48 protein-coding genes and 2 tRNA genes (1 of these 50 cut by a window edge) are annotated in these 56,395 nt (G+C 67.3%); 27 read left to right on the forward strand and 23 right to left on the reverse strand.

Annotation, left to right across the window (positions count from 1 at the left end):
- The first annotated feature begins 191 nt into the window (after positions 1 to 191).
- Positions 192 to 599 (forward strand): Fur family transcriptional regulator, encoded by a 408-nt coding sequence (locus G8O29_RS13045; RefSeq protein ID WP_166403672.1) that lies wholly within the window; start codon positions 192 to 194, stop codon positions 597 to 599.
- Here G8O29_RS13045 and G8O29_RS13050 read toward each other — a convergent pair.
- Positions 596 to 2,620, reverse strand: coding sequence for an NADH:flavin oxidoreductase (locus tag G8O29_RS13050; RefSeq protein WP_166403673.1), 2,025 nt, complete (start codon positions 2,618 to 2,620; stop codon positions 596 to 598). The genes G8O29_RS13045 and G8O29_RS13050 overlap by 4 nt on opposite strands.
- Before the next feature lie 131 nt (positions 2,621 to 2,751).
- Here G8O29_RS13050 and G8O29_RS13055 point away from each other — a divergent pair, with 131 nt between their 5' ends.
- Complete coding sequence (locus G8O29_RS13055) at positions 2,752 to 3,378, forward strand: TetR/AcrR family transcriptional regulator (protein WP_166403674.1); 627 nt, start codon at positions 2,752 to 2,754, stop codon at positions 3,376 to 3,378.
- Between the two features lies 1 nt (position 3,379).
- Here G8O29_RS13055 and G8O29_RS13060 read toward each other — a convergent pair whose 3' ends face one another.
- Genes G8O29_RS13060 through G8O29_RS13070 form a run of 3 tightly spaced genes read right to left on the reverse strand, consistent with a single transcriptional unit; the run spans position 3,380 to position 8,548 of the window.
- Positions 3,380 to 6,709, reverse strand: a complete 3,330-nt coding sequence (locus tag G8O29_RS13060; protein ID WP_166403675.1) for an efflux RND transporter permease subunit — start codon at positions 6,707 to 6,709, stop codon at positions 3,380 to 3,382.
- Positions 6,710 to 6,720: 11 nt separating this feature from the next.
- A complete protein-coding gene (locus G8O29_RS13065) occupies positions 6,721 to 7,926 on the reverse strand; it encodes an efflux RND transporter periplasmic adaptor subunit (RefSeq protein ID WP_166403676.1) in 1,206 nt (401 codons plus the stop codon).
- A gap of 4 nt (positions 7,927 to 7,930) precedes the next feature.
- Positions 7,931 to 8,548 carry a TetR/AcrR family transcriptional regulator gene (locus tag G8O29_RS13070; RefSeq protein WP_166403677.1) on the reverse strand — a complete coding sequence of 206 codons (618 nt, stop codon included), beginning with the start codon at positions 8,546 to 8,548 and terminating at the stop codon, positions 7,931 to 7,933.
- 156 nt (positions 8,549 to 8,704) lie between these two features.
- Here G8O29_RS13070 and tgt point away from each other — a divergent pair, with 156 nt between their 5' ends.
- The 8 genes from tgt (at position 8,705) to G8O29_RS13110 (ending at position 16,612) form a co-directional block, all read left to right on the forward strand.
- Positions 8,705 to 9,835 carry a tRNA guanosine(34) transglycosylase Tgt gene (gene tgt / locus G8O29_RS13075; RefSeq protein ID WP_166403678.1) on the forward strand — a complete coding sequence of 377 codons (1,131 nt, stop codon included), beginning with the start codon at positions 8,705 to 8,707 and terminating at the stop codon, positions 9,833 to 9,835.
- 175 nt (positions 9,836 to 10,010) lie between these two features.
- Complete coding sequence (gene lon / locus G8O29_RS13080) at positions 10,011 to 12,407, forward strand: endopeptidase La (protein WP_166403679.1); 2,397 nt, start codon at positions 10,011 to 10,013, stop codon at positions 12,405 to 12,407.
- A 127-nt stretch (positions 12,408 to 12,534) separates the two neighbouring features.
- A complete protein-coding gene (locus G8O29_RS13085) occupies positions 12,535 to 12,936 on the forward strand; it encodes an HU family DNA-binding protein (protein ID WP_166403680.1) in 402 nt (133 codons plus the stop codon).
- Between the two features lie 26 nt (positions 12,937 to 12,962).
- Positions 12,963 to 13,037 (forward strand) — tRNA-Val (locus G8O29_RS13090).
- Between the two features lie 133 nt (positions 13,038 to 13,170).
- Positions 13,171 to 13,246: transfer RNA gene (locus G8O29_RS13095), tRNA-Val, on the forward strand.
- Between the two features lie 132 nt (positions 13,247 to 13,378).
- Complete coding sequence (locus tag G8O29_RS13100; protein WP_367890177.1) at positions 13,379 to 14,680, forward strand: efflux RND transporter periplasmic adaptor subunit; 1,302 nt, start codon at positions 13,379 to 13,381, stop codon at positions 14,678 to 14,680.
- 1 nt (position 14,681) lies between these two features.
- Complete coding sequence (locus G8O29_RS13105; protein WP_166403681.1) at positions 14,682 to 15,404, forward strand: ABC transporter ATP-binding protein; 723 nt, start codon at positions 14,682 to 14,684, stop codon at positions 15,402 to 15,404.
- The gene (locus G8O29_RS13110; RefSeq protein WP_166403682.1) at positions 15,401 to 16,612 is read left to right on the forward strand and encodes an ABC transporter permease; all 1,212 of its coding nucleotides are present in this window, start codon (positions 15,401 to 15,403) and stop codon (positions 16,610 to 16,612) included. The genes G8O29_RS13105 and G8O29_RS13110 overlap by 4 nt, the downstream gene beginning before the upstream one ends.
- 25 nt (positions 16,613 to 16,637) lie before the next feature.
- Here G8O29_RS13110 and G8O29_RS13115 read toward each other — a convergent pair whose 3' ends face one another.
- The 4 genes from G8O29_RS13115 to G8O29_RS13130 all read right to left on the reverse strand — a co-directional run bounded on the left by G8O29_RS13115 (position 16,638) and on the right by G8O29_RS13130 (position 22,590).
- Positions 16,638 to 17,771 carry a serine/threonine-protein kinase gene (locus tag G8O29_RS13115; protein ID WP_367890178.1) on the reverse strand — a complete coding sequence of 378 codons (1,134 nt, stop codon included), beginning with the start codon at positions 17,769 to 17,771 and terminating at the stop codon, positions 16,638 to 16,640.
- A gap of 480 nt (positions 17,772 to 18,251) precedes the next feature.
- Positions 18,252 to 19,838, reverse strand: coding sequence for a CRTAC1 family protein (locus G8O29_RS13120; protein ID WP_166403683.1), 1,587 nt, complete (start codon positions 19,836 to 19,838; stop codon positions 18,252 to 18,254).
- A complete protein-coding gene (locus tag G8O29_RS13125) occupies positions 19,835 to 21,139 on the reverse strand; it encodes a vanadium-dependent haloperoxidase (protein ID WP_166403684.1) in 1,305 nt (434 codons plus the stop codon). The genes G8O29_RS13120 and G8O29_RS13125 overlap by 4 nt, the downstream gene beginning before the upstream one ends.
- 77 nt (positions 21,140 to 21,216) lie before the next feature.
- The gene (locus G8O29_RS13130; RefSeq protein WP_166403685.1) at positions 21,217 to 22,590 is read right to left on the reverse strand and encodes an NAD(P)/FAD-dependent oxidoreductase; all 1,374 of its coding nucleotides are present in this window, start codon (positions 22,588 to 22,590) and stop codon (positions 21,217 to 21,219) included.
- An 86-nt stretch (positions 22,591 to 22,676) separates the two neighbouring features.
- On the opposite strand from G8O29_RS13130, the gene G8O29_RS13135 reads away from it, so the two are divergent.
- The 6 genes from G8O29_RS13135 (at position 22,677) to G8O29_RS13160 (ending at position 27,154) form a co-directional block, all read left to right on the forward strand.
- The gene (locus G8O29_RS13135) at positions 22,677 to 24,290 is read left to right on the forward strand and encodes a N,N-dimethylformamidase beta subunit family domain-containing protein (RefSeq protein ID WP_166403686.1); all 1,614 of its coding nucleotides are present in this window, start codon (positions 22,677 to 22,679) and stop codon (positions 24,288 to 24,290) included.
- A gap of 45 nt (positions 24,291 to 24,335) precedes the next feature.
- Entirely contained in the window at positions 24,336 to 24,950 is a 615-nt protein-coding gene (gene ccmA / locus G8O29_RS13140; RefSeq protein WP_166403687.1) for a heme ABC exporter ATP-binding protein CcmA, read from the forward strand.
- Between the two features lie 73 nt (positions 24,951 to 25,023).
- Complete coding sequence (gene ccmB / locus G8O29_RS13145) at positions 25,024 to 25,680, forward strand: heme exporter protein CcmB (RefSeq protein WP_166403688.1); 657 nt, start codon at positions 25,024 to 25,026, stop codon at positions 25,678 to 25,680.
- A gap of 55 nt (positions 25,681 to 25,735) precedes the next feature.
- The gene (locus tag G8O29_RS13150) at positions 25,736 to 26,464 is read left to right on the forward strand and encodes a heme ABC transporter permease (RefSeq protein ID WP_166403689.1); all 729 of its coding nucleotides are present in this window, start codon (positions 25,736 to 25,738) and stop codon (positions 26,462 to 26,464) included.
- Complete coding sequence (gene ccmD, locus G8O29_RS13155) at positions 26,464 to 26,622, forward strand: heme exporter protein CcmD (RefSeq protein ID WP_207623817.1); 159 nt, start codon at positions 26,464 to 26,466, stop codon at positions 26,620 to 26,622. The genes G8O29_RS13150 and ccmD overlap by 1 nt, the downstream gene beginning before the upstream one ends.
- A complete protein-coding gene (locus G8O29_RS13160; RefSeq protein WP_166403691.1) occupies positions 26,615 to 27,154 on the forward strand; it encodes a DsbE family thiol:disulfide interchange protein in 540 nt (179 codons plus the stop codon). The genes ccmD and G8O29_RS13160 overlap by 8 nt, the downstream gene beginning before the upstream one ends.
- A 385-nt stretch (positions 27,155 to 27,539) precedes the next feature.
- On the opposite strand, the gene acnA is transcribed toward G8O29_RS13160, so the two are convergent.
- Complete coding sequence (gene acnA, locus G8O29_RS13165; protein ID WP_166403692.1) at positions 27,540 to 30,227, reverse strand: aconitate hydratase AcnA; 2,688 nt, start codon at positions 30,225 to 30,227, stop codon at positions 27,540 to 27,542.
- A gap of 175 nt (positions 30,228 to 30,402) precedes the next feature.
- Here acnA and G8O29_RS13170 point away from each other — a divergent pair, with 175 nt between their 5' ends.
- On the forward strand, positions 30,403 to 31,098 hold the full coding sequence (locus G8O29_RS13170; RefSeq protein ID WP_166403693.1) for a DUF1223 domain-containing protein: 696 nt from the start codon (positions 30,403 to 30,405) through the stop codon (positions 31,096 to 31,098).
- Between the two features lie 32 nt (positions 31,099 to 31,130).
- Here the strand turns inward: G8O29_RS13170 and G8O29_RS13175 are convergent, their stop codons facing one another.
- Both G8O29_RS13175 and G8O29_RS13180 read right to left on the reverse strand, forming a co-directional pair.
- A complete protein-coding gene (locus tag G8O29_RS13175; RefSeq protein ID WP_166403694.1) occupies positions 31,131 to 32,024 on the reverse strand; it encodes a lysophospholipid acyltransferase family protein in 894 nt (297 codons plus the stop codon).
- 8 nt (positions 32,025 to 32,032) lie between these two features.
- Complete coding sequence (locus G8O29_RS13180; RefSeq protein WP_166403695.1) at positions 32,033 to 32,917, reverse strand: DMT family transporter; 885 nt, start codon at positions 32,915 to 32,917, stop codon at positions 32,033 to 32,035.
- A 169-nt stretch (positions 32,918 to 33,086) separates the two neighbouring features.
- Here G8O29_RS13180 and G8O29_RS13185 point away from each other — a divergent pair, with 169 nt between their 5' ends.
- Entirely contained in the window at positions 33,087 to 33,659 is a 573-nt protein-coding gene (locus tag G8O29_RS13185; RefSeq protein ID WP_207623818.1) for an outer membrane protein, read from the forward strand.
- Between the two features lie 33 nt (positions 33,660 to 33,692).
- On the opposite strand, the gene G8O29_RS13190 is transcribed toward G8O29_RS13185, so the two are convergent.
- From G8O29_RS13190 to purB, 4 genes are all read right to left on the reverse strand, one after another.
- Positions 33,693 to 34,769 (reverse strand): flagellar motor switch protein FliG, encoded by a 1,077-nt coding sequence (locus G8O29_RS13190; protein WP_242679109.1) that lies wholly within the window; start codon positions 34,767 to 34,769, stop codon positions 33,693 to 33,695.
- Between the two features lie 69 nt (positions 34,770 to 34,838).
- Complete coding sequence (locus tag G8O29_RS13195; protein ID WP_166403697.1) at positions 34,839 to 35,003, reverse strand: hypothetical protein; 165 nt, start codon at positions 35,001 to 35,003, stop codon at positions 34,839 to 34,841.
- Positions 35,004 to 35,026: 23 nt separating this feature from the next.
- The gene (locus tag G8O29_RS13200; RefSeq protein WP_166403698.1) at positions 35,027 to 35,560 is read right to left on the reverse strand and encodes a tetratricopeptide repeat protein; all 534 of its coding nucleotides are present in this window, start codon (positions 35,558 to 35,560) and stop codon (positions 35,027 to 35,029) included.
- Positions 35,561 to 35,658: 98 nt separating this feature from the next.
- Complete coding sequence (gene purB, locus G8O29_RS13205; RefSeq protein WP_166403699.1) at positions 35,659 to 36,963, reverse strand: adenylosuccinate lyase; 1,305 nt, start codon at positions 36,961 to 36,963, stop codon at positions 35,659 to 35,661.
- Positions 36,964 to 37,457: 494 nt separating this feature from the next.
- Here purB and G8O29_RS13210 point away from each other — a divergent pair, with 494 nt between their 5' ends.
- Positions 37,458 to 38,351, forward strand: coding sequence for an endonuclease/exonuclease/phosphatase family protein (locus G8O29_RS13210; RefSeq protein WP_166403700.1), 894 nt, complete (start codon positions 37,458 to 37,460; stop codon positions 38,349 to 38,351).
- A gap of 138 nt (positions 38,352 to 38,489) precedes the next feature.
- On the opposite strand, the gene dddP is transcribed toward G8O29_RS13210, so the two are convergent.
- Complete coding sequence (dddP, locus tag G8O29_RS13215; RefSeq protein WP_166403701.1) at positions 38,490 to 39,824, reverse strand: dimethylsulfonioproprionate lyase DddP; 1,335 nt, start codon at positions 39,822 to 39,824, stop codon at positions 38,490 to 38,492.
- A 130-nt stretch (positions 39,825 to 39,954) separates the two neighbouring features.
- Here dddP and G8O29_RS13220 point away from each other — a divergent pair, with 130 nt between their 5' ends.
- Genes G8O29_RS13220 through G8O29_RS13230 form a run of 3 tightly spaced genes read left to right on the forward strand, consistent with a single transcriptional unit; the run spans position 39,955 to position 42,208 of the window.
- A complete protein-coding gene (locus tag G8O29_RS13220) occupies positions 39,955 to 40,740 on the forward strand; it encodes a heme-dependent oxidative N-demethylase family protein (protein WP_166403702.1) in 786 nt (261 codons plus the stop codon).
- Positions 40,737 to 41,345: an NAD(P)H-dependent oxidoreductase gene (locus G8O29_RS13225; RefSeq protein ID WP_166403703.1), complete on the forward strand. Its 609-nt coding sequence runs from the start codon at positions 40,737 to 40,739 to the stop codon at positions 41,343 to 41,345. The genes G8O29_RS13220 and G8O29_RS13225 overlap by 4 nt, the downstream gene beginning before the upstream one ends.
- Positions 41,333 to 42,208 (forward strand): alpha/beta hydrolase, encoded by an 876-nt coding sequence (locus G8O29_RS13230; protein ID WP_166403704.1) that lies wholly within the window; start codon positions 41,333 to 41,335, stop codon positions 42,206 to 42,208. The genes G8O29_RS13225 and G8O29_RS13230 overlap by 13 nt, the downstream gene beginning before the upstream one ends.
- A 16-nt stretch (positions 42,209 to 42,224) precedes the next feature.
- On the opposite strand, the gene G8O29_RS13235 is transcribed toward G8O29_RS13230, so the two are convergent.
- The 3 genes from G8O29_RS13235 to G8O29_RS13245 form a co-directional block, all read right to left on the reverse strand.
- Positions 42,225 to 42,938, reverse strand: coding sequence for a hypothetical protein (locus tag G8O29_RS13235; protein ID WP_166403705.1), 714 nt, complete (start codon positions 42,936 to 42,938; stop codon positions 42,225 to 42,227).
- Positions 42,939 to 43,140: 202 nt separating this feature from the next.
- Positions 43,141 to 44,550 (reverse strand): type I glutamate--ammonia ligase, encoded by a 1,410-nt coding sequence (gene glnA / locus G8O29_RS13240; RefSeq protein WP_166403706.1) that lies wholly within the window; start codon positions 44,548 to 44,550, stop codon positions 43,141 to 43,143.
- A 49-nt stretch (positions 44,551 to 44,599) separates the two neighbouring features.
- Complete coding sequence (locus G8O29_RS13245) at positions 44,600 to 44,938, reverse strand: P-II family nitrogen regulator (RefSeq protein WP_103255696.1); 339 nt, start codon at positions 44,936 to 44,938, stop codon at positions 44,600 to 44,602.
- Between the two features lie 170 nt (positions 44,939 to 45,108).
- On the opposite strand from G8O29_RS13245, the gene G8O29_RS13250 reads away from it, so the two are divergent.
- Entirely contained in the window at positions 45,109 to 46,806 is a 1,698-nt protein-coding gene (locus G8O29_RS13250; RefSeq protein WP_166403707.1) for an NAD(P)H-hydrate epimerase, read from the forward strand.
- Positions 46,807 to 46,831: 25 nt separating this feature from the next.
- On the opposite strand, the gene G8O29_RS13255 is transcribed toward G8O29_RS13250, so the two are convergent.
- Complete coding sequence (locus G8O29_RS13255) at positions 46,832 to 47,263, reverse strand: Lrp/AsnC family transcriptional regulator (RefSeq protein ID WP_128516412.1); 432 nt, start codon at positions 47,261 to 47,263, stop codon at positions 46,832 to 46,834.
- Positions 47,264 to 47,478: 215 nt separating this feature from the next.
- Here G8O29_RS13255 and G8O29_RS13260 point away from each other — a divergent pair, with 215 nt between their 5' ends.
- The 3 genes from G8O29_RS13260 (at position 47,479) to aguB (ending at position 50,767) form a co-directional block, all read left to right on the forward strand.
- The gene (locus G8O29_RS13260; RefSeq protein WP_166403708.1) at positions 47,479 to 48,624 is read left to right on the forward strand and encodes a type III PLP-dependent enzyme; all 1,146 of its coding nucleotides are present in this window, start codon (positions 47,479 to 47,481) and stop codon (positions 48,622 to 48,624) included.
- A gap of 99 nt (positions 48,625 to 48,723) precedes the next feature.
- The gene (locus G8O29_RS13265; RefSeq protein WP_166403709.1) at positions 48,724 to 49,830 is read left to right on the forward strand and encodes a T6SS phospholipase effector Tle1-like catalytic domain-containing protein; all 1,107 of its coding nucleotides are present in this window, start codon (positions 48,724 to 48,726) and stop codon (positions 49,828 to 49,830) included.
- 64 nt (positions 49,831 to 49,894) lie between these two features.
- Positions 49,895 to 50,767, forward strand: a complete 873-nt coding sequence (aguB, locus tag G8O29_RS13270; RefSeq protein WP_166403710.1) for an N-carbamoylputrescine amidase — start codon at positions 49,895 to 49,897, stop codon at positions 50,765 to 50,767.
- A 63-nt stretch (positions 50,768 to 50,830) separates the two neighbouring features.
- Here aguB and G8O29_RS13275 read toward each other — a convergent pair whose 3' ends face one another.
- The 3 genes from G8O29_RS13275 to gltX all read right to left on the reverse strand — a co-directional run bounded on the left by G8O29_RS13275 (position 50,831) and on the right by gltX (position 54,386).
- Positions 50,831 to 51,454, reverse strand: coding sequence for an alternative oxidase (locus tag G8O29_RS13275; protein WP_166403711.1), 624 nt, complete (start codon positions 51,452 to 51,454; stop codon positions 50,831 to 50,833).
- A gap of 147 nt (positions 51,455 to 51,601) precedes the next feature.
- The gene (locus G8O29_RS13280) at positions 51,602 to 52,891 is read right to left on the reverse strand and encodes a citrate synthase (protein WP_166403712.1); all 1,290 of its coding nucleotides are present in this window, start codon (positions 52,889 to 52,891) and stop codon (positions 51,602 to 51,604) included.
- Between the two features lie 94 nt (positions 52,892 to 52,985).
- Entirely contained in the window at positions 52,986 to 54,386 is a 1,401-nt protein-coding gene (gene gltX / locus G8O29_RS13285) for a glutamate--tRNA ligase (protein WP_166403713.1), read from the reverse strand.
- Positions 54,387 to 54,451: 65 nt separating this feature from the next.
- Here gltX and G8O29_RS13290 point away from each other — a divergent pair, with 65 nt between their 5' ends.
- A protein-coding gene (locus tag G8O29_RS13290; protein ID WP_367890179.1) for a ComEC/Rec2 family competence protein crosses the window boundary here: on the forward strand, positions 54,452 to 56,395 show its 5' portion. 180 nt of this gene lie beyond the right edge of the window; the window shows 1,944 of its 2,124 coding nt (coding positions 1-1,944); its start codon is at positions 54,452 to 54,454; the stop codon falls past the right edge of the window.

Here is a 56,395-nt window from a genome sequence, read left to right on the forward strand (position 1 = left end):
GAAAACACCAGCACAGGCCCTCGCCGAGGAACTCGAAAAAACACCAACAACCGTTGCACTTGGAACTTGAGTTAACCCCACCCTAACACCCGCGCCTAACCCCTTGGAATCCCTTGGCAGGACCAAAGCGCCGCGCGCGGCGCAGCCCAAGCGTTTGACCGCACCGCGCCCCCCCGCTACCATCGCATCCCATGAAACCGACCCCGAAACAGGCCCTGCGTGAGACCGGCGTGCGCGTGACCCGCCAGCGCGAGGCGCTGCTCAAGGTCCTGACCGAGGCCTCCGACCACCCCGACGCAGCCGAACTTCACCGCCGGGCGAGGACCATCGACGACAGCCTGTCCTTGGCCACCGTCTATCGCACCCTCTCGGTCCTGGAACGCGAAGGGGTGGTGCTGCGGCTTGCGCTGGAAAACGGCGGCGCGCGGTATGAGGTGGCGGACACCCCCCACCACGACCACATCATCGACCTCGACACCGGAGAGATCACCGAATTCCGGTCGGAGAAGATCGAGGACCTCCAGCGCCAGATCGCCGCCGAGCTGGGTTACGAGATCGTCCACCACCGGATGGAACTCTACTGCCGCAAGCGGACCTAGACCGTCCGCACCAGCCGCAGCGCATCGTAGATCGCCGCATGGGTGTTCCGCGCCTCGACTGCGTCGCCGATCCGGTAGAGCCGGAACCCGTCCACGGCAGGCTGCGGCCCCCCGTCGATGAGCGCGTCATAGTCCACCGCCCCCCCGTTCCCCGAGGCTGGCTTCAGGTCGAAATAGAGGTCGGCAAGAGGCTGCGTCCCGCCGTTGACGACCACCTGGTCATGGACCTGCGTCCTGCCCAGCTTCATGTAATCCGACCCGATCACCGCCAGAAGCTGGTTCCCCGCCCGGCGCACGGCGTCCAGTCTGTAAGTCACCGTGAAGGTCACATCCTTGTCCTGCAAGGCCCGCATGTAGGGCACGAGGTTCATCCCCATCACTTCCGGCGAGAAGGTCCGGTCGCGCGTCATCACCTCGACCCGTCCCCCGGCCTCGGCGATCAGCTGTGCAGCCTGCAACGCGGCGTGGTCGCCCGCGTCGTCGTAGATCAGCACGTTCGTCCCCGGCTTCGCATCGCCCGACAGGATGTCCCAGGAGGTGACGACCAGATCGTTCCCCTCGGCCAGAAGCCCCGTGGTGGGCATCCCCCCCGTGGCGATGACTACCACGTCGGGGCTTTCGGCCAGCACATCCGAGGCCTCGGCCCACGTGTTGAAGCGGAACTCCACCCCCAGCCGCTTGCACTGGGCCATGCGCCAGTCGATGATCCCGATCATCTCGGCCCGCCGCTTCGACTGCGCGGTCAGCCGGACCTGTCCGCCCGCCTGTCCGGCCGCCTCGAACACCACCACGGAATGTCCCCGCTCGCGCGCCACGCGCGCGGCTTCAAGCCCCGCAGGCCCGGCCCCTACGACGACGACCTTCTTCTTCTCCGGCGCCGGTTCGATCTGATGCGGCTGCGTCGCCTCGCGGCCCGTCGAGGGGTTGTGGATGCACAGCGCCATCCCTCCCTGATAGATCCGGTCAAGGCAGTAGGTCGCACCGACGCAGGGGCGGATGTCGTCCTCGCGGCCCTCGACGATCTTGCGCACGATATGCGGGTCGGCCATATGCGCCCGCGTCATCCCCACCATATCGACCTGACCCGTCGCCACAGCATGCCGGGCCGTCGCCACGTCGGGGATGCGCGAGGCATGCAGCACCGGCATCCCGACCTCGGCCTTGATCCGGCCCGCGAAGTCCAGATGCGGGGCGGATCGCATGCCCTGCACCGGGATCATGTCGGTCATCGCCGGATCGGTGTGGATCCGGCTGCGGTTGACGTTCAGATAGTCCACCATCCCGCTGTCGCGGAACATCCGGCCAAGCGCCACGCCCTCCTCGATGTCGATCCCGCCCGGCTCCATCTCGTCCACACCGTAGCGAAGCCCGAGGATGATTTCGGGCCCCACCCGCGCCCGGACGGCCGCCAGCATCTCGAGCGTCAGCCGCGCGCGGTTCTCCAGGCTGCCGCCATAGGGCGGGGGCAGGATGTTGGTCAGCGGCGACATGAACTGATCCAGCAGATGGCCGTGGCACAGGAACTCGATCCCGTCCACCCCGGCCTCCTTCATCCGTTCGGCGGCATCGGCATAGTCGCGGAGGATGCGGGCGATGTCCCAGTCCTCGGCCGGCTTTGGCGTCGCCCGGTGCGCCGGTTCGCGTTCGTGGGTCGAGGAGACGACGGGCAGCCAGTCGCCCTTGTCCCAGCGCGTGCGGCGCCCGAGATGGGACAGCTGGATCATCACGGCGGCGCCCGCCGCGTGGCAGTCGTCCACCAGCCGCTTCATCCAGGGCACGATCTCGTCCTTCCAGACCAGAAGGTTGGAAAAGACCGGCGGGCTGTCGCGGCTGACGCTGGCCGAGCCCGCCGTCATCACCATCGCCACCCCGGCCTTCGCGCGTTCCAGATGATACAGCCGGTAGCGATCCTTGGGCATCCCGTCCTCGCCATAGGCCGGTTCGTGGCTGGTGGTCATGATCCGGTTGCGCAGCGTCAGGTGCTTCAGCCGGTAGGGCTGGAGAAGGGGATCGTTCGACATCTTGGCGGCCCGCTGAAGGAAGATACCGCGATGCTAGTGCGGAGCCAGGTGCAGGACAAGCCGAAACTCGACACATATGTCGAGTTCTTGCGGTCTTGTATTCCGGATCGGCCCGGGCCTAGGGTGGCGGCATGACGATGGAACAACCGGAGCGCGGCTGGCGGGGCACCCCGGACCTGTGGCTGGAAGCGGCCTACACGCTGCTGGTCGAGGGCGGGGTCGAGGCGGTGAAGGTCATGCCGCTGGCCAACCGGCTGGGCCTGTCCAGAACCAGCTTCTACTGGCATTTCCCCGACCGCGAGGCGCTGCTTGCCGGTCTGGTGGAACGCTGGCAGGCCAGGAACACCGGCAGCCTGGTGGCGCGCTGCGAGATGCCGGCCGCGACGATTGCCGAGGCGATGCTGAACCTTTTCGACTGCTGGTATGACAGCACCCTGTTCGACAGTCGGCTGGAATTCGCCATGCGCACCTGGTCGCTGACCGATCCTGCCGTAGCCCGGGCCATGGCCGAGGCCGACGCGACCCGCATCGCCGCGATCACCGGCCTGTTCCGGCGCTTCGGCTATGACGAGACCGAGGCCGATACCCGGGCGCGGACGCTGTATCTGACCCAGGTCGGCTATATCGCGCTGCGGTCCGAGGAAAGCCTGGAGGTCCGCCTGCGCCGGGTTCCGGCCTATGTGCTGACCTTCTGCGGCGTCGCCCCGACCCCCGCAGAGGCCGAGGCGTTCCGCCGGCGTCACCTGCCCGCGGGCTGACCTATTCCGCCGCGTGCGGCTTGGGCGCGCTGCGGGCCAAGGCGGATTCCAGCACCGAAATCCGGTTCTGCAAGACCGCCACGTCCACCTGATTGCGCGCCAGGGCGTCGGCGAGGGCCAGCGGGTCGGGGGCCTCGCGTTCAACTTCCTTCTTGCCGATGAACCGACCCAGGATCCACGAGAGGAACCGTGACAGGTCGTCCATCGCCAGATACATCGACGGCACGACGACCAGGCTGAGGACCGTCGAGACGATGATCCCGCCGATCACCGCAATCGCCATGGGCGAACGGAAGGCCCCGCCTTCGCCCACCCCAAGCGCCGAGGGCAGCATGCCCGCCGACATGGCGATCGAGGTCATCACGATGGGCTGGGCGCGCTTGTGCCCGGCCTCGATCACCGCCTCGATCCGCTGCATGCCACGGTCGCGCATCTCGATGGCGAAGTCGATCAGCAGGATCGCGTTCTTGGCGACAATGCCCATCAGCATCAGGATGCCGATCAGCACCGGCATCGACAGCGGGTTCTGCGTCAGGATCAGCGCCGCCGCCACCCCGCCGACCGACAGGAGCAGCGAGAAGATGATCGTCAGCGGTTGCAGGACCGAGTGGAACAACAGGATCAGCACGAACATCATCAGCAGGACGCCCAGCACCATCGCGTTGACGAAACTGCCCACCAGTTCGGCCTGGATCTCGGCATCGCCCGAGGGCGTCACGCGGACCGTCGCGGGCAGGTTCAGCGTCGGCAGGATCTCGTTGAACCGTTCGGTGGCCTGGTCCAGCACATAGCCCGGCGCGATGTCGGCGCCCAGCGTGGCCACGCGCTGGCGGTTCAGCCGCTTGACCACCGAGGGGCCTTCGGCGACCTCGACCGTGGCCACGGCCGACAGCGGCACCGGACCGGCCGAGCTCATCACCTTCAGGGCCGCGATGCGGGCGAGATTGTCGCGCGAGGCTTCTTCCAGCTGCACCCGGATCGGCACCAGCCGGTTGTCGATCGACAGCTTGCCCAGGGCCGCCGAGACATCGCCGATGGTGGCCACGCGCACGACGCTGGCGATCTGCTGCACGGTGACGCCCAGCCGGGCGGCCTCGTCGGCCTTGGGCGTGATCTGGATTTCCGGGCGGGGCAGGGCGGCTTCGGTCGAGGGGCTGAGGAACATCGGTTCGTCGCGCAGCGCCTCTTCGATCCGGCGCACCGCCTCGTTCAGGTCGTCCTCGTCGGTGGACAGGATGTCGAAGGCAAAGGGCCGCGAGCCGCCGCCGGGGCCGCCGATCTTGAAGGCGCGCACGTCGGGGACGGATTTCAGGACCTCGAACACCTCGGCCTCGATCTCGTGCTGCGGGCGCAGACGGCCTTCGGAGGGGATTTCGGGGATCAGGCTGCCGATGACGGGCAGGGCGCGGCCCAGGTCGATCAGCTTGCGCTCCAGCCCGTTGTCCAGCCGGTCGAGGATGATGGTGAAGGTCGCGCGGCGGATGTCGCGGTCGCCCAGCGGGGTCGAGCCGCCGATCACCAGGACGGATTTCGCCCCGTCGATGTCCTTGACCAGGTCGCGCATGGCGTCGGTCGTGGCGGCGGTGTCGTCCAGCGTCGATCCCGGCGGCAGTTCGACCGAGGCGACGATGCGGCTTTCGTCCTCGGGCGGGAAGAGGCTGCCGGGCACCTGCAACATGGCGAAGACCGAGAAGATCACCAGGACGACGGCCGCAGACAGGGTGACGTAGTAGGTCGGCAGGACCAGCCAGGGCCAGCGCTTCGACCGCCGGACTCGGGTCGTTCCGCGCACCAGCCAGAGATAGAAGCGCATGAAAAGGCCGTCGCGATGCCCCTCGCCATGGCCGACCGCGGCGTCCTTGGCCCGCATCAGATAGGCCGCCATCATCGGTGTGATGAGCCGCGCCACGGCCAGCGAGAACAGGACGGCAATGGCCACGGTCAAGCCGAACTGGCGGAAATACTGGCCCGGTATGCCGGGCATGAAGCTGACCGGCACGAAGACCGCGACGATGGTCGCGCTGGTGGCGATGACGGCCAGCCCGATCTCGTCGGCCGCGTCGATCGCGGCGCGGAAGGGGGTCTTGCCCATGCGCATATGCCGGGCGATGTTCTCGATTTCCACGATGGCATCATCGACCAGGATCCCGGTGGCCAGCGTCAGCGCCAGGAAGCTGACCAGGTTCAGCGAGAAGCCCAGCATGTCCATCAGCCAGAAGGTCGGCACGGCGGACAGGGGCAGCGCGACCGCGGCAATCAGCGTCGCACGCCAGTTGCGCAGGAAGGCCAGCACCACCAGCACGGCCAGCAGCGCGCCCTCCAGCAGGGTGTGGATGGCGGATTCGTAGTTGCCGTAAGTGTAGAAGACCGAATCGTCCACCATGGTGATTGTGACGTTCGGATGCTGCCGGCGCAGGTCCTCGACGACCTGGTTGGTCAATTCGGCCACGCTGACCTCGGACGCCCCCTTGGCGCGGAACACCAGAAAGGCGACCCCGGGCTCGCCGTCGATGCGGGAAAAGCTTTTCAGTTCCTCGTAGCTGTCGATGACCTGGCCCAGGTCGGACAGCCTGGCGAACCGGCCAGAGGGCAAGGCGATGGTGGTGTTGGCCAAGGTCTCGACCGTGCCGCTGTCGCCCAGGGTGCGGATCACCTGTTCGCCCTCGCCCAGCCGCAGCCGGCCGGCGCCGAGGTTGACGTTGGTCGCCGCGATCTGCGCGCTGACCGCCTGGGCGGTGACGCCGTAGCTGTCCATCCGCACCGGGTCGAGTTCGACCCGGATCTCGCGGTCTGCACCGCCGACGCGCGTCACGCGGCCGATGCCCGGCCGGCCCTGAAGCGCGCGCGTCACGGTGTCGTCCACGAACCAGCTGATCTCTTCCATCGACATGTCGGGCGCGACGACGGCGAAGGTCATGATCGCCTGGCCCTCGACGTCGATCCGGCTGACGATGGGGGCCTCGATCCCGCCCGGCAGGTCGCCGCGGATCTGGTCCACGGCATCCTTCACGTCCTGCACGGCCTTGTCGGTCGGCACCTCCATGCGGAATTCGACGACCGTGGTGGACAGGCCGTCGGTCACGGTCGAGGTGACGCGCTTTGCCCCGGTCAGACCGGCCACGGCGTCCTCGATCTCCTTGGTGACCTGGCTTTCCATCTCGGAGGGCGCCGCACCCGATTGCGCCACGGTGACGGCAACCAGCGGCACGTCGATGTTCGGGAAACGGGTGATCGGCAGGCTGTTGAAGCTTTGCCAGCCCAGCACCATGAACAGGAAGAACGCCAGCAGCGGCGCGACGGGATTGCGGATCGACCAGGCCGAGAAGTTCATTGCCGTGCTCCTTAGTTGCCGGGTGCGGGGGCGAGGACCGGGTTGATCCGGTCGCCCGCGCGAACGAAGGCGCCCGCCTTCAGCACCACCCGGTCGCCGGCCGCGAGGCCCGATGTGATCTCGACCAGCCCGCCGTCGCGGATGCCGGTGGTGACCGCGACCCGCTCGACCACGCCATCGCGGACCCGCATCACGCTGCTGCCTTCGGGCGAAGATCCGATGGCGGTGACGGGAACGGCCAGGGCCTCGCGCTCGGCGGCCAGGATCTCGGCCTCGACGAACATGCCGGTGCGCAGTTCGCCCGCCGGACCTCCTGCCGGATCGACTGCGATCCGCGCCCGGCCCAGCCGGGTGACCGGGTCGATGGCGGGCTCGACCAGCCGCACCGTTCCCTCCAGCGTGCCCGCCATGCCGACCGCGCGAAGCCGCGCCTTCTGGCCCGGGGCAAGGCGCTGGATGTCGGTCTCGGCCACGTCGGCGCGCAACTCCAGCGCCGCGTCCCGCACGATCACGAACATCGGCTGCCCGGCCGCGGTGGCAATTGCACCGATTCTGGCGTTGCGGGCCACGATCTTGCCCGCGACGGGGGCCTTCACCTCGGTCCGCGACAGCATCAGGTCCACATTCTCCAGCCGCGCCTGGGCCAGGGCCAGCTGAGCGCGGGCCGCTTCCAGCCCCTGGCGGGCCACGGTCACCCGGGCATTGGCCGCCGTGGCATTGGCCTGCACCGTGTCCCAGGTCGCCTGCGGCACGGTCCCGCTTTGCCGCAGCCTTGCGGTGCGCTCGACCGCCCGTCCGGCTTCGGCGGCGGCGGTCTCGGCCTCGACCAGCTGCGCCTCGGCCTGCGCGATGGCCGAGCGCGCGGCGGCCAGCGAGGCGGCGACTTCGGACCGTTGCAGTTCAAGCGTGGTCCGCGACAGGACGGCCAGCACCTGCCCCTCGGCCACCATGTCGCCGACATCGGCCAGCAGGCGGTCCAGCGGCTGCCCTTCGACCAGAGGCGCGACCTGCACCTCTTCGACCGCGGCGATCAGGCCCGAGGCGATGATCCGGTCCGACAGGCGCCGCGGCGCGACCTCGACCACGGTGATGGCGGGCAGGGACTGCGCGGCGGCCGGCGCCGAAGCCGCCTCGGCCGCGGCGGCACCTTCGGCCAGCGCGGGCAGCGCGGGGCTGGCGAGCGTCAGGGCGGCGGCAAGAAACAGGGTGGGTCGCATGGGCTTAGCCTTCCGCTTTGTCGTTGGAGATTTCGGTCAGGATGCGGTCGATCACCGCCACCACCTGGGCGGCGAGTGCGGGGCTTGCCGGTCCGCATTGCGCGGTGCGGGTCGCCATGGCCTTCACCAGCATGACCAGCATCTGGCACTGGCCTTCATAGCGCAGGCGGGCTTCGGCGACGGGGCGACCGGTCGCCTGGGCAAAGATCGCTGTCAGCAGCGACACGATGGTCTCTTCCATCTGCCGTGCTGCCTCGCCGATTTCCGGTTTGCGGATGGCCGCGGCGGTGATCTCGGCCCAGAGCTGGCCATCCTTCTGCGAGTCTTCCGAGAATTGGTTCAGGATCCGCTCGCGCAGGCAGGCCATGGGCCGGTCCGAGGTCTGGATCTCGGCGAATTCGCCCTGGATCTCGGCCAGGTCATAGCCGCACATCGCCTGGACGATGGCCGCCTTCGAGGGGAAGTAGCGGTAGAAGTTGCCGACGCTCATCCCCGCCGCGCGGGCAAGGTCCTGCATCGAGGCACCGTCAAAGCCCTTCTCGGCAAAGGCCTGACGGATCGAAGCCAGGATCTCGTGGCTGCGTTCCTCGGCTGCGGGGACGGGCTGTGTCAGGGGCGGCATCGGCATTGGGCTTGGGAATGAACGTTCATTCACCGCAGATAGCGAGATCGTCGCGAAGGTCAAGCGGTAATACGGGGCGTTGGGCAAATCGGATGGGTCGGGGTTCACTTTTTCCGGAATTTGGCCCAAGGAAGCCGCAGCAAGGGGGCGCGGGCCATGGCGACGGGCATCAGTTTCAGCGTGACTGCGACCGATGGTGCGGCGCGGACCGGGGTGATTTCCACCCCGAGGGGAGAGATTCGCACCCCGGCCTTCATGCCGGTGGGCACGGCGGGAACGGTCAAGGCGATGCTGCCCGAAAGCGTGGCGGCGACGGGGGCCGACATCCTTCTGGGCAACACCTATCACCTGATGCTGCGGCCGGGGGCCGAACGGGTGGCGGCCCTTGGCGGGTTGCACCGGTTCATGAACTGGCCGAAACCGATCCTGACGGATTCGGGCGGGTTTCAGGTCATGTCGCTGGGACCGCTGCGCAAGCTGACCGAGGAAGGGGTGCGGTTCTCCTCGCATCTGGACGGCTCGAAACACATGCTGACGCCCGAACGCAGCATGGAGATCCAGCGCCTCTTGGGGTCCGACATCGTGATGTGCTTCGACGAATGCCCGGCGCTGCCCGCGACCGAGGCCGAGGTGGCCAGGTCGATGCGTCTGTCGATGCGCTGGGCGCAACGGTCGCGCGACGCCTTCGGCGACCGGCCGGGCCATGCGCTGTTCGGGATCATGCAGGGCGGTGTGACGCGCGAGCTGCGCGAGGAATCGGCCGAGGCGCTGAAGTCCATCGGCTTTGACGGCTATGCCGTGGGCGGCCTTGCGGTGGGCGAGGGGCAGGAGGCGATGTTCGGTGTGCTGGACTATGCGCCGGGGTTCCTGCCCGCCGACAAGCCGCGCTATCTGATGGGGGTGGGCAAGCCCGACGACATCGTGGGCGCGGTGGAACGCGGTATCGACATGATGGACTGCGTGCTGCCCTCGCGGTCGGGCCGGACGGGGCAGGCCTGGACGGCACGGGGGCAGGTGAACCTGCGCAACGCCCGGCACAGGGACGACCCGCGCCCGCTGGAGGACGGCTGCCAGTGCCCGGCCTGTCGCAGCTACTCCCGCGCCTACCTGCACCATGTGGTGAAGGCTGACGAGATCATCGGCTCGATGCTGCTGACCTGGCACAACCTGCATTATTATCAGGTGCTGATGCAGGGCCTGCGGGACGCGATCGCGCAGGGCCGGCTTGCGGCTTTCGTGGCCGACTTTCACGCCGCGCGCGCCGCGGGGGACATCGAGCCGCTGTGAAGAAGGCCGGACATTCCCGCCTTGCACCTGTTCACGCAGAGGTTCACTCTGCCGAACCGAACTTGAACTTGAATCCCCCCGCCGGGGACCACAAGTTAACGCATCTAAGAGGCGGAGCGGGCCGGGTTGCCGATGGTCGGGGCCCCGTGACGCTGCCGCGAGTGAAGGTAAACACATGAGCACCCAAAGCTATCCCGTCCTGCCCCTGCGCGACATCGTGGTGTTTCCCCACATGATCGTGCCCTTGTTCGTGGGCCGCGAGAAATCGGTCCGCGCGCTGGAAGAGGTGATGCAGGACGACAAGCAGATCTTGCTGTCCTCGCAGAAGGACCCGACTGCGGACGATCCGCAGACCGACGGCATCTTCCGTGTGGGCGTTCTGGCCAATGTACTGCAACTGCTGAAACTGCCCGACGGCACCGTGAAGGTGCTGGTCGAGGGCAAATCGCGCGTGAAGATCACCGGCTTTGTCGATAACCCGGCCTTCTTCGAAGCCACGGCCGAGATTCTGGTCGAGACCGAGGGCGATCCCACGGCCGTCGAGGCGCTGGTCCGCGCGGTCAGCGAGGAATTCGAACGCTACGCGAAGGTCAAGAAGAACATCCCCGAAGAGGCGCTGGCCGCCGTGTCCGACACGCGCGAACCCGCACGGCTGGCGGATCTCGTGGCGGGCCATCTGGGCGTGGATGTGGCGCAGAAACAGGCGATCCTGGAAACGCTGGACATCGCCGAACGGCTGGAAAAGGTCTACGGCCACATGCAGGGCGAGCTTTCCGTCCTTCAGGTGGAAAAGAAGATCAAGTCCCGGGTGAAAACCCAGATGGAGAAGACCCAGCGCGAGTACTATCTGAATGAGCAGATGAAGGCCATTCAGCGCGAACTCGGCGATGGCGAGGACGGCCAGTCCGAGATCAACGAGCTGGAGGAGCGGATCAAGAAGACCGCCCTGTCCAAGGAGGCCAAGGAAAAGGCCGAGGCCGAGCTGAAGAAGCTGAAGTCGATGTCGCCGATGTCGGCCGAGGCGACGGTGGTGCGCAACTACCTCGACTGGCTGCTGGGCGTGCCCTGGGGCGTGAAGTCGCGCGTCAAGAAGGACCTGGGCGCCGCGCAGAAGGTGCTGGACGCCGATCACTACGGGCTGGAAAAGGTCAAGGAGCGGATCGTCGAATATCTGGCGGTTCAGGCGCGCTCGACCAAGCTGAAGGGTCCGATCCTGTGCCTTGTCGGCCCTCCGGGCGTGGGCAAGACCTCGCTGGGCCGGTCGGTGGCCAAGGCCACGGGGCGCGAGTTCATCCGCATCAGCCTTGGCGGCGTGCGGGATGAAAGCGAAATCCGCGGGCACCGGCGGACCTATATCGGCTCGATGCCCGGCAAGATCATCCAGTCGCTGAAGAAGGCCAAGACGACCAACCCGCTGATCCTCTTGGATGAGATCGACAAGATGGGCCAGGACTTCCGGGGCGACCCGGCCAGCGCGCTGCTGGAGGTGCTGGACCCCGAACAGAACTCGACCTTCGTCGATCACTATCTCGAGGTGGAATACGACCTGTCCAACGTGATGTTCATCACCACGGCTAACTCCTACAACATGCCGGGGCCGCTGATGGACCGGATGGAGATCATCCCGCTGGCCGGTTACACCGAGGACGAAAAGCGCGAGATCGCCAGACAGCACCTGCTGCCCAAGCAGATCAAGGCCAACGGTCTGAAGAAGGGCGAGTTCAGCGTCAGCGATGACGCGCTGAACCATGTCATCCGCTACTACACCCGCGAGGCGGGCGTGCGGAACCTGGAACGCGAGATCGCCAAGCTGGCCCGCAAGGCCGTGACCGACATCCTGAAGGGCAAGGCCAAAAAGGTCGAGGTCGATCCGGCCAAGGTCGAGGAATATCTGGGCGTCCAGAAGCACCGCTACGGGCTGGCCGAGAAGGAAGATCAGGTCGGCGTGGTGACGGGACTGGCCTGGACCAGTGTCGGCGGGGATCTTCTGCATATCGAGGCGCTGAAGCTGCCGGGCAAGGGCCGGATGAAGACGACCGGGAAACTGGGCGATGTGATGAAGGAATCGATCGACGCGGCGGCAAGCTATGTCCGGTCGATCGCGCCCCAGATCGGGGTCAAGCCGCCGAAGTTCGACACGATCGACATTCACGTCCACGTCCCCGATGGCGCGACGCCGAAGGACGGACCCTCGGCCGGTCTGGCGATGGTGACCTCCATCGTCTCGGTGCTGACCGGGATCCCGGTGCGCAAGGATATCGCCATGACCGGCGAGGTCAGCTTGCGCGGCAATGCCATGCCCATCGGCGGGCTGAAGGAGAAGCTGCTGGCCGCGCTGCGCGGGGGGATCAAGACGGTCTTCATTCCCGAGGAAAACGCCAAGGACCTGGCGGAAATCCCCGAGAACGTGAAGCAGGGGCTGAAGATCATCCCCGTCAGCCATGTCCGCGAGGTCCTGGCCCAGGCGCTGGTGCGCCAGCCGGAGCCTGTGGAATGGGACGAGGCGGCAGAAGAGGCGGCGGCGGCAGCACGGGCCGCGGCAGCGGTTCCGGCCAGCCAGACCGCGCACTGACGGCAGCGAACCCTGGGGAAGGCGCGTCCGGCCGGGCGCGCCTTTCTGCTTTCGCCGGGGAATCGACTGGCCCCGAGGCCGAACCCGCTTTATCGTCCGCGACCCATGGATATCGAAGGACACGATGATGCCCCGGACACCGAAGGACAGCAAGAAGAGCGCCGCAAAAGCGGACAAGCCCGCGAAGGCTCCGGCCCCGGAACCGGCGGAGAAGGCCGTGACGCCGGCGCTGAAGGTGGTCGAGACCGCCGCGCCCGAGGCGCTGGGTGGCGCGATGAAGCTGAAGGACCTGGTTGACAGCGTGTCGGCGGCCACGGGCGGCAGGAAGCCCGAGGTGAAGAAGACCGTCGAAGCGACGCTGGCCGCCCTGGGCGAGGCGCTTGCCAGGGGCAGGGCCCTGACCGTGCCGCCGCTTGGCAAGCTGCGCGTGGTCAAGAACAAGGGACCGGCGCTGACGGTGAAACTCCGTCGTGCGGATGGCGCCAAAGCGGCGGGATTGGCCCTTGCGGATGACGGAGAGGATGGCTAAAAGGCCGGGCACAAGGTTCTGAATTCGGGCGATTAGCTCAGCGGTAGAGCGCTTCGTTCACATCGAAGATGTCAGCGGTTCAAATCCGTTATCGCCCACCATTCAATGACAAAGGCGCGCCAGTACGGCGCGCCTTTGCATTTGCTGGGCCGGGGCTTGCGGGGCTTGCCGGACAGGGCGCTTGCCAGGGGAAGGGCTTGCCAGGTGGTGGCGGGCAGGGTAGGGACCGAAAGGGGGCGGTTAGCTCAGCTGGTAGAGCGTCTCGCTTACACCGAGAATGTCGGGGGTTCGAATCCCTCACCGCCCACCATCCGGTCACATTCTCGACAGTGCGACGGAAGTTCCGGCCGGCGACGTTAGTTACAGGGTTTGGTCCCTTTGTGCGGGAACACGCGCCGCGTCGGATCGCCGGGGACGGCGGGGCGCTGGCAAGGAGACGGCAGTGGCAGATGGCAGCGGCGCCAAGGGCGGCACGACGGAGACCAGACCCGCGGTCGATCCGGCGGTCGAGATGCAGCGGATCCTGACCCGGCGCCCGGCGCGGCGGCGCTGGATCTGGGTGACGCTGGTCCTGGCCCTGCTTGCGGGGCTTGGCGCCTGGGCCTGGTTGTCCTGGTCGCAAGCCTCGCGCAGCATCCGCTATTCCACCGCCGAGGTCACCCGGGGCGACATCATCGTGACCGTGACCGCCACCGGATCGGTCCAGCCCACGACGCAGGTCGATGTCTCGTCCGAACTGTCCGGGGCGCTGGCCGAGGTAATGGTCGATTTCAACGACCGGGTCGAGGTGGGCCAGGTGCTGGCCCGGCTGGATGACACCAACCTCGGCGAGGCCGTGCAGACCGCCAGGGCACAGGTGCAGGCGGCCGAGGCGAACCGCAAGCAGGCCGAGGCGGCGGCGCGCGAGGCCGAAGCGAACCACGAGTCCCAGTTGGAACTGGACCGGCGCGGCCAGAGCACGCGGCTGAAGCTGATCGCCTCGGAAGTGGCGCGGGACCGCGCGCGCGCGGCGGTAGAGGCGGCCTTGGCCGATGTGGCGCTGGCCCGGGCACGGCTGTCCGAGGCCGAGAACGACCTTCGCAAGGCCGTCATCCGTTCGCCCATTTCCGGGGTGGTGCTGAACCGCGCGGCCGAACCCGGCCAGATCGTCGCCGCCTCGCTGAACGCGCCGGTCCTTTTCACCCTGGCCGAGGATCTGTCGCGGATGGAACTGCGGGTCGATGTGGACGAGGCCGACATCGGCCGCGTCGCGGTGGGCAACAGTGCCGAATTCACCGTCGATGCCTACCCCGACCGCCGCTTTCCGGCCACGATCACCACCATCCGCTATGCGCCCGAAACGACCGACGGCGTGGTGACCTACAAGGCGATCCTGACCGTGGACAACAAGGATGGCCTCTTGCGGCCCGGCATGACCGCCACCGCGACCATCGCAGTCACGGTCGAGACGGACGTGCTGCGGGTGCCGAACGCGGCCTTGCGCTATGAACCTCCGCGCGCATCCGAGGACAGCGGCGGCGCCTCGGGCCGTGGGCTGGTGGGGATGATCATGCCGGGCCGGTCCTCGCAGCCTTCGCTGACCCGGGGCGGCTCTGGTGGCCGATCGGTCTGGATCCTGCGCGAGGGCGTGCCGGTCGAGCTTCCGGTGCAGCCCGGCGTCACCGATGGCCGGATGACGGCCATCACCGCCGAGGGCCTGGCCGAGGGGGACCGGGTCATCATCGACCAGACCACGGGCGGCTGAGATGTCCCCCGCTGCATCGCGCCCGCCCCTGATCGAACTTGCCGATGTCTGCCGCGTCTATGGCTCCGGCGAGACCGAGGTGCGGGCGCTGGATCACACGGACCTTGTCATCCAACAGGGCGAATTCGTCGCGATCATGGGGCCGTCGGGTTCGGGCAAATCGACGGCGATGAACACGATCGGGCTTCTCGACCGGCCAAGCTCGGGCCGCTATCTCTTCAATGGGGTCGAGGTGCAGGGCCTTGACCGCGACCAGCGCGCGCTTCTGCGGCGGCATTTCCTGGGCTTCGTGTTCCAGGGCTTCAACCTCTTGCCGCGCACCTCGGCCCTGGAGAATGTCGAGCTTCCCCTGATCTACAAGGGCATGCCGCGGCCCGAGCGGATCGCGCGCGCCCGCGCGGCCCTGGCCAAGGTGGGCCTGGAGGGACGCGAGGATCACGACCCGTCGCAGCTGTCGGGCGGCCAGCAGCAGCGCGTTGCCATCGCCCGCGCATTGGTGGGCGACCCGATGGTGATCCTGGCCGACGAGCCGACCGGCAACCTCGACAGCCACCGCAGCCACGAGATCATGAAGCTGTTGCAGAAGCTGAACCGCGAGGATGGCATCACCATCGTCATGGTCACCCACGAAGATGACGTCGCGGCCTATGCGCGCCGCCTGGTCATCTTTGCCGATGGCCGCATCCGCAGCGACAGCGCCATGGCAGAGCGGGCCACGGCATGATCTGGGAAACCGTCCGCCTTGCGCTTCTGGCGCTGCGCCGCAACAAGCTGCGCTCGGCGCTGACCATGCTGGGCATCGTCATCGGCGTGGCGGCGGTGATCGCCATGGTGACGGTGGGGCAGGGGTCGTCGCGGTCGGTCGCGGCCAGCGTGGAAAGCCTGGGCACCAATGTCCTGACAGTGCGACCGGGCGGGCGCGGCTTCGGGCCGGGGCCGGCAAGCTCGGGGCCGACGCGCCCCTTCACCCTGCGCGACGCCGATGCCCTGGCGGAACTGCCGGTCATCGCGCATGTGTCGCCGACCGTCTCCTCGTTGCAGACCGTGGTGGCGGGGGCGGCCAACATGTCCACCAGCGTCACCGGCGCGACCTCGGGCTACCTTGCGGTCGGCGGCTGGACGGTGGTCAGCGGCCGGGGCTTCGACCGTTCGGAAGATCGCGCCAGCGCCTCGGTCTGCGTCATCGGCGAAACCGTCCGGCGGACGCTGTTCGGCGCGGCCGATCCGGTGGGCCGCGAGCTGCGCGCCGGCAAGGTCACCTGCGAGGTGATCGGCCTGCTGCAAGCCAAGGGCGCCGGGGCCTTCGGGCAGGATCAGGACGACCTGGTGCTGATGCCGATCCGCACCGTGCAGCGCCGGCTTCTGGGCAGCGAGAACGTGTCCTCGATCTCGGTCGCCCTTGCGCCCGAAGTCTCGTCCCAGCGCGGCGCGCGCGAGATCGAGGCGCTGATGCGCGACAGGCGGCGGATCGCCGAGGGCGCGCCGAACGATTTCAACATCAGCGACCGCGCGCAGATCGCCGAAGTGCTGACCGGGATCAATTCGGTGCTGACCGGCATGCTGTCCTCGGTCGCGGCCGTCAGCCTTCTGGTCGGCGGCATCGGTATCATGAACATCATGCTGGTCTCGGTCACCGAACGCACGCGCGAAATCGGGATCCGGCTGGCGGTGGGCGCCGAGGGCCGCCAGGTGCTGACCCAGTTCCTGGTCGAGGCCGTGGTCCTGTCGCTGGTCGGCGGGATCATCGGCGTCATCGTCGGGCTGGGCCTGGCCTTCGGAGCCTCGCTATACATGGCGATTCCCTTTGCGCCGCAGGCCTATGTCGTGCTGATGGCCTTCGCCTTCTCGGCACTGATCGGGGTGATGTTCGGCTTTTTCCCGGCCCGCAAGGCGGCGCGGCTGGACCCGATCGACGCGCTGCGTCACGAATAGCCCGGCAGACCCTCACGCCCGGGGGTCAGGGCAAGATCCACCAGACAGCGATGATCCCGGCCGCCACAAGCGCGCCGCCTGCCCCGAACCTGATCCAGGGGCTGGCGCTGCCCGCCGCAGCCGGCCCCGGCGCGGGTTGCGTCCGGCCGGAGCCCGGTCGGGCGGCGGCCTGGGCCGTCAGACGTTCAGGCAATTCCCCGCCTTCTTCGGCGATCCTCAGCCAGTCAAGCCAGTCCGCTGCCGACTGGATGCGGTCGCGGGGCATCACCCGCGCCGCCTTGTCGATCGCCTCCAGAAAGCCGGGCGGATAGCCCTCGAAACGGCCGGCCAGCGGCTCGTAGGGGTCGGGGGCGCCTTCGGCCACCCGCGCCAGCCGGCGCTGGCTTTCCGGTGGGGCCTGGCCGGAGATCAGATGATGGAAGGTCGCCGCCAGCGAATAGAGATCGCTGGCCGGGCTTTGTTCCGCGCCGGTCAGATAGAACTCCTGCGGCGAATAGCCTTCCTTGATGACCCGCCGCCCGGTCAGCACGCGCGTCGCCCGCACCACCTGTTCGCTGGCCGCGCCGAAGTCGATCAGGATCGGGTTGCCGGTCTTGTCCACCAGGATGTTGTCGGGCGAGATGTCGCGGTGCAGGATGCCGGACTGGTGGATGAATTCCACCGCGCTCAGCATCTTCTTCAGCATCACGACGATCTGGTCGGGCGTGAAGGCCTGATCCGTCGAATTCATGATGTCGTGCAGGTCGCGCCCGTCGATGAAGTCGATCGCCATATAGGCGGTGTCGTTGTCCTCGAACACCTGATGCACACCGACGATGTTCGGATGCACCAGCCGTGCCAGGCTGCGCGCCTCGGCGATGAAGCTTTCGACGAAGCCGCGGAAATCGTTGTGGTGCTTGCGTGACCTGGCGCGCACCAGGCTGGTGGACCGCCGACACAGCGCGTTCGGAAAGCACTCCTTGATCACCACCCTGCGGTCGAGGTTGTCCCGCGCCAGATAGGTGATCCCGAAGCCGCCGCTGTTCAGGAAGCCCTCGATCGTGTAGTGCCCGCCCAGAAGCTTTGTCCCCGGCATCAGGTCGTCGGCAAAGGCATCCGGGTCCACGCGGCCCAGTTCGGTCTCAAGCTGGTTGCTGATCTGCGTCGGGCCTTGCGTCACGTTCACACCTGTCGGTCAGGGCACTCATCAATTCGCATGTCCAGTCGTTCCGCACCTTCTGTGCGCGTCGATGGCATTGCCTTGCTTCGGATCAATGCGTTGCGGCCTCAACTCCGCGACCCGTATCGTCCGCTGACGAGTCTAGTCCCTGTGCATGTTCCGACGCAAATGCCCAGAAGCTAAGCCAAATCATGCGCAGGGGCCGAAACGGGCCGCTGGTATCGCCCAAGGGCTACGATTTCATCCAGCATAAGCGTAATACGTTAATAAAAAAGGAAAAATTGCCTGCGCTCGGCCGGCATGGGCAATCTTCGCATTTTGCAAAGTGTGGCAAATCTCCTGCGATCCCAGAGGGATGCGCCAGGGTCTTGCCCTGATCTTGCCAGGGATGCGCGTCTTGCGGGTGGTCGGATCGCGTTTCACGATCACAAGTTGCGCAGCCGCTTCGACCTGATGCTGCCTGGATGATTCGCGGCCGGTTCAGCCGGGTGCCCAGGCTTCCGCCGGCCGGTCGCGGCCCAGGATCTGGAAACTGCCGGCCGGAATCACCATCCAGTCGCCCGCGCTGCCGTCCGGCCAGATGACCCGTAGCCGGGCTTCGGCCGCATCGCCCAGGCCAAAGTGCAGCCAGCCGACCGAGCCCGAGACATGCCCGCCCCCCGAGACGATCTCGTGCCGTTCCACCTTGTCGCCGCGCCGGATCTCGACCACCGAGCCGATGGCATCGCGGTTGGCGCCATCCTGCCTCAGCCGGACCTGAACCCAGTTCCCGCCGCTTTCGCCGGTCTGGCGCCAGACCTCGGCCTTGGTCCAGCGGTTCACCACCACGATGTCCAGCTTGCCGTCAAGGTTCAGGTCCACCACCTGCGCGCCGCGTGCGATGCCCATGCTGGCCACGCCCGCGCGGTCTCCCGCCTCGACGAAGGGGCCCTCTGCGGTGCCCAGAAGCAGGTTGTTCGGGTCGCGTTCGGCGAAATCGGGCATCCTGGCCACGTTGCCCTTGGCGACGAACAGGTCCAGCCGCCCGTCGTTGTTCACATCGGCAAACTGCGGATGCCAGGCGGTCGAGGGGCGCAGGTCACCGCCCGTATATGGCCGGTGCGCCGTGACCCCCGACTTGAAGGCCAGGTCGGCATAGTCGGGCTGGCCCGTGGCCGGATCCTTCAGGAATTGCAGCTTGTTGTCGGCCATCGAGGTCAGGAAGTAATCCTGATAGCCGTCCATGTTCACATCCGCCGCGGCGATCCCCATGCCCCAGATGCGCAGCCGCTTCCAGCCCTCCTCCTCCGAATACAGCCGCGGGGGCTGCCCGGGCTCCAGGTGCCACATCTGCTCTTGTCCGCCCTTGTAGTATTCGCGGTCGTTCGACACCCGCAGCGCCCATTGGCCCGAACGGTTCCAGTCGGTGAAGAGCATCGACAGCGCGCAGAACGATGGCGTCAGCGGAATTGGAGCGGCAAAGCGCCTGCCATCGGGGCGGTGCAGCCAGTTGTCGGTGCACGAACCCCAGGGAAAGTCCTCGGCCAGCCGATCGACATAGTTGCCGATGGCCAGCGTCGGCCAGTCCTGACCCCTTTCCCAGATCGCGGCAAAGGCGGTGGACCAGGCGGTGCCGCCGTCAAAACCCCAGACCTCGGTCGCATCCTCGAACCGGCAGTCGCCCAGACCCCGCAGCAGCCGGTTCGGCCCCTGGCGCAGCACCACCAGATCCATCAGCCCGTCGCTGTCGATGTCCAGCGGATAGGCGCCCAGCACCGCGTCCAGCGTGATCGCCCCGGTCTTCTCGAAGACCAGCGGCCCGCCCCGTGCGCTGCGGTTCAGATACAGCGCCGAAGGCGCTGCGCCACCCGAGAGAAGGATCTCCGGGAAACCGTCGCCGGAACAGTCGAAGGTGGCGACCCCGCCGCCGACCATGTATTCCCACTCGCCCTCGAAGACCGTTGACAGGCCCGCTGTGGCGGTTTCGTCGGTGAAGACGGGCACGACCGGCTCGGCCAGGGCGGGAAGGGCCAGGGCGAGCAGGGCAAGGGGCAGAAGCAGGGCGGCCAGGCGCGGGGCTGACCTCATGCGAACGTCTTCAGCTGCGCGGCAAAGGCGCCGATGCAGCGGCCCTGCACCAGCCCCTGCTCATTGCCGAAACGGTAATGGATGCCGCCGTAAAGTCTGGAAATCGCAGCCTCTTCCGCCGCCTCGCGGAAACTGGAGAAACGGCGCACCGCCAGGCCGTCATCGGCATGCGTGGCGTCCTCGAAGGCGAAGTTGTCGCCAAAGAAGGCGGTCAGCGCCACCTCGGCCGCGCCGGACTGGGTGGAATGGCCCGACGGATATTCCGGGAAGGGTGGCGTGATCAGCAGCGTTTCCCAGTTCGGATCGATGTAACGCTTGATGTAGGTGACGGGGCGGACGAGGTTCCAGCGGTATTTCTCGGCCCAGCAGCCGATGAAGCCATCGGCAATGGCCACGCCCAGCACCGCCAGCGCCGCCGCAGCGCGTTCGGCCGGCATCCGGTCGCGCTCGGCGATCTGGAGGACGATGCTGACCCAATGCCCGGGCGGAGTGGGCGACAGCATCGGGTCATCCGTCCAGAACCGGGCGATGGTCTTCTGTTCTTCGGTCAGGGCCTTCGAGACCTCGTAGACCTCCATCGCCGCGGCATGGAAGGCGCTGCCCGGTTCGGTGGAAAACTCGGGATGCGAGGGCAGAGTGCAGAGGTCGGGCGCGGGCAGGGCGAAGGTGCGGTTCTTGCCCCAGTTCGGCAGCAGCGGCGCCTGCTGGATGCGGATGTCCGAGGTGGGCACCCAGTCCTTCGGATCCTCGCCGAAGGTATAGTCGAAGGGAAAGCCCAGGTTCTCCACCACCGCGCCGCCATCCGACAGCGACCAGTCCCAGACGTGCTGCGCGATGGCCAGACCATGCGCGCGGCTGGCGGCGGCGACCTCGGGCGTCAGGTCCCGGTCGATCTCGGCCGCCAGCTTGCGCGCCATGGCCTGCATCGCGCCCTGGCCGCTGGGTCCGGTGTTGCCGAAGAAGTCGCCCATCGCACGGCCCAAAGCCGCATCCAGCACCGCCGCCGGGTCAAGGCCGGGGGCAGGGGCGGGCAGCGGCGCCAGACCCTGCACCTGGCCGGCCAGCGTCAGCGGCCCGGGCACCAGTCCGACATGGCTTTCATGGGCGATGATGCCGACATAGGCGAAGGCGCGGGCCGCCACGGGGGGCGAATAGGTCGCGGTATGGCGCACCAGTTCCAGCACCAGCCGGTACCAGCCATGCAGCGCGCGGCGGCACAGGTCCGCCCGGTCGGCTGCAAGCGCAGGTGTGGCCAGGAAAGCGCCGGACAGGGCCAGAAAGCGGCGACGGTCAATCTGCATGATCTCCTCCCAGGAATGGCGCGGAAGTTAGCGCACTCCGCACCGCGGGGGCAACTGGCGGACCGGGCGATCAGGGGTCAGCCGCGCCCCGTCAGCCAGTTGCCCAGCGCCGCCAGCCGCGACGGCCCCGCGCCCGGCCGATCCTCGCGCCGGTCGGCCGCGTTCAGAAGGGCATACATCCCGTGCACACCCAGCCAGCGGAAGGGCTCGGGTTCCCATGGTCGCACCTTGCGGTTGACCCAGGGCAGATGCACAAGGTCCGTGTCGCGCCCCAGCACCAGGTCCGCCAGCGTGCGCCCCGCAAGGTTCGAGGTCGAGACGCCCACCCCCACATAGCCCCCCGCCCAGCCCAGGCCGGTTGCGGGGTCAAGGCCCACGGTCGCGCACCAGTCGCGCGGCACGCCAAGGACGCCACACCAGGCATGGTCGATCCTGGCGTCCCGTGCCGCCGGGAAATGCCGGTGCAGGACGGCGGTCAGCCGGCGGATCGTCTCGGCGTCCGGCGCGCCGTTGGTGTCGATGCTGGAGCCGAAGCGATAGGGCACCCCCCGGGCGCCGACGGTGATCCGGCCTTCGCGCGTGCGCTGGCAATAGCAATAGGCATTGGCGAAATCCCCGACGATTTCGTGCCCTTGCCAGCCGATCTTGTCCCAGACCTCGGGCGGCAAGGGCTCGGTCGCGATCTGGGCCGAGTTCATCGGCAGCCATTCGCGCTTGCGTCCCGGCAGACCCGCCGTGAAGCCCTCGGTGCAGCGCAGGATCACCGGGGCTTTGACCTTGCCGTGGTCGGTGGTGACAACGCCTGGTTCATAGGCGGTCACCGTCGTGCCCTCGACGATGCGGACGCCCTGTCGTTCCACGGCCCTGGCCAGCCCGAGCACCAGTTTTGCCGGCTGGATCCGCGCGACATGCGTCACCACCATCGCCCCCAGAGCGCCGGGGATCCGGATGCGGCGTTCCAGATCCCTGGCCGACATCTCGAAGACCCGTTCCTCATCGCCCCAGTGGCGCCGGTGCGCGATTTCGGCCCGCATCCGGGCGAGCTGCGCCGGCTTCGTCGCCACCATCAGCTCGTCGGTGCGCTGGATGTCGGCCTCGATCCCGCAGGCCTCGGCCACGCGGATCACCTCGTCCACCGTGCCGTTCATCGCCTCGACCATCGACCGGACCGCATGTTCCGACGCGGTTTGCAGATAGCGCGCATGGTTCCAGGCGAAGCCGCCGGTCAGCCAGCCGCCGTTGCGGCCCGAGGCGCCGAAGCCCGCGAAATCCTTCTCGATCACCAGCACATCCAGCGCGGGATGCGCCTGTTTCAGATACCAGGCGGTCCAGAGCCCCGTATACCCCGCCCCGATGATCGCCACATCCGCCGTCGTGTCCCCCGAAAGAGGTGCGCGACGGTAGGGCAGGCCGATGTCGGCATACCAGAAAGAGACCTCTCCGATCCGCATGGAACCCCCTGTTTGCGCCCAAGGGGCCACAGCGCCCATCGCATTTCAAGGCCGAAGGGGCGTTGCCTTCGCCGGTTGCGCCGCCCATGCTGCCGGAAAACCACGGGGGCAAGGGGATGCGGGGTTTCTTCGTTGCCGGGCCATACGACGATGGCGATCCGGTCACCGGGCACTACTATGAAGCCGCCTCGCCCGACCCGGCGCGCGCCCAGGTCTGGGGCTATACCGCGAGGCTGTCCTGCCGGGCAGGAGAGAGGCTGCGCCTGCACGCCGTGTCCTCGGCGCAGGAGGCACGGCTGACCATCGCGCGGGACGGCCTGACGCCTCGCATCGTCCTTGACACCGTGATCCCCACCCGCTTTGCCCCCACACCCGCCGACTGCTCGGTCCGGGGCTGCGACTGGCCCCTGGCCTTCGAGACGGTGGTGCCAGAGGACTGGCCGACGGGGCTTTACACCGTGACGCTGGAGATCGAGGGCCACCGGTCGCTGGGCATGTTCGTGGTGAAGCCCGCCCGGCCCGTGGCAAGCCTGGCGCTGGTTCTGGCGACCGGCACCTGGTGTGCCTACAACGATTGGGGCGGGTCGAACCACTATCAGGGCCTGACCGGCCCCACGGGCGGTGACTTCGCCGCCGAGGTCAGCCTTCTGCGCCCCTGGGCCTCGGGCTTCGTCCGCTGGCCCGGGGACGCCCCGCGCATCCCGCATGCCTCGCCGCTGCTGTCGCGTCCGCGCTATCCGCATATGGAATATGCCCGCGCGAACGGCCTTTCCAAGAAATACGCCTCCTCGGGCTGGGCGGCCTTCGAACGGCCCTTCGCGCTTTGGGCCGAGACGCAAGGGATCGCGCTGGACTATCTGACCCAGCACGACCTTCACGCGGACCCGCAGCTTCTGGATGGCTACCGGCGCGCGGTGATCGTGGGCCACGACGAATACTGGACCTGGGAGATGCGCGACCACCTCGACGCCTGGCTTGATGCGGGCGGAGAACTGGCCCGGTTCGGGGGCAACTTCTTCTGGCAGACGCGGCTGTCGGACGATCTTGCGACGCAGACCTGCTACAAGACCCGCGCCGAAGCCGAAGATCCGATGGGCGCGACACGGCGGCTGACCAGCTACTGGGACCACCCCCGCACAGAGCGCCCCGCCGTGGCGACCATGGGCCTGACCGGCAGCATGGGCGTCTATGCGGGCTGGAGCCGCTGCGCCGCCCATGGCGCGGGCGGCTTCACGATCTACCGCCCCGACCACTGGTCGCTGGCCGGAACCGGGCTTGGCTACGGGGATGTGCTTGGGGCCGGTTCCAGGATCTTCGGCTACGAGGTGGACGGGATCGACTACGAGATCCGCAAGGGCCTGCCGTATCCGGCGCCCGACACCGGGCTGGAGGGAGAGCTGACCATCGTCGCGCTGTCACCCGCCACGACGCTTGCCCACCATACCGGGCGGCACGACATGGACCACTTCATCGGCACCCTGGATGCCGAAGAGGTCGCGCGGACAATCTACGGCGCGGTCACGCCGGAAACCCTGGGCCTTGCCAGCCGCGGCAACGGCTGCGTGGCGGAGTATCGCCGGGGCAGGGGGACGGTGTTCAATGCGGGCAGCTGCGAATGGGTCGCCGGGCTGATCGCCCGGGAACGTCCCGTCGAGGTGGTGACGCGGAACATTCTTCTGGGCGCATGGGGGTCGAGGTGACCTATCCCCTTCCCCCGCGCGCGGCCATGGGCTAGGCCTTGCCGCATGTTGAGCCTTGAAAACCTTGCGGCGGCCCGGGGCGGCGTCACGGTCCTGCGCGGCCTGACGCTGACGGTCGGGCCCGGCCAGGCGCTGATCCTGCGCGGACCGAACGGGTCGGGCAAGACCACGCTGCTGCGCACGCTGGCGGGCCTGCAAGCACCTGCGGAGGGCACTTGCGACCTGCCCCCCGACAGCGTTGCCTATGCCGCCCATGCCGACGGGCTGAAGGCGACGCTGACCGCGGCCGAGAATCTGGAATTCTGGGCGCGCATCTACGGAGGCCCTGCCATCGACCACGCGCTGGCCGCGCTGGACCTGACCGGACTGTCGCGGCGCCGTGCGGGCGAACTGTCCGCCGGCCAGAAGCGGCGCCTGGGCCTTGCGCGCCTTCTGGTGACCGGCCGCCCGATCTGGCTGCTGGACGAGCCGACCGTCAGCCTTGATACCGCCTCGGTCGCGCTGTTCACGTCGGCGGTGCGCCGGCATCTGGCGGGGGGCGGGCTTGCGGTCATCGCGACCCATATCGACCTCGGCCTGCCCGAGGCGCGGGTCCTCGACCTGGACCCGTACCGCGCCCGGGTGATCCAGAGCAGCGGTTTCGACGAGGCTTTCACATGACGCCTTGCGCCCGGACCAGCCGTCGGAGCCTCCGGCGGGAGTATTTTCGACATGGGCAAATGCGGGGGGCGGCATGAAGGCCCTTCTTCTTCGCGACCTGCGCCTCGCCTTCCGTTCGGGCGGGGGATTCGGGCTGGGGCTTGCCTTCTTCTTCCTTCTGTCGGTGCTGGTGCCGCTTGGGGTCGGGCCCGAAGGCGGCACGCTTGGCCGGATCGCGCCGGGCATCCTGTGGATCGGCGCGCTGCTGGCCTGCCTTCTGTCGCTGGACCGCATCTTCGCGCTGGATCACGAGGACGGCTCGCTGGATCTTCTGGCCACCGCGCCGATCCCGCTCGAGGCGGTGGTGGCAGTCAAGGCGCTGGCGCATTGGCTGGTCACGGGGCTGCCCCTGACCCTGATCGCCCCGGGGCTGGCGGTGTTCCTGAACCTGCCAGCGGCCGGTTATCCATGGCTGATCCTCAGCCTTCTGCTGGGCACCCCTGCGCTGTCAGCGATCGGCGCCTTCGGCGCGGCGATCACCGTGGGGCTGCGCCGGGGGGGGCTGCTGCTCAGCCTGCTGGTCCTGCCGCTTTATGTTCCGACCCTGATCTTCGGCGGCGAAGTGGTACGGCGGGGCGCCGAGGGGATGGCGTTGGGCACACCGCTTGCGCTTCTGGCAGCGATCAGCCTGGGGGCGGCCGCGCTGCTGCCCTTTGCCGCCGCCAGCGCGATCCGCGTCAATTTGCGCTGAGGCATCGCGCGATGGTGTGTTGAGCGGCAAGCGGGAACAGGATAGGCAACGGCCCATGTCGATCTGGGAATATGCGAACCCGAAGAAGTTCATGGCGCTTTCGACCCGGGCCTTGCCCTGGGCCGTCGGGCTGACGGTTGTGCTGCTGGCGGTCGGGCTGGTCTGGGGCTTCTTCTTCACGCCGGATGACTACAAGCAGGGCTCGACCGTCAAGATCATCTACCTGCATGTCCCCGCCGCGATGATGGCGATCAATGTCTGGATCATGATGCTGGTGACCTCGCTGGTCTGGATCGTCCGCCGGCACCATGTCAGCGCGCTGGCGGCCAAGGCCGCGGCCCCCGTGGGCCTGACCTTCACGCTGATCGCGCTACTGACCGGGGCGCTCTGGGGCCAGCCGATGTGGGGGACCTGGTGGGCCTGGGATCCGCGGCTGACCTCGTTCCTGATCCTGACCCTGTTCTATTTCGGCTACATGGCGCTGTGGGCGGCCATCGAGGACCCGGACACGGCCGCCGACCTGACCTCGATCCTCTGTCTGGTAGGGTCTGTGTTCGCGCTGCTGTCGCGCTATGCGGTGAACTTCTGGAACCAGGGCCTGCACCAGGGGGCCTCCCTCAGCCTCGACAGGCAGGAGAATGTCTCGAACGTGTTCTGGCTTCCGCTTCTGGTCTGCATCGCGGGCTTTGCCCTTCTGTTCGTGACGATGGTCCTGTTGCGGACCCAGACCGAGATCCGCGCGCGGCGGCTGAAGGCGCTTCTGGCGCGGGAGAGGGTGGCGTGATGCCGGACCTCGGGAAATACGCCTTCGCGGTGCTGGGGTCATACCTGGCCACGGCATTTCTGATCGCGGCTCTGGTGGGGCTGACCCTGTGGCAGTCGGCCCGGACCAAACGCGCGCTGGCCGAGGTCGAGGCGCGGCAGGGGACATCGGATGGCTAGGTGGCTGATGGTGCTGCCCCCGGTCCTGTTCGCGGGACTGGCGGGGCTGTTCTATGCGGGGATGCAGCGCGACAATCCGGGCGAGCTCCGCTCGGTCTTTGTCGGCCGCGCAGCGCCTGCCTTGCCCGCGACCACGCTGCCCGGCATTCCGGGGCTGACCGAGGCGGATCTGCGCAGCGGCGAGGTGACGGTGGTCAACTTCTGGGCCACCTGGTGCCCGCCCTGCCGGGCCGAACATCCGGTATTGCTCCAGATGGCTGCCGACGGGATCCGGGTTGGCGGGGTCAATATCCGCGACGACGATGCCAAGGCGCTGGCCTACCTGGCCGAGGAGGGGAACCCCTTCCTCGGCGTTGCCACCGACCCGTCGATGCGCGGCGCAATCGACTGGGGTGTCACCGCCCCGCCGGAAACCTTCATCATCGGCGGTGACGGAACGGTCCTGTTCCGCTTTCAGGGGCCGCTGGTCGGGACGGACTACGAATCCCGGTTCAAGCCGGAGCTGGAGAAGGCCCTGGCCGCAGGCGGCTGACTGCCCACGCGTGGACACCTTTTCAGATACAATGAAATCAACGACTTGGTCGTGGGCGCTCAGCAGGCGTCAACCTGAACGGGCGGTGGCCAGCCCCGCGAGAGGTGCGGGAACGGCCCATCCCGAGGGCAGGCGCGTCAGATGAGTGCGAGGGCCACCACGAAGACGAGCGCGGCCAGGAGCGAGAGATCGACAGCGGAGGAGGCGGGCAGGGCCCGGACCCTGGCAGACAGGCTGTCTTGAGAGCGAAGCGGCGGAAATCTCTGGGGCATGGGGTAAAGCCTTCTGGCAGTTGCGCCTTGCCACTCTGCCCGGTCAGATGAGAACAAAAAGTGAAGGCCCGGGCGTTGCCCGGGCCTTCCCTGGAAACAATCCGTTTCCGAACTCAAGCCGCGGCGAGGTTCCGCAGCACATAGTGCAGCACGCCGCCGTTCTGCACGTATTCGATCTCGATGGCGGTATCGATCCGGCATTTCAGCTGGATCACCTTCTCGGTCCCGTCGGCATAGCGGATGGTGCAGGGGACCAGCGACAGCGGCTTCAGGTCGCCCTCAAGCCCGCCGATGCTGACCACCTCATCCCCCGTCAGGCCCAGCGTCTTGCGGGTGTCGCCGTTGGTGAACTCGAACGGGATCACCCCCATGCCGACGAGGTTCGACCGGTGGATGCGCTCGAACGATTCGGCGATCACGGCCTTGACGCCCAGAAGCGCCGTGCCCTTCGCCGCCCAGTCGCGCGACGACCCGGCGCCGTATTCGATGCCGCCGAAGATCACCAGCGGCACGCCCAGCGCCTGATAGGCCATCGAGGCGTCATAGATCGAGGTCTGCTGCCCGTCCGGTCCCTTGGTATAGCCGCCTTCGACGCCGTCCAGCATCTCGTTCCGGATGCGGATGTTGGCGAAGGTGCCGCGCATCATCACCTCATGATTGCCGCGCCGGGCGCCGTAGCTGTTGAACTCGGAAACCGGAACACCCCGTTCCGTCAGATACTTGCCGGCGGGAGTCGAGGCCTTGAAAGACCCTGCCGGGCTGATGTGGTCGGTGGTGATCATGTCTCCCAGAAGCGCAAGGATCCGCGCGCCGGTGATGTTCCGGATGACGCCGGGCCTGGGCGACATGCCCCGGAAATAGGGCGGGTTCTGGATGTAGGTCGAAGTCGGCGGCCAGTCGTAGGTTTCGCTGTCCGTGACCTGCACGGCCTGCCATTTGGCATCGCCCTTGAAGACATCTGCGTATTTCTTCTGGAACGCCTCGCGCGTCACGACCGCGTGGACGATGTCGGCGATTTCCTTGTTCGTCGGCCAGATGTCCCTGAGATACACGGGCTTGCCGTCCCTGGATGTGCCCAGCGGTTCCGTGGTCAGGTCGATGTTCATGTCGCCCGCCAGCGCATAGGCGACAACCAGCGGCGGGCTGGCGAGGTAGTTCGCGCGGACGTCCGGGGAAATCCGGCCTTCGAAGTTGCGGTTGCCCGAGAGGACGGCGGCAGCCACGAGGTCGCCTTCGTTGATCGCCTTGGAAATCTCAGGCTGCAACGGGCCGGAGTTGCCGATGCAGGTGGTGCAGCCATATCCCACCAGGTTGAAGCCCACGGCGTCGAGGTCCTCCTGCAACCCGGCCGCGTTCAGATATTCGGAAACGACCTGCGACCCGGGGGCAAGCGAGGTCTTGACCCAGGGCTTGCGGTTCAGACCCAGAGCACGGGCCTTCCGCGCCACGAGCCCCGCGCCGATCATCACATAGGGGTTCGAGGTGTTGGTGCAGGAGGTGATCGAGGCGATCACGACCTTGCCCGACGACAGCTTGTAATCCTGCCCCTCCACCGCAACCTCGACGCCCATCGGGCGCTTGAAGCTGGCCTGCATCTCCCTGGCGAAGCTGGCCTTGGCCTCGGTCAGCGGCAGCCAGTCCTGCGGGCGTTTGGGGCCGGAGATGGCGGGGACGATCTCGCCCATGTCGAGGTGCAGGGTCGAGGTATAGATCGGGTCGTAATCCGGCCCGCGCCACATGCCCTGCGCCTTGGCGTAAGCCTCGACCAGCGCGATGCGCCCCTCGTCCCGGCCGGTCATGTGCAGATAGCGCAGCGTTTCCTCGTCCACGGGGAAGAAGCCGCAGGTGGCACCATATTCGGGCGCCATGTTGGCGATGGTGGCGCGGTCGGCCAGCGGCAGATGGTCCAGCCCCTCGCCGTAGAATTCGACGAACTTGTTCACCACGCCATGCTTGCGCAGCATCTGCACGACCTTGAGCACAAGGTCGGTCGCGGTGGTGCCTTCGCGCATCTGGCCGGTCAGCTTGAAACCCACGACCTCGGGGATCAGCATCGACACGGGCTGGCCCAGCATCGCCGCCTCGGCCTCGATCCCGCCGACGCCCCAGCCCAGGACGGCCAGGCCGTTGACCATGGTGGTGTGGCTGTCGGTGCCGACAAGCGTGTCGGGGTAGGCCACGAGGTTGCCGTTCTGGTCGGTGTCGGTCCAGACGGTCTGCGCCAGGTATTCCAGGTTCACCTGGTGGCAGATGCCGGTGCCGGGCGGCACGACGCGGAAGTTGTTGAAGGCCTTCTGCCCCCATTTCAGGAAGACGTACCGCTCCATGTTCCGCTCGTATTCGCGGTCCACGTTCATCTGGAAGGCGCGGGGGTGGCCGAATTCGTCGATCATCACCGAGTGGTCGATGACAAGATCGACCGGCACCAGCGGGTTGATCTTCGCGGCCGAGCCCTTGAGGCCCTTGATCCCGTCGCGCATCGCGGCAAGGTCCACCACGGCCGGAACGCCGGTGAAGTCCTGCATCAAGACGCGGGCGGGGCGATAGGCGATCTCGATCGGGTTCTGGCCGCCGTTCGCGCCCCAGGTGGAAAAGGCGCGGATGTCATCGACCGTCACGGTCTTGCCATCCTCGAAGCGCAACATGTTCTCGAGCACGACCTTGAGCGAGGCGGGGAGCCGCGAGAATTCCCCAAGGCCTGCGGCTTCGGCCGCGGGAATGGAATAATAGTGGACCGTCTGTCCCCCTGCGGTCAGGGTCTTGCGGGTCTTCGAAAGGTCATGTCCTACGGTGACGGTCATCTCTGGCTCCCATGAAAGGCGGCTGTCGCAGTTTTGTATACCATTGTATGCCGAATATCCAGCCCCGCATTTCGGCTTTCCTACAGCATGTGACAGGTCTCTCGCAAAACCTTGATTGGCTCGTGTCGGCGGGTCTTCCTATAACGCGGTGGGGACAATGTTCAGGATACGCGACATGCGACATTTCGTCAGCGCCGCCTGCGGGATCTGGCTTGCGGGCGTAGCGCCCTTGCAGGCAGAGCCGGTGGTGGTGGTGGAACTTTACACCTCGCAGGGCTGTTCCTCCTGCCCGCCGGCTGACGAATTCGTGGCAATGCTGGCTTCGAACCCGCAGATCCTGCCTCTGGCCCTGCATGTGGACTACTGGGACTACATCGGCTGGGTGGACCATTTCGCCAAGCCCCAGTTCACCGACCGCCAGCGCGCCTATGCCAAGGCGGTGGGGTCGCGGACGATCTATACGCCACAACTCATCATCGGCGGGTCGGACCGGATCGAGGGATTCGCGCCGGAAAAGACCGCCAAGCGTCTGCGCGCGCATCTCGAGGCGGGATCGTCGGTGCGCCTGACCGTCCGGCGCGAGGGGGACAGGCTGGTCATCCGGGCCGAGGCCGACCCGCCGCTTGCCGAACCGGTCCGGGTGCAGCTGGTGCGCTATACCCCCGAACAGACCGTGCGGATCGAGCGGGGCGAAAATGCCGGCAAGACCATCACCTACACCAACATCGTCACCTCCTGGGAGCGGCTTGGCGACTGGTCGGGCCGTGAGCCGCTGGAAGTGACAGCCCCGTTCCCGGGCGACGAACCGGGCGCGGTGATCGTGCAGGAACAGGGCCCGGCGGCGATCCTGGCCGCGGCCCGGGTGGACTGAGCGACTGCGGACGGGGCGCGCCGGCGCCCGCCCTACGCCGGGTTGACACCCTTCCAGCGCCGGTGAATCCAGAACCATTGCCCGGGATGTGCCTGAACCCTGGCCTCCAGCGCCGAGGTCACAGCCCGCATCATCGTTTCGGGGTCCGAATGCGGGATCGGCGCGTCAAGCTCCACCCGGAAGCCCAGACCATCGGCCGCGCGCGTGGCGAAGAAGGGGATCAGCTGGGCCTTCAGCCGCAGCGCGAGCTCGGCGGCGGAGAGCGCGGTGCGGGCCGGATGGCCGAGGAAGGGCAGGGCGGGCGCCCCCGGCACGTCCTGATCGAACAGCAGCACCAGCTGCCCCCCGGCCTTCAGATGCCGCACGAACCCCGCCGTGCCGACCCGCCCCTGCGGAAAGACCGGCCCGCCGAAGGCCTGCATCGTGCGGACGTAATGCGCGTTGAAATAGCGGTTCGACAGGTTCCGGTAGAGCCCGCCGATGTCGAAGCCGCGCGCCACAAGCGCCGCCCGCGCGGCCTCGTAATTGCCGAAATGGCCCGAGACGAGGATCACCGGCCGACCGGCCTCGCGCGCCTCGATCAGCGCGCGGTAGCCCGGGCCTTCGGGCTCGATCGTCCGGGCGCGGGCCAGGAAGTCGCGGGTCGAGTAGTTCTCGATCAGGGTGCGTCCCGCATTGTCCAGCGCGGCAGCGGCAATGGCCTTGCGCTCGGCCAGAGGCCGGTCGGGCCAGACCATGGCCAGGTTCTCGCGCGCCCGCTGGTCGTAGCCGGCAAGCGGCCCGATCACCCGGCGCATCAGCCAGCCGACAAGCGGAACCCGCCAGGCATAGGGCAGGGCAAGCCCCAGCCCGATCAGCCCGCGCGCCACGAGGTTGATCGCGAAATGGTCGGGGCGGAAGGGAGGTGCGTCTCCGTCAGAGTGCATCGGGGCTTTCACGGCTCTGGCGCGCGCAGCGCCCGGTTTTCGCGGTGCCAGACATAAAGTCCCGCACCCACGATCACAAGCGCACCGATGCAGGTCCAGCGGTCCGGCCATTGGTCGTAAAGCACCACGCCCCAGAAGGCCGCGAAGACGATCCCGAGATAGGCGAAGGGCGCGACGATCCCCGCCTCGGTGATCGAGAAGCTGCGGATGATGCAGAGCTGCGCCCCGGTGCCGAGGCAGGCGATCAGGCCGAATTTCCAGAGGTCCGCTGTCGCGACCGGGGTCCAGACGAAGGGCAGGGCGGCGCCTGCGACGAGGGTGCCGAACAGCGCGGCATAGACCATCGAGGCCCAGACGCTTTCCTGCGCGCCGATCTTGCGGGTCAGAAGCGCCGATGCCGCGTAGGAGACCGCGCAGAGCAGCGGCAGGAGCGCCGCCCAGGTGAAGACGCCGGCCCCGGGGCGGATCACGATCAGCGCGCCGGCAAGTGCCACGACGACCCCGGCGATGCGGCGCGGGCCCAGCCTTTCGCCCAGGAACAGCGCGGCGCCCAGGGTGATGAGGACCGGATTGGTGTCGGCGACGGCCGTTGCCTCGGCCAGGCCGATATGGCCAAGCGACAGGAAGAAGAAGGTCGTCGCCCCGAACTGCGAGGCCGACCGCCAGAAATGCAGCACCGGAAAGCGCGTCCGCAGCACCGCGCCGAGGTGGTGGCGCAGGAGCAGAAGAACCAGCAGCAGCTGCCCGGCGAAGCGGACCCAGATCACCTGAGGGGCCGGATAGCGGTCGATCAGGCCCTTGGCGGTGGCATCCATGGCGGTGAAGAGGAAGATCGCAAGGATCATCAGCCCCACGCCGCGCGTGACCCGGGACAGGGGGAGAGAGGCGGACATGCGGCGGTTCTAGAGGGTCTGGGCAGGCGCGGCAAGGCGGGCCGGCGGCCCGCTGCGATGGAGGTCGGCAGCGTCCGACCGTGCAACCGTGCAATGAATTGCTTGCATGACATTCCTGCGCGTCTGGCGCATAGTGGCGGCATTGAGCGTCTTGATTGGAGGAAATGTCATGAAATCAGCTTTGGCTGCGCTGTTTGTACTGTCTGCCGGTGCGGCACAGGCGGGCGGACCCGTGGCGGTGCCGGCCGATCCGGTGGTCGCGGCACCTGCGGCAGCTGCGGGGTATGACTGGACCGGGTTCTACGTCGGTCTGTCGGCGATGTCCGGCGATTTCCGCAACAGCGTCGGCGGCACCAGCGATACGAACGGCTTCGGTCTTCAGGCCGGCTATCTGCGCGACTTCGGCAATCTCGTCCTGGGGGGCGAACTGGCCTACGCGAAGATCGACTATGACGACTTCGCGTCAACCGAGTCGACCTCGACCCGGCTGAAGCTGATCGGCGGCTACGGCGCCGGGCGCTTTATGCCCTATGCCTTCGTCGGCCTGTCGAGCGCCAAGGTGACCGGACCGCTTGTGGCCTCCGACACGATGACCAACTACGGTCTCGGGGCGAAGGTCGCCGTGACGCAGCGGATTGCGGTCGGTCTGGAATATCTTGTCGAGGACAAGAACGATTTCGACGGGACCGGGCTCGACATCAAGTTGAAGGAAATCGCGCTTCGGGTTGACTACCGCTTTTGACCGGGCAGGCGGGCCGTCGCGGGCGGCTCTGCCTCAGTCCTCCTCCGGCTGGATCAGGGTGATCTCTCCGCTCGCCTCCAGCGTGCGGATCGCCGCGATGATCGCGGTCATCGCCTCTTCGCCGTCCTTTTCCTTGACCTTGCCGCGGGCGCCCATTTCCTCGCGCAGGCCCTGGGCCAGGCGTTGCGAGATGTTGGCCAGGATGAACTCTGCCGCCTTCTCCAGCCCCGGCTTGCCCATCGCGGCCGCCAGCGCCGTCACCAGTTGCGGCTGTTCGACCAGGCGGGTGATCTTGGGCGTGTCGCGCGGGTTCAGTCGTGTGGGGATATGGGCGAAGGTGAAGATCGCCTTCCTGACCTCGGCGGCAAAGGCGGCATCCTCGGCTTCCAGCCCCTCCAGTACGTCGTCGCGCGTCAGGGAGGGCGAGACGTTCAGGATCGCACCCACCCGTTCCACCGGCCCCTGGTCAAAGGCCTTGGGCGGCTGGTTGTCCAGTTCGGCCAGAAGTGCCGCGCCGATCCGCCGCACGGTTTCGGGATCGACATTGCCGGTCAGCGACACGGCATAGGCCACGCGCCGCGCGCGTTCGCCCGGCAGCTTGCCCAGAAGCTCGGCCGACTTGGCCACCGGCAGCTTCGACAGCATGACGGCCCCGACTTCCACCGCCTCGTTCACCAGTATCGGCAGCAGCCGGTCCGCGGGCAGCGCCGTTATCCGCTCCCACGGGTCGATCTTGGACGACGCTGAGGACATCCGCCGCAGGCGCTGGGCCGCGGATTGCGAGATGTGGCCGTCCATCATCGACAGCGCCCCTTCGATCCCGCCGGGGAAGGCGAGGCCGACCGATTCCAGTTCGGACAGGAATTCCGCCACCACTTCATCCAGCGTGGCGCGGTCGATCAGCCGCATCTGCCCCATCTGCTCGGCCAGCGCGGCCTGCATGTGTTCGGGCAGCGCGGCAAGCGGCAGGGACGTGCCCTCGGTCAGAAGATACCGCACAATCACCGCGGCCTTCTGCCGCGGCGTCAGAACCCGGCGCGGCACGGGGTTTACGGCAACGACCCGCCGTTCCGGAGTGATCCGGGCAAGGGGCACCATATCCTGGGGCATTCCATCCTCATCGATTCCCGATGAGGCAAGCCTCGCAGCGCCGGGTTAACGGAAGCTTTCGGCCGGCGATCAGCTGGTCGGCTTTTCCACGCAGGTGCCCTTGGCGCTGTCCCAGACCATGCCGGGCATGCAGCTGGCGGCGGTCTGGTTCATCGGCTCACCCCTGCACCCCGCCGCAGCGAGGCTGGGCACAAGCGAGAAGGCGAGAATGGCAAGAAGTCCGGCTGGTTTCATCTGGTCCTCCGTTGGTTGCCGGGTCAGTAGGTGTAGGTCACTCCGGTTTCGATCGCGGCTGCAAGCGCGGTCTCGGCCCAGGAGCCGCTGCCGCCATGCGCCCGGATCGCGTCAAGCTGCGCAAGGGCCAGCGCCGCTTCGTCCATCTGGACAAGCAGCTGGCCATAGTAGCTGCGCGCCAGGATGTTCGCGGGATCCAGCGCGATGGCGCGTTCATAGGCGGCGATGCCTTCCTCGACCCGGCCGGTCTGGCGCAGCAGGAAACCGCGGTAGGTCAGCACCCGGCTGGTCTCGCCCTCGGTCATCGTGGCCAGCACGGCCAGGGCCTCGTCGGGCCGGCCGGCATAGGCCAGTTCGCGCACCGCGCCAAAGCGCTGGTCGTCGTTCAGGCTGCTTTCCTCGGCCTTCACGCAGGCCTTGGTCTTTTCGTCCCAGATTTCGCCCTTGGCACATTCGGTCGTGGTGGCGGTGGGCTTGGGCGGCTGGCTGTCGTCACTCCCGGCCGCAAGCGCAAGCTGCGGTGTTAGGGCAAGGGCTGCGGCAAGGATCATGCGCATCGTGGAACCTTTCGGTAATTTTCCGAAAGGTAGCACGATTGTGTCTCGGGCAAGACCGGAAATGAGGGGTCGGCCCGGATGGGCCGATCACGGTTTCGTCATTCGCCGAAGACGCGGGCGAAGATCGTGTCCACATGTTTCGTGTGATAGCCGAGGTCGAACTTCTCCTCGATCTCGGCGGGGGACAGGGCTGCCGTGACCTCGGGGTCGGCCAGAAGCTCGGTCTTGAAGTCGGCACCCCGTTCCCAGACCTTCATCGCGTTCCGCTGCACCAGCCGATAGGCGTCCTCGCGGGAAACGCCGGCCTGGGTCAGCGCCAGAAGCACGCGCTGGCTCATCACCAGGCCTTTGAACTTGTTCAGGTTCTTCAGCATGTTCTCGGGATAGACCACCAGCTTTTCCACGACGCCCGCCAGGCGGTGCAGCGCGAAATCCAGCGTGATCGTCGCATCCGGCCCGATCATCCGCTCCACGGATGAATGCGAGATGTCGCGTTCATGCCAAAGCGCCACATTCTCCAGCGCCGGGACCACGGCCATGCGGACCAGGCGGGCAAGGCCGGTCAGGTTCTCGGTCAGGACCGGATTGCGCTTGTGCGGCATCGCGGACGAGCCCTTCTGGCCGGGAGAGAAGAATTCCTCCGCTTCCAGCACCTCGGTCCGCTGCATGTGGCGGATCTCGATGGCAATGTTCTCGATCGACGAGGCGATCACGCCCAGGGTGGCGAAATACATCGCGTGCCGGTCGCGGGGGATCACCTGGGTCGAGATCGGCTCGGGCGTCAGGCCCAGCATCTTGCAGACATGTTCCTCGACGCGCGGGTCGATGTTGGCGAAGGTCCCCACGGCGCCGGAGATCGCGCCGGTCGCAACCTCTTTCCGTGCGTTTTCAAGCCGTTCGCGGTTGCGCTTCATTTCGGCATAGAAGCGGGCGAAGGTCAGGCCCATCGTGGTCGGCTCGGCATGGATGCCGTGGCTGCGACCGATGCGGACGGTATCCTTGTGTTCGAAGGCGCGCGCCTTCAGTGCGGCCAGAACCCGGTCGATCCCCTTCAGCAGCAGGTCGGCCGCGCGCACCAGCTGGATGTTCAGCGTGGTGTCGAGCACGTCCGAAGATGTCATCCCCTGATGGACAAAGCGCGCCTCGTCATGGCCGATGATCTCGGCCAGATGGGTCAGGAAGGCGATGACGTCGTGCCTGGTGACCGCTTCGATCTCGTCGATCCGCGCCACGTCGAAGGGCACGTCCTTTGCGCGCCAGACGGCTTCGGCGTTTTCCTTCGGGATCACCCCCAGCGCGGCCTGTGCGTCGCAGGCATGGGCCTCGATCTCGAACCAGATGCGAAAGCGGGTTTCCGGGGACCAGATCGCCACCATATCGGGGCGGGAATAGCGCGGGATCATCGGCAGACCTTCGGGCAGGGAAGCTGCCGCCCCCTTACGCCGCGTCGCGGCAGGGCGCAAGGCGTCAGGGGAAGGCGGCGATCAGCGCGGGCGGGATGGTCAGCTGCACGACGCGGCTGGCCACGAGGGCACAAGGCAAGGTCGATCCCGTTGCCCGCCGCCCGCGCCGACCGTCGCCGCCCCGGGCGCCGCCCGCCCGGCGAAGGCCAGCAGCGGCTCGACTTGCGGATGCCGGCAGGCGCGGCGCAACAGGTCCGGGGCTGCGGCGTGGCTGTCCTGGCCCGCCAGCGCCTGTCCGACCGGGCCGGATTTCTGCGCGGATCGGGCTTCAAGAATCCGAACTGTTGCCAAAGGCGCAACTCAATTATGCCGCAGTGATCGGGCTAGAAAGTCCGGGCTGACCACCGGAGAGGAGATGGCCCCGCCGCTTCGGGCCCTGGTGATGCAGCTTGTTGAAGGGGATGGGACGTCCCGGCAGGCACGACGAGGTGGGAATGAGTGAGGGAAACAGGATCTGGCAGACGGTGATCGGGCTGGCGCTCGGGCTGGCGATCCTGGCGCTGGCCGGCGGTTATCTGGGCTGGCTGCATCCGCTGGGCGATTCCCTGTCGGTCGGGCGTGCGCTGGCGGCGACCGCGATCCTGGTTCTGGCGGTCTTTGCCAGTTTCGCGGGACTGCGCATGGCGGCCTTCGTCGCGACTCTGCTGGCCCTTCTGACCGGGGCACAGGTGCTTCTGGCCTACAGCTGGCCCGGCCTGCCCGGGCGCTATTCGGTGTATCAGAAGAACCTCCTTTACCGGAACGCCGATCTTGCCGCGGTCGAGAGCGACATCCGTGCCACCAATCCGCAGATCGTGACCCTCCAGGAAGTGTCCGAGCCGAACCTGGCGCTGCCGGCCCGGCTGAAGGATGCCTATCCGCACCAGCATGTCTGCCCGGGCGGCCGGGTCGGCGGCACCGCCATCCTGACCCGGCTGGTCCCGGTTCCGGGCACCGCCTTCTGCGCGCCGGGACTGGCCGCGATGCAGGTGGTCGCCGGGGTGGAAGGGCAGGACCGGATCTGGCTGGTCTCGGTCCATCTGCACTGGCCCTGGCCCTACGGGCAGGGCGATCATGTCGATCGGCTGCTGCCGATCCTCGACCGGCTGAAGGGGCCGGCGATCATGGCGGGGGACTTCAACATGGTGCGCTGGGGCCATTCGGTCAGCCGAATGGCCGAGGTCCTGGATGTCCGCGCCGCCGGCCCGACCTTCGGCACCTATGTCGGATGGAGCGATTTCTTCCGCCTGCCGATCGACCATGTCTTTGCCACGCGTGGCGGCCGCGTCGGCCCGCGCCCTGCGCTGGGGTCGGATCATCTGGGGCTGCTGGCGCTGGTCGAGATCTGAGCCGGTCTTGCCAAGGAAAGGCCGAAGGCACGCCGAAGAAGCGTTCGCTGCACCTCTTGTCCGCTCGTCGGCGACTTCGTCCCTCCTCGCTTGCGTCCAGCCCCGACGAGACGCCGACGGCGACCGAGGAGGGTTTGCCTACCCCATCAGCCGCGTGTCGAAGGGATAGCGGGTCAGCGTCTCGCAGCCCGTTTCGGTGATCAGCACCTGATCCTCCAGCTTGATCGAGAAATCCCCGCCCTCGGGCGAGACCAGCGCCTCGACGCACAGCACCATCCCCGGCTCCAGCGCCGCGTCGAAGGCGCCGGGGATCCAGCCGTCGGGATAATGGACATAGGGCCATTCGTCGCAAAGCCCGACGCCGTGCATCTTGCAGCTGTATTTCTGCGCCCAGTATTCCGGGGCCAGCTGATGCCCTTCCATCACCAGTTCCTCGATGGTGACGCCCGGCTTCAGCCGCGCCTTGTGGTCGGCGATGTGGTCGAGCGCATGATGGAACGCGCTGACCATCGCGTTCGACGGCCGCGCATCGCCCACCCACCAGGTGCGGCTGATGTCGATGCAGAAGCCATAGGCGCCGATCAGGTCGGTGTCGAAGGCCACGATCTCGTTGTTCTGCACCAGCCGCGGTCCGCATTCCTGAAACCATGGGTTGGTCCGGGGACCGGAAGCCAGGAGCCGCGTCTCGATCCATTCCCCGCCGCGCCGGATGTTCGCGGCATGCAATTCCGCCCAGATCGCATCCTCGGAGACCCTGCCGGATGGCACATTTGCCCGCGTGAAGGCCTCCATCTCGGCAATCCCCGCCTCGCAGGCGTGATGCGCACAGCGTATCGCCAGGATCTCGTCCGGGGTCTTCACGGCCCGCACCCGTTCGGTCACCTCCTCGCCTTCCTCGACCATGAACCCGATCGCCTCCAGGGCCCGCAGCCCGTGGACCATGATCTTGTCCACCGCCAGCCGCCGGTTCGTCCCGGCATGGGCGCGCATCACCTCGTCCACCTGTGCGGCAAAGCCCCGGGCGGCCTCGGCGCCCCGATCCCCTGTCGAGTTGTAGAAGAACGTCGCCCCCGAGCGCAGCTCCTTCACCAGCGGGTTGAAGGTCACCAGGAACGGCGCGTTCCTGTATTCCCACATCACCATATGCCCGTCGGCGCACAGAAGGCAGGCCCGGAACGGGTTGTGCGTGTTCCACAGCTGCATGTTGGTGGTGTCGGTCGCATAGCGGATGTTCAGGGGGTCGAACATCAGCAGGCCGCCGTAGTCCCGCGCCACCAGCCCCGCGACCAGGCGCTTCCAGCGGTCCTCGCGCATCCGCGCCAGGTCGGGCAGCTGCAAGCCTGCCGCCTCCCATTCCCGGAACGCCAGTTGCGTCGGCCCGATCTCCACCCGGTCGTTGTCGTTGGGCGAGCCATCGCCAAGCGTCGCCCCCCGCGACGGGTCGATCTTGCGGCGGTCGCGGTGATAATCCATCTGGCCCTCCCTTTGTGCCAGAGTGCCCGGGCGCGAAACCGCCGCATCGCCATCCGCGACGCGGCGGGTCGCAAACGTGTCGGTTGCGGCGGCCTCGCACCCGTGGTCAAAGACCGCCATGGTCAACCCGATGCAAGATGCGCCGATCCTTCAGGACCGGCTTCCGCTTCACCCCTGGGCCCATCCGGCAACCCGGAGACTGCCCGGCATCCAGCCCGTGCAGGGCCGCGACTGGCTGCGGGTGGACGAGGCCTATGCCGGCCAGATGGCGCTGCGCGACCGGCTGATCGCCGCACAGCCCGAGGTCGTCCACGCGCTTCTGCCCCAGGCGCGTCCGGCGGCGGAAGAGCTGTATGAAACGATTCTCGATTGGCTGGCGGCCGAACCGGGTTTCACCCGGACGGCCGGCCACGTCACACGCCCCGACGGTGTGACCGTCGCGCTCGACCCGTCACAACCGCTGGTCACCCTGGGGCGCCTGGTCCAGCAGGACCTCTGCCTCATGCAGGCGAACGGCGCGGAATACGACCTGACCGGCGCGATCCTGTGCTTTCCGGCCTCCTGGACGCTGGCGCAGAAACTGGGCCGCCCGATGACCGGCATCCATCGGCCGGTCGAAATCTACGACGACACCCTGGCCGCGCGCGTTCATCGCCTGCTGACCGCGATCCGGCCGGAACAGCCGCTGTGGCGGATGAACTTCTTCACCTACGACGACTTCATGCTGCACCATCCCAGGGTGGAAGGCGACTGGCGGCGCCAGCCCACGGGGCGGTCCTACATCCGTTGCGAGCGCCAGACACTGCTGCGCCTGCCCAGCACCCGGGCTGTCCTCTTCGCCATCCACACCATCGTCGTCGACGCCAACCGGCTCAGCGCCGAGGACTACGCTGCCCTGCGCGAGGCGATGCATTGACGCGCTGCCTTCTGATCCATGCCCATCCGCTGCCCGGCAGCCTGAACGCGCACCTGGCCGCGACGGTCGAGACGCTGGCCCGCGCGCAGGGCTGGCAGGTCACCCGGCGCGACCTGTACGACGGCTTCGATCCGGTCCTGACGGCCGAGGAACGGGCGGGCTATTATGCGACGCCTCCGGTCACGCTGACCGATGAAAAGCGCGAACTGGCCGAGGCCCAGGTGCTGATCCTGGTGTTTCCGACCTGGTGGTCGGGCTTTCCGGCCATCCTGAAGGGCTGGTTCGACCGGGTCTGGACCCCTGCTGTGGCCTTTGACCCTGCCCCCGACCTTGGCGCGATGCGGCCGCGACTTTCCAACCTGCAACAGGTGCTGGCGGTGACCACGATGGGCGCGCCGCGCTGGATCGACTGGCTGGTCCTGCGCCAGCCGCTGCGCCGCGCCCTCTGCCGGGGGATCATCCGCCCCTGCGCGCCAAGGGCCCGGGTCCGCTGGCTTGCGCTCTATCAGGCCGAAACTGTGCCGGCCAAGCGGGTTCAGCGGTTCGAGGCCCGCATTGCCGGCGAAATCAAAGCGATGACACGGAGATTGAGATGCCCGGACTGATCCGCCGCACCCTTATGATCGGTGGTGCTGCCGCTGCCGCAGGTGGCCTGGCGCTCTGGCGCTGGCGGGCACCGGGGGCGAAGGACATCGCCTATGGCAATGATCCGCGTCAGGTCATGGACCTGACCTTGCCGCGCGGCACCTCGCCTGCGCCCATCCTGGTTATGGTACATGGCGGGGCGTTCAGGGTCGGGGACAAGTCCGACCTTGCCATCTGGCCCGAGATACTGGACGCGGGCATCGCCGTGGTCCGGGTGAACTACCGGCTGTCCGGCACCGCGAAATGGCCGGCGCAGGGCGAGGATGTCCTGGCGGCCATCGTCCATCTGCAACGCGAAGGCGCGGAACTGGGGCTTGACCCGTCGCGGATCGTGCTGCTGGGGCAGTCGGCGGGGGCGTTCCTGGCGGTGGGCACCGCGCTGAGCCTGGTCGAGGTCGGTCTGCGTCCGCGCGGCGTCGTCAGCCTGTTCGGACCGATGGATTTCTCGACCATGGACCAGGACATGAAGACCCTGGGTCGCACGCCGCAGATGGGGTGGACCGACCCGGCGGACAGCGCGGAAAGCCAGCTTCTGGGCTATGCCGTGGGGGACAGACGCGCCGAGGCCCGGGCGATGGGACCCATCGGGCGTCTGTCGCAGCTGAAAGAGCCGCTGCCGCCGATCCTGATCCGTCACGGCGATGCCGATCCGCTGATCGCCGATCTCCAGGCCAAACGCCTGCGCGAGGCCTGGCTGGCGGCCGATCCGACCGCCAGGGTCGATTACAAGCTTGTCCCCGGCGCGGGCCATGGCGGCGAGGCCTTCGAGACGGATCCCGTCAGGACCGAGGTGCTGGCCTTCGTGCGGGCAGCTGTGGCCTGATCCCGGACCGGGGTGGTCAGTCCTCGCGCCCGATTGTCTTGAGGTCTCGGCCGCCGATCCACAGCCACAGGGCCCCGATCAGCGCGAAGGGCAGGGTCAGGATCACCGTGCCCCAGCCGACCAGATAACCGCCCACCTGGATCACAGCCTCGGCCACGGCGCCGGGCGGGGCAAGCGGGCTCTCCGGCGCTGCGCCCGTCGCATGGCGTGGGGCGCCGGGCCTGCCGGAAAGATCGCCGCGGATCGCCGCAAGCGGGTCGTCGTCGGTCTTCGGTTCGCTCAGGATCACCGGGGCGACCTCGCCCTGTGGCGGGTGGGCGGGCATTGGCCCGGGTTCCGGGGGCAGGACGGCCTTGTCCCGGAGCGGTGGCGCAAGCTCGGCCACCAGCGCGTTGCCGCGCGGGATGTCGGGGTCCGCCGAGGCGCTGGCATGGGACAGCGTTGCAGCAAGGTTTCCGATCCAGGCCGCAACGCGCAGATGCGAGGGGACAAAGCGTTCCGCGCGCCCCAGCCTTCCGGCCGGAATCCGTCCCGCTCCGTTCTTCACGTTCACCGCCGCCCGCCGCAGGCCCCGCGCCGCCCGGGCATGGAGGCTTGCCACAGCTTCGCGCGACAGATGCAGGCCTGCCCGACCCAGCGCGCGCAGGTCGAACGGAGGGCGCTGCCCGCCCGAAGCCCAGATCTCCGGCCGCCCCTTGCCCTGCCGCTTTCTCGACGGATCGAGTGCCATATCCACTCCCGGCGCGCAGTCCCGCCAGCTCAACCGCAGGTTAACTGCCCGAGACAAGGTTTCCAAGACGTGAATGCCCGCAGCCAACCCATTGATTTCCTGGGGTCGCCCACAAGCGCCGCGCGCGGCGCGCAGTGAAAAGGGCGCCCGGGGGCGCCCTTTCCTGTCCCGCGCAAGGGGGGCAATCCGCCCACCCTCTGCTTCAGCAGGAGTAGTACAGCTGGTATTCGACCGGGTGGGGGGTGTGCTCGTAGGCATAGACCTCTTCCCACTTCAGCGCCATGTAAGCGTCCAGCTGGTCGCGGGTGAACACGTCGCCCGCCAGGAGGAAGTCCATGTCCTTCTCCAGCTCTTCCAGGGCCTCGCGCAAGCTGCCGCAGACGGTCGGGATTTCCGCCAGTTCCTCGGGCGGCAGATCGTAGAGGTCCTTGTCGGACGCCGGGCCCGGATCGATCTTGTTCTTGATGCCGTCAAGGCCGGCCATCAGCAGCGCCGCGAAGGCCAGATAGGGGTTCGCCGACGGATCGGGGAAGCGGGCTTCGACACGCTTGGCCTTGGGCGACTCGGTCCACGGGATCCGCACGCAGCCCGAGCGGTTGCGGGCCGAATAGGCGCGCAGGACGGGGGCCTCGAAGCCCGGGATCAGCCGCTTGTAGCTGTTGGTGGCGGGGTTGGTCAGCGCGTTCAGGGCCTTGGCGTGCTTCAGGATGCCACCGATGAACCACAGCGCCTCCTGGGAAAGGTCGGCATATTTGTCGCCCGCGAACAGGGGCTTGCCGCCCTTCCAGATCGACATGTTGACATGCATCCCCGAGCCGTTGTCGCCCTTCATCGGTTTCGGCATGAAGGTCACGGTCTTGCCGTAGGCATGGGCCACGTTGTGGATGACGTACTTGTACTTCTGGATGTTGTCGGCCTGTTCGACCAGACCGCCGAAGATCATCCCGAGTTCATGCTGGCAGGTGGCGACCTCGTGGTGGTGCTTGTCCACCTTCATCCCCATCCGCTTCATGGTCGAGAGCATCTCGCCGCGGATGTCCTGCGCCTCGTCGATCGGGTTCACCGGGAAATAGCCGCCCTTGTGGCCCGCGCGGTGGCCGTAGTTGCCGCCTTCGGTCACGGTGTCGGTGTTCCAGGCGGCGGCTTCGGCGTCGATCTCGTAGGCCACCTTGCGGGGGGTCACCGAATAGCGCACGTCGTCGAAGAGGAAGAATTCCGCCTCGGGCCCGAAATAGGCCGCGTCACCGATGCCGGAGGATTTCAGGTAAGCTTCGGCCTTCAGCGCGGTCTGGCGCGGGCAGCGGCTGTAGGCCTCGCCGGTGTCGGGCTCCACGACGTTGCAATGCACCGCCATGGTCTTTTCGGCATAGAACGGGTCGATATAGACCGAGCCCGCATCCGGGATCAGCTTCATGTCGGACTGGTCGATCGACTTCCAGCCGGCGATCGACGAGCCGTCGAACATGAAGCCTTCCTCGAAGAAATCCTCGTCCACCAGGTCAGCCACCAGCGTGACGTGCTGGAGCTTGCCCTTCGGGTCGGTAAAGCGGATGTCGACGTATTCGACTTCCTCGTCCTTCATCAGTTTCAGAGCCTTGGCAACGGCGCTCATCTGACTGCCTTTCGGTTTGGGGTTAGGGTTTCAGGCCGTGAGGCCCGGTTCAGACAGCATCGTCGCCGGTTTCGCCGGTGCGGATGCGGATGGCTTGTTCCACGGGGGTGACGAAGATCTTGCCGTCGCCGATCTTGTCGGTGCGCGCGGCCGCGATGATCGCCTGGACGGCGGTATCGACCATGTCGTCGGTCAGCACGACCTCGATCTTCACCTTGGGCAGGAAGTCCACGACATATTCGGCTCCGCGGTAAAGCTCGGTATGGCCCTTCTGGCGGCCGAAGCCCTTGACCTCGGTCACCGAAAGACCCTGGATGCCCGCCTCCTGAAGCGCCTCTTTCACCTCGTCCAGCTTGAACGGCTTGATGATCGCTTCGACTTTCTTCATTGGGCTGGCCTCCCCCGGTTCGTCCTTGCCCGTCTGACCACTTCCCCTTTCGGGGGGCAATGTGACAGGGTTTTGTTCGGGGCTTCGCCGGAGGGATTCCTTCAGGGGTGCCTAAAATTTGTGCCATGCGCCTGATGTGCGGGCAGTTTGAAAACTGTGGTGGTTGAAGAATGACCGAACTCCTGACCGCAGCCCAGATGCGGGCCATCGAACAGGCGGCGATTGCCAGTGGCGAGGTCACGGGCCTGGAGCTGATGGAACGCGCCGGGCGGGGCGTTGTCGAGGCGATCTTCGAGGAATGGCCGGAGCTGCGCGCCACCTCTCACCGGGCGGTGGTGTTGTGCGGGCCGGGGAACAACGGCGGCGACGGGTTCGTCGTGGCACGGCTTCTGAAGGAGTGGGGCTGGGAGGTGGAGGTCTTCCTCTACGGCGACCCGGAGCGCCTGCCGCCGGATGCACGGGTGAATTATGCGCGGTGGCGGGGGATGGGGGAGGTGCGGGAAGCCGCGTCTTTCGCTCGTGGTCCGGATGGGACAGAGCTTCACGGCCGTACAATTCCGCCTGCGGATCTTCTGGTAGATGCCGCCTTCGGCACAGGTTTGTCCCGCACGGTTCCCGAACCCGTCCGCCGCGTCCAGCATGAACACTTCCTGTCGGAATGGCGTGTCGGGAGAGCGGTTTCCATCGACATCCCTTCTGGCCTTTGCGCCGACAGCGGCGAGCCAATCGTGCCCCAGGACTATGCGGGTCCGATGAACTGGCCTGCGGCCGACGGATACACCTTCGAAGCGGCACTGACCGTGACCTTTCATCGAAGAAAGCTTGGGCATGTTCTTGCCAAGGCCCAACAATACTGCGGGAAGGTTGTTGTGAAGGACATAGGGCTTGGAAATCCCATTGTGCCCCACGCGGTGCACGAGGCGAAATCCTGCACCCGAAGTCTGAGTAAGGGAACGAAGGCCCACAAATACGCCCACGGCCACGCCCTCATCCTTTCCGGCCCCTCCGGGCGCGGTGGGGCGGCGCGGCTGGCGGCGCGGGGGGCGCTGCGGATCGGGGCGGGGGTGGTCACGGTGGGGTGTCCGCCGGAAGCGATCCCCGAGAACGCCGCGCGGCTGGATGCGCTGATGCTGCGGGGGGTGGCGGATGGGCTGGCGCTGAAGGAGGCGCTGGCGGACCCGCGGATCAATGCGCTGTGTGTGGGGCCGGGGTTGGGGCTGGATGCGCGGGGGCGGGAGGTGGTGGCGGTGGCGTTGGGGATGCCCGTCCCGGGCTTGATTGAGCCTGCCCCGGGTTTGACCCGGGGGGACCTCACGCCGGGCGGCGGTGAGGGGGGAAAGGGAGGCCCCGGGTCAGGCCCGGGGCGGGGTCTCGTGCTCGACGCCGACGCCCTCACGATTCTTTCGCAGACTCCCGATCTCTTCTCGGCCCTGCATGGGGATTGCGTCCTGACCCCCCATGCCGGCGAATTCGCCCGTCTTTTCCCCGACATCGCCGAGAAGCTGGCGGCCCCCGCCACCAGAGGCCCCGCCTATTCCAAGGTCGATGCCACGCGCGAGGCCGCAAAGCGCGCGGGCTGCGTGGTCCTCTACAAAGGCCCGGACACGGTGATCGCCGATCCCACGGGGCGCTGTGCCATCAACTCCGCCCATTACGACCGCGCGGCACCGTGGCTGGCGACCGCAGGGTCAGGCGACGTGCTGGCGGGGTTCATCACCGGGCTTCTCGCGCGGGGGTTCAGCCCCTTCGACGCCGCTGCGACCTCCGCCTGGCTGCATGTGGAATGCGCCCTCAGCTTCGGCCCCGGGCTGATCGCCGAGGACCTGCCCGAGGAGCTGCCGAAGGTGTTCCGGGCGCTTGGCCTGTAGGGTGGGCGATTCGCCCACCGTCCGATCACACCGCCCGGTCGATCTTGGTCGAGAGGTGGATCAGGCTCTCCGACGCCCGCACCCCGGTCATGGCACCAATCTGGTCCAGCACCGAATCAAGCACCTGCGTGTTGGGGCAGGCCACCTGCACCAGAAAGTCGAACCGGCCCGAGGTGGTGAACACCCGCTCGATCTCGGCAATCGACTTCAGCCGGGCCAGAACCGCCGCCTGCGACCGTGGCTCGATGGTCAGCAGCACCGAGGCCCGCAGCCGCCCCTCCCGCGCCGCCTCGCCCAGTTTCAGCGTGTAGCCGGCGATGACGCCCGAGGTCTCCAGCCGCTCCAGCCGCGCCTGGATCGTGGACCGGGCGACCTTCAGCCGGCGCGACAATGTGGCCACCGAAACCCGCGCGTCGGCGGAGAGCAGCCCGATGATGTTGCGATCCAGTTCGTCCATGCAATCTGCCATCCTTTTCGTCATTATAACGACGAAACTGCGCAGTTATATAGTTTTGTTCGGTGAAGTTGTAACCCATATGCGGCATCCTCGATTGCAGGAAAAGGGCGGCTCATACGCACCTGGCCTGGTTCACTTGAAACCACGCTGGTGCCCGATCCCACAGCTGCAACGGGGAAGGGCGAAGCGTCTTGTTGGCAAAGGGAAATACGCCGATGGGACTCTCCAAGACGATCTGGTCCAACCCCACTGATTACCTGAAGAAAGAGCAGCCGGAGAACCCGGTCCTGTTCTTCGCGCCCTCGGCCGCGCAGGCCGCCGCGCGCCGCTTCATCGACGGCTTTCCGGGCATGGTGACCTATGCCGTCAAGTCGAACCCCGGCGAGGCGATGATCGAGAACCTGGCCGCCGCCGGCGTGCGTGGCTTTGACTGCGCCTCGCCCTTCGAGATCGACCTGATCAACCGGTTGGCCCCCGATGCGGCGATCCACTACAACAACCCTGTCCGCGCGCGGCATGAGATCGCCCATGCGGTCGAACGCGGCGTGAAGTCCTACAGCGTCGATTCGAAGTCCGAACTGGCGAAGCTGGTCGAGATGGTGCCCGTGCAGGGCACCGAGATCTCGGTCCGCTTCAAGCTGCCGGTCGCGGGGGCCGCCTACAACTTCGGCGCCAAGTTCGGGGCGACGGTGGAGCTGGCGGTGGAGCTTCTGCGCGAGGTAGCGGCGAAGGGCTACATCCCCTCGATCACCTTCCATCCGGGCACGCAATGCACCGACCCGCACGCCTGGGAGGCCTATATCCGCGAGGCCGCGAACATCGCATCGGCGGCGGGCGTGAAGATCGCGCGGCTGAACGTCGGCGGCGGCTTTCCGAACCACCGGCTGCAAGCCGTCGTGCCGCAGCTGGAGGACACGTTCCGGCTGATCGACCGTGTGGCGACCGAGGCCTTCGGGGCCGACCGCCCGGCCCTTGTCTGCGAACCGGGCCGCGCGCTGTGTGGCGACGCCTTTGCGCTGGCTGCCCGCGTCAAGGCGCTGCGCGACGGGACGCATGTGTTCCTGAACGACGGGGTCTATGGCTCGTTGACCGAACTGCCGATGATCGGGGTGATCGACCGGATCGAGGTGTTGGCCGCCGATGGTCACAAGCGCACGGGCGAGGCGCTGCCGCGCATCGTCTTCGGGCCGACCTGCGATTCGGTGGACCGGCTGCCGGGCGAGATCCCGCTGCCGTCCGACCTGGCCGAGGGCGATTTCGTGGTCTGGCAGGGGATGGGGTCCTATTCCACCGTCACCAACACCCGCTTCAACGGGTTTGGCGAGTTGCAGATGGCAACGGTCCTCAGCCTGAAGCTCTGACTGTTTGACATCCCTGTGAAATCGGAACGCCCGGCTGGACATGGTCCGCCGGGCGTTTAGCATTGCGGGCAAGGGAACCTTAACCTGTGCCGACCGAGGATGGTCGCGCCGCAGCTTCAGGAGAGACCCGCCACGCGCCTACTGGACCGCCTTCGCAGCTTTTTCCGCCGCACGGTCGCGCCCGAGGTGGAACCGGCCCCCGCGCCCGAACCGGGGCGGGTGCGGGGGGCGGTCGATCATGTCGTGATCCTCGACGGCACCCTGTCCAGCCTCGAACCCGGAAAGGAGGGCAACGCCGGGCTTCTGTTCCTTTTGCTGAAGGAGATGGGCCAGCACGCCAACCGGCGGCTTTACTACGAGCCGGGGATGCAATGGGAAGGCTGGCTGCGCGGGCTGGCGATCATCGAGGGTCGGGGGATAGCCCCGCAGATCCGGCGCGCCTATGGCTGGCTGGCGAGCGGCTATCGCGAGGGGGACCGGATCTTCCTGTTCGGCTATTCGCGCGGGGCCTTTGCCGTGCGGTCGCTGGCGGGGGTGATCGACGGGGTGGGGCTCTTGCGGCGCGAACACGCGACCGAACGTGCGGTGCGGCTGGCCTGGCGGCATTACGAACGCGGGGCGGACAGTCCTGCCGCGCAGGCCTTTGCCCGCCGCTGCTGCCACGCTTCGGTGCCGATCGAGATGGTGGGCGTCTGGGATACGGTGAAGGCCCTGGGAATGCGGCTGCCCTTCTTCTGGATGTTCGCCGCCGACCGTCACGGGTTTCACAACCATCAGCTTGGCGCCTCGATCCGGCACGGCTATCACGCGCTGGCGCTGGACGAGACGCGCGCAGCCTTTGCGCCCGTGTTGTGGGACTGTCCGCCGGACTGGGAGGGCAATGTCGAACAGGTCTGGTTCCGGGGCGCGCATGGCGACATCGGCGGCCAGATCGGCGATTTCGCGGCGGCGCGCCCGCTGGCGAACATCCCGCTGGTCTGGATGCTGGACCGGGCCGAAGCGTTGGGGCTGGCCTTGCCGCAGGGCTGGAGGGAACGCTTTCCCTGCGACCCGGAGGCGCCGATGGTCGGCACCTGGCGCAGCTGGGGCAAGGCGTTTCTCTTGCGCCGCAAGCGGGTGGTCGGGCGGGACCGTTCCGAACGGCTGCATCCCACCGCGCTGCGGGCGGCCGGGCGGCGCTGGCCCAGCGAACAGCCTGCCGAATAGGGCTTCTGGCCCGCGCGGCCAGCCCGTATTCTGGGCCGCGACATCGCTGACCGAGGGATCCGACATGCGCCATGTGACCGTTGCCGCCACGCAGTTCGCCTGTTCCTGGGACCTCCCCGCCAATGCCGACCGCGCCGAGGCACTGGTGCGGCAGGCGGCGGGGCAGGGCGCGCAGGTGGTGCTGATCCAGGAGCTGTTCGCGGCCCCCTATTTCTGCATCGAGGAACATCCGCAGTATTTCGAGCTGGCCCGGCCCATTGACGGCCACCCGCTGGTTGCGCGCTTTGCGGCGCTGGCGAAGGAGCTGGGCGTGGTGATCCCGGTCAGCGTCTTCGAACGCGCAGGCCAGGCCTTCTTCAACTCGGTGGCGATGGCCGATGCCGACGGGCGGGTGCTGGGGGTCTACCGGAAAAGCCATATCCCGCAGGGGCCGGGCTATGAGGAGAAATACTACTTCTCGCCCGGCGACACCGGCTTTCGCGTCTGGGACACGGCCTTCGGGCGGATCGGCGTCGGCATCTGCTGGGACCAGTGGTTCCCCGAAGCGGCGCGGTCCATGGCGCTGATGGGGGCGGAACTGCTGCTCTATCCGACCGCCATCGGGTCGGAACCGCCGGCCCCCGGCTATGACAGCCAGCCGCATTGGGAGGCCGTCCAGCGCGGCCATGCGGCGGCGAACATCCTGCCGCTGGTCGCCTCGAACCGGATCGGGACGGAAGTGGCGCCGGACGGGCGCGAGGTGACCTTCTATGGCTCCAGCTTCATCGCCGATCACACCGGCCAGCTGGTGGCAAAGGCCGACCGTGCGACCGAAGGGGTCCTCGTCCACCGGTTCGACCTTGACGCCATCGCGGCGCTGCGGGCGAGCTGGGGCCTGTTCCGCGACCGGCGGCCCGAGCTTTACGCCGCGGTCGGCACGCTTGACGGGCGCGCCTGATCCCGGCGCCTCGCTCGCTTGCGCGTCGGTCCTCGCGGGACTTCGGCGCAAGCGAGGGTATGTTTACGCGGCCTTCAGCTGGTCGGCCATCTCGTGGTTGCGGTCGCGGTGGCCGGCCTCGTCGGCGCGGACGGCGATCACCACGTCGCGCAGGCGGGCCTTCGGCCCGAGGTTCCAGTAGTCGATGGCGATCTGCGGGGCGGGGACGTTCTCGACCTTGCCCTCGTCGATCTGCTCCAGATACTGGGTGTAGCTGACCACCGCCTCTTCCTCGAGATAGCCCACGATCCGGTGCGCGATGCGGGGGGCGAAGAGGTAAAGCCAGAAATAGGCGTTATAGAAGATCGCCTGGCCCAGCATGATGATCGCCCGTTCCAGCCGCGAGGGCTGGGCGATGTGGATGAAGGTCATCAGGTGCATCCGTTCGTTCTCGGCCTCGTCGAGCAGTTCCCTGATCCAGCCCTGATCGTCGCGGATGTGGCGCAGCGCCTTGAGGTGTTGCAGAAGCCCGCCCACCATGCCCGGCACGGCGGCGACGGTTTCCAGCACCACAGCGCGGTGGCCGTAGCGTTTGGAAAAGAAGGCATCGGCAAAAAGGCGCATGAACTTGACGGTGCGAAACGCGATGCGGTCGCCAAGCGTCACCGGCGCGTGGTGCGCGGTCAGGTCGGGATAGGTGTCTTTCATGGTCATACTCCACAGTCGAAAGCACAGCGGAGATATAGGGGTTTTCCGACAGAAATCATCCGGCTTGCCCTGCGGCCTCTGGGCGCAGCAGAAAGGCCGCCCGGGGGGCGGCCTTTGCAAGGTTCTGGCGGTCTGGTGGTGTTGCGTTCAGCGGTGGCGCAGATCGACGTAATCGCGCTTTTGCGGGCCGATATACAGCTGCCGGGGGCGGCCGATCTTCTGGTTCTTGTCGGCGATCATCTCTTTCCACTGGCTGATCCAGCCCACGGTGCGCGAGATCGCGAAGATCGGGGTGAACATCGAGGTCGGGAAGCCCATCGCCTCGAGGATGATGCCCGAGTAGAAGTCGACATTCGGGTAAAGCTTCTTCGAGACGAAATAGTCGTCCTCCAGCGCGATGCGCTCCAGCTCCTTGGCGACCTGGAGGAGGGGGTTGTTCTCGATGCCAAGAAGCCCCAGCACCTCGTCAGCCGATTCCTTCATCACCTTGGCGCGCGGGTCGAAGTTCTTGTAGACGCGGTGGCCGAAGCCCATCAGGCGGAAGCCCGAGGACTTGTCCTTGGCCTTGGCGATGTATTCCGGGATGCGATCGACGGTGCCGATTTCCTTCAGCATCTCGAGACAGGCCTGGTTCGCCCCGCCATGCGCGGGACCCCAGAGACAGGCGATCCCGGCGGCGATGCAGGCGAAGGGGTTCGCGCCCGAGGACCCGGCCAGCCGGACGGTGGAGGTCGAGGCGTTCTGTTCGTGATCGGCATGCAGCATCATGATCCGATCCATCGCCTTTTCCAGGATCGGCGAGACCACATACTCTTCGGCCGGGACGGCGAAGCACATGTGCAGGAAGTTGCCCGCATAGCTGAGCGCGTTCTTGGGGTAGACGAAGGGCTGGCCCACCGAATACTTGTAGGCCATCGCCGCGATGGTCGGCAGCTTGGCGATCATGCGGATCGCCGCAACCTCGCGCTGCCAGGGGTCGTTGATGTCGGTACTGTCGTGGTAGAAGGCCGCCATCGCGCCCACCACGCCCACCATCGTCGCCATCGGATGCGCATCCCGGCGGAAACCACGGAAGAAGTAGTGCATCTGTTCATGCACCATCGTGTGCTTGGTCACGCGCTGGGTGAAGTCCGCCAGCTGCGCTGCGGTCGGCAGTTCGCCGTAGAGCAGAAGGTAGCAGACCTCCAGATGGGTCGATTTCTCGGCCAGCTGTTCGATCGGATAGCCGCGATAGAGCAGTTCGCCCACATCGCCGTCGATATAGGTGATGGCGCTTTCGCAGGCGGCGGTCGAGGTGAAACCCGGGTCGAAGGTGAACACATCCGCCTCGCCGTAAAGCTTGCGGATGTCCAGCACATCGGGGCCGAGGGTGGGTTTGAGGACCGGAAGGTCGTAGGTCTTTCCGTCCAGTTCAAGTTTTGCGACTTTGTCCGACATGTCTCTCCCCGGTGATGGCGGGCCGACCCTGGCAGGGGAGACCCTCGGCTATCCTGCACCCCGGCTGGGGTGGCTGCAAGGCAGGGGCGCCAAGTCAGAGGCTTGCGTCCGACAGCCTTGCGACGGTTTCATCGCGACCGATGACCAGCATCATGTCGTAAACCGATGGTGTAACAGTTCGACCCGCAAGCGCGGCCCGCAGAGGCGCTGCGAGCTTGCCGAAACCGATGCCGTTTTCTGCGGCAATCCCGGTCAGGATCGGCTCCAGCGCCTCCTTTGTCCAGCTAGCATTTTGCAGACGCGGCGTCAACGATTTCAGTATACCACGGGATACCGTATCCAGCGCCTCTGCCGCCTTGGGCTCTGGGACGATGGGGCGAGAGACCATCAGGAACGTAGCCTTATCAAGCAGTTCCGGGAATGTCTTCGCAGACGACTTCAGGAACGGCAGCGCACGTTTCATCAGCGCCTCCTGCGTTTCGGTCAGCGCAGGACGGCCCGCGGCGGCGAGGTAGCCCTGCAATTCATGCAGCAGTGCGGCATCATCGGCCATGGCCATATGGTGGCCGCAGGTGTTCTCCAGCTTCTTGAAGTCGAGCCGGGCCGGGGCGCGGCCGATCCCGGACAGGTCGAACATCTTCATCGCCTCTTCCGAGGTGAAGATCTCGGCATCGCCATGCGCCCAGCCGAGCCGCGTCAGGTAATTGCGCATCCCCGCCGCCGGGTAGCCCATGGCCTGATATTCCTCGACCCCCGTGGCGCCGTGGCGTTTCGACAGTTTCTTGCCGTCCGGCCCGTGGATCAGCGGGATATGCGCCCAAGTAGGCACCTGCCAGCCCATCGCGTCATAGACCATCTGCTGGCGCGCGGCGTTGTTCAGGTGGTCGTCGCCCCGGATCACATGGGTCACGCCCATGTCGTGGTCGTCCACCACCACGGCCAGCATGTAGACGGGCGTCCCGTCCGAGCGCAGGACGATCATGTCGTCCAGCGTCTCGTTCCGGATGACCACGCGGCCCTGGACCTTGTCGTCGATCACCGTCTCGCCGGTGCGCGGGGCCTTCATCCGGATCACGTAGGGCGCGTCGGGGTGGGTGGAGGGGTCCGCATCGCGCCAGGGCGACTGGAAGACGGGATAGCGCCCGGCGGCCTCTTCCGCCGCGCGGAAGGCCGCGATTTCTTCTTGCGTCGAAAAGCACTTGTAGGCCGTTCCTCGCGCAAGCATCTCATGCGCGACCTCGGCGTGGCGGTCGCGGCGGGCGAACTGGCTGACCACCTCGCCATCCCAGTCGAGACCAAGCCAGGTCAAGCCCCGCAGGATCGCCGCCGTCGCCTCCGGGGTCGATCGTTCGCGGTCGGTATCCTCGATCCGCAGCAGGAACTTGCCGCCACGCCCGCGCGCGTAAAGCCAGTTGAACAGCGCCGTCCGCCCGCCGCCGATGTGCAGATAGCCGGTTGGCGAAGGCGCAAAGCGGGTGACGACCGGGCTGGACATGACGGCATTAACCTTTCGGAAACCATGCGGGGCGTAGGGTTGCGCCGGGTTTAGGCAATCGCGGGGTGGGAAACAAGGTGGCGCCGGTCGAGCGGATCACGCGAGGGCTGCTCTGGCCGCTGGAGGCGCTGCAATCGGCGCGGGGGATGCTGTTTCCCTGGATCCCCGTGCTGATCGGCTGCGGCATCGGCGTCTGGTTCTCGGTGCCCGAAGAGCCGGGGACGGAAAGCTATGTCCTGGCGTCGCTGGCGCTGGCGGGGGGCGTGGCGCTTGCGCTGGCGTCCGACCTTGCGCGGCCCCTTGGCCTGGGCGTGGCGGCGCTTGCAGCAGGCTGGATCGCGGCCGGTGTGCGGGCACATGCGCTGGACGCGCCGATGCTGACCTTCCGCTACTATGGCCCGGTCGAGGGAAGGATCGTCGAGATCGACCGTTCACAGTCCGACGCGCTGCGCCTGACGCTGGACCGGGTCGTGCTGCGCGAGGTCGCCCCCGACAAGACCCCCGCCCGCGTCCGCGTCTCGTTGCAGAAGGACGGCGGCTGGCTGACCCCGATGCCGGGTCAGGTGGTGATCCTGACCGCTAACCTTGCCGCGCCCGATGGCCCGGTCGAGCCCGGAGCCTTCGATTTCCGCCGCATGGCCTATTTCGACCAGCTGGGCGCCGTGGGCTATACCCGCACGCCGGTCCTGCTGCTGGAAGAGCCCGCGGGCGGCGCGCTGCCCGTCGACCGGCTGCGCCGCTGGCTCACGCAGGGGATGCTGGCGCGGATGGACGGCCAGGCCGGAGCCTTCGCCGCCGGCGCGATGACCGGAGACCGCTCGGCGATCACCGAGGACACGGTCCGGGCGCTGCGAGACAGCTCGCTTGCCCACCTGCTGGCCATTTCCGGGATGAACATGGCCTTCCTGACCGGCTTCGTCTTTGCGCTGTTCCGCTATGGGCTGGCGCTGGTGCCCTTTGTCGCGCTGCGGGTGAACACCAAGAAGGTTGCGGCCTGGGTCAGCCTGGGGGTGGCGCTGTTCTATCTGCTCTTGTCGGGGGCGAACGTGGCGACCGAACGGGCCTTCATCATGATCTCGGTGTTTCTGGGCGCGATCCTGCTGGACCGTCGCGCGCTGACCCTGCGGTCGGTGGCGGTGGCCGGGATGATCCTGCTGCTGGCAAAACCCGAAAGCCTGCTGGATCCCGGCTTCCAGATGTCCTTTGCCGCCACCATCGCGCTGATCGTGGGCTTCGCCGCGCTGGACGGCAGCATCTATCGCCAGCGGCTGCCACGCTGGCTGATGCCGGTGTTCACGCTGGTCCTGTCCTCGCTGATCGGCGGCTTGTCCACCGCGCCCTATGCGGCGGCGCATTTCAACCGCTTCACCGACTATGGCTTTCTGGCCAATGTTCTGACGGGGCCGGTGATGGGGGCGGTGGTGATGCCCGCTGGCGCGACGGCCGCGTTGCTGGCGCCCGTGGGGCTGGAGGGCCTGCCGCTTTGGGTCATGGAGCAGGGCGCGCGCTGGATTCTCTTCGTGGCGCACTGGGTTGCCGGGCTGGAGGGCTCGGTCACCGCCATCCCGGCGCCGCGGCCCTGGGTGCTGCCGCTGTTCACCCTGGGGGCGATCTGGCTGATCCTGTGGCGGGGGCGGGTGCAACTGGTCGGCGCCCTGCCGGTGCTGGCGGCCTTCGCGCTTTGGGCGACGGCGGACCGTCCGGCGCTGCTGATTTCGGGCGATGGTCGGCTGCTGGGGCTGGTCGGGCCAGAGGGGCGGGCGCTGTCGGCGGCCAGGGGCGGGGGCTTCGCCGCCGAGAACTGGTTGCAGAACGACGGCGACCTTGCCGCACAGGAGGTGGCGGCCAGGCGCCCCGGGTTCGAGGGGCCGAAGGGCGAACGGTGGTTCGACTTGGCGGGTCTTCGGGCGGTGTCTCTGTCGGGCAAGGGGGCCGAGGCGAAGCTGGCCGAGGTCTGCCGCTCGGCCGACCTGGTGATCCTTGCGGCAAAAGCGGAGGCGGTGCCGCCC

Source organism: Rhodobacter calidifons (assembly GCF_011174775.1).
In the GTDB taxonomy this organism is placed as follows: Bacteria; Pseudomonadota; Alphaproteobacteria; order Rhodobacterales; family Rhodobacteraceae; genus Tabrizicola; species Tabrizicola calidifons.

Coding starts and splice junctions, on each gene's coding strand:
- G8O29_RS13105 (WP_166403681.1), top strand. CDS start 14,682: ATGTCCCCCGCTGCATCGCGCCCGCCCCTGATCGAACTTGCCGATGTC.
- G8O29_RS13110 (WP_166403682.1), top strand. CDS start 15,401: ATGATCTGGGAAACCGTCCGCCTTGCGCTTCTGGCGCTGCGCCGCAAC.
- acnA (WP_166403692.1), bottom strand. CDS start 30,227: ATGACCGTCACCGTAGGACATGACCTTTCGAAGACCCGCAAGACCCTG.
- G8O29_RS13220 (WP_166403702.1), top strand. CDS start 39,955: ATGCAAGATGCGCCGATCCTTCAGGACCGGCTTCCGCTTCACCCCTGG.
- G8O29_RS13120 (WP_166403683.1), bottom strand. CDS start 19,838: ATGAGGTCAGCCCCGCGCCTGGCCGCCCTGCTTCTGCCCCTTGCCCTG.
- glnA (WP_166403706.1), bottom strand. CDS start 44,550: ATGAGCGCCGTTGCCAAGGCTCTGAAACTGATGAAGGACGAGGAAGTC.
- G8O29_RS13275 (WP_166403711.1), bottom strand. CDS start 51,454: ATGAAAGACACCTATCCCGACCTGACCGCGCACCACGCGCCGGTGACG.
- dddP (WP_166403701.1), bottom strand. CDS start 39,824: ATGGATTATCACCGCGACCGCCGCAAGATCGACCCGTCGCGGGGGGCG.
- G8O29_RS13050 (WP_166403673.1), bottom strand. CDS start 2,620: ATGTCGAACGATCCCCTTCTCCAGCCCTACCGGCTGAAGCACCTGACG.
- ccmA (WP_166403687.1), top strand. CDS start 24,336: ATGTTGAGCCTTGAAAACCTTGCGGCGGCCCGGGGCGGCGTCACGGTC.
- G8O29_RS13210 (WP_166403700.1), top strand. CDS start 37,458: ATGAGTGAGGGAAACAGGATCTGGCAGACGGTGATCGGGCTGGCGCTC.
- aguB (WP_166403710.1), top strand. CDS start 49,895: ATGCGCCATGTGACCGTTGCCGCCACGCAGTTCGCCTGTTCCTGGGAC.
- G8O29_RS13060 (WP_166403675.1), bottom strand. CDS start 6,709: ATGAACTTCTCGGCCTGGTCGATCCGCAATCCCGTCGCGCCGCTGCTG.
- G8O29_RS13065 (WP_166403676.1), bottom strand. CDS start 7,926: ATGCGACCCACCCTGTTTCTTGCCGCCGCCCTGACGCTCGCCAGCCCC.
- G8O29_RS13250 (WP_166403707.1), top strand. CDS start 45,109: ATGACCGAACTCCTGACCGCAGCCCAGATGCGGGCCATCGAACAGGCG.
- G8O29_RS13280 (WP_166403712.1), bottom strand. CDS start 52,891: ATGTCGGACAAAGTCGCAAAACTTGAACTGGACGGAAAGACCTACGAC.
- G8O29_RS13190 (WP_242679109.1), bottom strand. CDS start 34,769: ATGCCCCAGGATATGGTGCCCCTTGCCCGGATCACTCCGGAACGGCGG.
- G8O29_RS13265 (WP_166403709.1), top strand. CDS start 48,724: ATGGTCGCGCCGCAGCTTCAGGAGAGACCCGCCACGCGCCTACTGGAC.
- G8O29_RS13180 (WP_166403695.1), bottom strand. CDS start 32,917: ATGTCCGCCTCTCTCCCCCTGTCCCGGGTCACGCGCGGCGTGGGGCTG.
- G8O29_RS13235 (WP_166403705.1), bottom strand. CDS start 42,938: ATGGCACTCGATCCGTCGAGAAAGCGGCAGGGCAAGGGGCGGCCGGAG.
- G8O29_RS13135 (WP_166403686.1), top strand. CDS start 22,677: ATGCTGCCGGAAAACCACGGGGGCAAGGGGATGCGGGGTTTCTTCGTT.
- G8O29_RS13160 (WP_166403691.1), top strand. CDS start 26,615: ATGGCTAGGTGGCTGATGGTGCTGCCCCCGGTCCTGTTCGCGGGACTG.
- G8O29_RS13195 (WP_166403697.1), bottom strand. CDS start 35,003: ATGAAACCAGCCGGACTTCTTGCCATTCTCGCCTTCTCGCTTGTGCCC.
- G8O29_RS13255 (WP_128516412.1), bottom strand. CDS start 47,263: ATGGACGAACTGGATCGCAACATCATCGGGCTGCTCTCCGCCGACGCG.
- lon (WP_166403679.1), top strand. CDS start 10,011: ATGAGCACCCAAAGCTATCCCGTCCTGCCCCTGCGCGACATCGTGGTG.
- G8O29_RS13045 (WP_166403672.1), top strand. CDS start 192: ATGAAACCGACCCCGAAACAGGCCCTGCGTGAGACCGGCGTGCGCGTG.
- G8O29_RS13200 (WP_166403698.1), bottom strand. CDS start 35,560: ATGCGCATGATCCTTGCCGCAGCCCTTGCCCTAACACCGCAGCTTGCG.
- ccmB (WP_166403688.1), top strand. CDS start 25,024: ATGAAGGCCCTTCTTCTTCGCGACCTGCGCCTCGCCTTCCGTTCGGGC.
- G8O29_RS13230 (WP_166403704.1), top strand. CDS start 41,333: ATGCCCGGACTGATCCGCCGCACCCTTATGATCGGTGGTGCTGCCGCT.
- G8O29_RS13055 (WP_166403674.1), top strand. CDS start 2,752: ATGACGATGGAACAACCGGAGCGCGGCTGGCGGGGCACCCCGGACCTG.
- G8O29_RS13175 (WP_166403694.1), bottom strand. CDS start 32,024: ATGCACTCTGACGGAGACGCACCTCCCTTCCGCCCCGACCATTTCGCG.
- purB (WP_166403699.1), bottom strand. CDS start 36,963: ATGATCCCGCGCTATTCCCGCCCCGATATGGTGGCGATCTGGTCCCCG.
- G8O29_RS13085 (WP_166403680.1), top strand. CDS start 12,535: ATGCCCCGGACACCGAAGGACAGCAAGAAGAGCGCCGCAAAAGCGGAC.
- G8O29_RS13150 (WP_166403689.1), top strand. CDS start 25,736: ATGTCGATCTGGGAATATGCGAACCCGAAGAAGTTCATGGCGCTTTCG.
- G8O29_RS13245 (WP_103255696.1), bottom strand. CDS start 44,938: ATGAAGAAAGTCGAAGCGATCATCAAGCCGTTCAAGCTGGACGAGGTG.
- G8O29_RS13130 (WP_166403685.1), bottom strand. CDS start 22,590: ATGCGGATCGGAGAGGTCTCTTTCTGGTATGCCGACATCGGCCTGCCC.
- G8O29_RS13125 (WP_166403684.1), bottom strand. CDS start 21,139: ATGCAGATTGACCGTCGCCGCTTTCTGGCCCTGTCCGGCGCTTTCCTG.
- ccmD (WP_207623817.1), top strand. CDS start 26,464: ATGCCGGACCTCGGGAAATACGCCTTCGCGGTGCTGGGGTCATACCTG.
- gltX (WP_166403713.1), bottom strand. CDS start 54,386: ATGTCCAGCCCGGTCGTCACCCGCTTTGCGCCTTCGCCAACCGGCTAT.
- tgt (WP_166403678.1), top strand. CDS start 8,705: ATGGCGACGGGCATCAGTTTCAGCGTGACTGCGACCGATGGTGCGGCG.
- G8O29_RS13170 (WP_166403693.1), top strand. CDS start 30,403: ATGCGACATTTCGTCAGCGCCGCCTGCGGGATCTGGCTTGCGGGCGTA.
- G8O29_RS13070 (WP_166403677.1), bottom strand. CDS start 8,548: ATGCCGCCCCTGACACAGCCCGTCCCCGCAGCCGAGGAACGCAGCCAC.
- G8O29_RS13185 (WP_207623818.1), top strand. CDS start 33,087: ATGAAATCAGCTTTGGCTGCGCTGTTTGTACTGTCTGCCGGTGCGGCA.
- G8O29_RS13260 (WP_166403708.1), top strand. CDS start 47,479: ATGGGACTCTCCAAGACGATCTGGTCCAACCCCACTGATTACCTGAAG.